This is a genomic window from Tsuneonella deserti (assembly GCF_014644315.1).
In the GTDB taxonomy this organism is placed as follows: domain Bacteria; phylum Pseudomonadota; class Alphaproteobacteria; order Sphingomonadales; family Sphingomonadaceae; genus Tsuneonella; species Tsuneonella deserti.
Map to the genome: position 1 here is coordinate 559,744 of NZ_BMKL01000001.1, position 56,458 is coordinate 616,201.

Here is a 56,458-nt window from a genome sequence, read left to right on the forward strand (position 1 = left end):
ACAGCTCGGTGATCGCCGGCGCGCGGAACGACTTGGTGTAGTTGCCGCGGAAGGTGATGTCCGGGATCGGCGAGAACAGGCCGCCAGCGGCCCACGAGAAGAAGCCGCCGTTGACGGTGTTGTCGACGTAGCGGCCACGCCCAAACGCCTCGAGGCGGTTGATGAAGCCAATCCCGTTGCTGGGGGTAATCAGCGGCACGTTCACTTCGCCGAATACTTCGTCGACGTTGTACGAGCCGGACACCGGACCGATGGCCACCGAACGGCCAAGACCCTGCTGCTGGAACTCGCTCGGCGTGAAGCTGGCCGCCTCGCGGCGGTGCTCATAGCCGGCGCTCAGACCGACGCTGTTGCCGAAGATGTCGAACGGGCTGCCCGAAACCGTCGCCAGGAAGTCATCCTGCTCGAGCTTGGAAACCGTCCGGCTCTCCTGGATGACGTAGGCCCGTGCGGCGGGATCGGACAGGCCTTCACCCAGCAGGTTGAGCGGAACGCAGTTGGCATCCGCCACGGGAGTGCCGCCGGGCGCGGCATAGCCACCGCCGGTGGTCTTCGCCGTGGTGCAGACGATCTGTCCGCCCACCGACGCCACGTTCACAGCGTTGATGAAGTTCTGGCGGTTGATGTCCTGGCCGACGTCGGTGATGCGGTTGCGACCGAAGTTCGCGCTGACCTCGTAGTTGAACTCGCGTCCGTTGAAGAGGTTGAAGTCGCCGCGAACACCGGCGACCCCGCGATAAAGCCGGGTCTTGGAGTAGCCGGTCAGGTCGGCGAGATCGGCCGAGGCCCGGCTGACCTGGAACAGCGAAACGCCGCGCGAAACCAACAGGTCGCGCGCCTGGGTGGTCAGGAACGGCGAATTCACCGAGAAGGTGAGCGGGCCGTTCGCTCCGCCGAACAGGTTCGAGTTGAAGGAGGGCTGCTGCACCAGCTCGTCGCCGCGCGAGGTGTAGTAGGTTCCTTCCAGAAAGAAGGTCAGCGCCGGGGCGAGTTCCCAGGTCACGAAGCCGTTCGCGATGTCGCGCTTCAGGTCCGACGTGATCTGGCCGTAATCCGAAAAACGGAACGCGTTCGGGTCGCCGCCGCTGCCGTAGATGCCCGGGAACGCGATGCCGCGGTCGAAGGGGACCAGGTTGCCATTGCTGTCGAACTGGAAGTTGTATGCGGTGCCCGCGCCCCCGGCAGTGGCCGTGATGAGGCCGCCGCCCGTGAGGTATGGAATGGTGATGTCGCGGGCCAGGATGGTGCCCGGGATATCGTCGGTCGCGGTGCCATCGAACGGAATGGTCGTGTTGATGCGGCCGTCGTTGATCGAGGTGATGCCCGTGCGTCCGATCAGCGCGGCAGCCTGGGCCTCCGTCGGATTGGTCACGTTGCCCAGGTTGTCGCGGTAGAAGTCGCGCGCGTTCTGGAGGATGCCCTCGCTGCGGTCGCGCGAGTACGAAAGGGTGACGTTCAGTGCATCGTCGAGGAAGTTCTTACCCACGACGGCAGTGCCGTTGTAGCGGAAGCCATCGCCGCGCTCGGTCACGCCGGCGGTTGCCTGGAGGTCCACGCCGTCGAACTTGGTGTTGAGCACCACGTTGACCACGCCGGAGATCGCGTCGGAACCATAGACGGGCGCGCCGCCGACCGAAACGATGTCGACCCGCTCGGTAAGGGCGGTCGGGATGACGTTGAGGTCGACTTGGGTACCGGCAGAGGCCTGGTTGAACAGGGTCGCCACGTTCGATGACACGAAACGCCGGCCGTTGACGAGGGTGAGCGTGCGGTTGGAGCCGAGGCCGTAGTTGTTGACGAAGTTAACACCCTGGCCGAACGAACCCTGCGCGCCGTTCGGGGTGACCGAACCGCGGATCGCGGGGCCTTCGTTCAGTGCGTCGGCGACGTTGGTGATCGCGCGCTCGTTGATGTACTGGCTGCTGATGACCTGGGTCGGTTCGGCGCTATCGTAATCCGGGCGACGGATACGGCTGCCGGTGACGACGATCAGACCATCCGCGGAATCGCGCCCGTCAGCTTCGGTCTGTACGCCGTCGGGATTGTTCTCCAGCGGGCGGTCGGCCTCTTCGGTAGGCGCGGGGGCGTCCTGAGCGATGGCGGGCACCGCGATGATGCCAGCAGCCACGATCGTGGCGACCAGCGAAGTTGATCCGCGCAGGGCGGCCTTTGCAAAAACTTTCACTGTGATTGTTCCTTGACCCTGGGGCTGTGGAATCAGCCGCTATCTTTTTCGGTTGAAGTTCATAGCGATGGATGCGGTCCGGCCGGTGGGTGGACCGACATTCGTCCATGAACGGAACGGCTCGGTTTTCAACCGCAACCCCTACCGTGCGTTCTATTTGCCGGATACCGTGTTCAGATTGTCACACGCATTTATCAATATCGTGGGCCAAAAGGGCGATGCGCGCACCTAGTCCCGCGCCAAAGGACCCAGAACGTCGCGCAACGGACCAAGCCATTCGGCATAGGGCCGCCATACGTCCACGCCGTCGCGGTTCAGCGGACGGCGGACCTGCTCGCTGCTCGGCGTTCGCACGATCCGGTCCAGCCGGTGAAATTCCAGAATGGAATCGTCCCAAGGCAGGCCCAGTTGCTCGAGGACGGGCGCAATCTGCGCTTTGGGATCGCCGATCAGCGCAGCGTAGTCGACGTGGGCGACCATCCCCGGCGCAACGGCATCGAAGTGGTTCATCAATCGCACGTTGTCACGGTAGTTGCGGCCTACGTCCTCCAGGGTGAAGGAGGCCGCGTGCGCGTTGGTGAACGACTGCGTAAAGTTGGAAAAGCAGCAGTCCATCGCGTCGCGCCGGATGTCGATGAACCGCGCCTGGGGAAGGATCCGGCGGATGAAGAGTATGTTGCTCCAGTTCTGAGGCAACTTGTCGATGAAGAAGGGGCGCGTCGTTTTGCGGTGGAGCCTTGCGCGCTCAAGGTAATCGCGCCCCATCATCTGCGCTTGCTGGTCCGGGATGGATGCGATCGCTTCCGTTACCGCGACCTTGCCGCGGCGGGTGGCCATCTCGATGAATGTGCGCAGGATGGCCGGGATATAGGGCAGCTCTCCCACTGGCTCGATCTGGGGATGGCTGCCCAGCATCTGCTCCAGCAGCGTCGAACCCGACCTCGGCAGCGACACGATGAATATGGGCCTTTCATCGCCCACAGCATCGGTCGGCATCGCTTCGATGAACTGAGGCGTGACGATCCGTTCGACGTCGCCGATCTCGTCGCTCAACTGGCTCGCGTCGTACTGAAGGCTTTCAGCGCGCAGACGGTTGCCCTGCTCATAATGCGCGAATGCTTCGCGGTACTCGCCGCGGTCGTGATGCGCACGGGCGAGGGCGAACTCGAGCGGGGCGGAGTTGCGCACGTCGATCGCGATCGCGCGCTGTTGGCGCATGGTCTCGATGTCCTGTGCGTCGAGGACCGGCCGCTTGATGCTCGCAAGACCCCACCACGCCTCTCCGAATTCGGGATCAACCTCGGTCGATCGGCGATAGGCGGCGATGGCTTCCTCCACCCGGCCCGCCGCGCGCAGGTAATGGCCGTACGAGATCCACGCCGGCGGGAAATCGGGCTTGTCCCTCGTAAGGGCAGCCTGGAGCTCCAGCGCTTTGTCATTGTGGCCCAGCTTTTCATGCAGATTTGCCTGGATGCCGCGCAGGATCGGATCGCCTTCCTCCTGCAGCATGGACTCCACCAGCTTCAGGGCCTGCGCTGGCCTCTCCTGCTGGGTCCACACCGATAGCAGGTCACGCCTGACATCCCGGTCGGTTGTATCAGCTGCAAGCGCGCGGCGCAGGAAATGCTCGGCCTGGCCGAGGGCCCCCATCCGCAGGGCGACGTGGCCAAGCAAGGCTGTTCCACGCACTTCGCCGGGATAGCGGCGCAAATGCTCGATGAGCACCTGGGCCGCGGCGTCGTATTTGCCTTCCCGGGCAAGCAGTTGCGCCTGGGTGAGCAGGGGATAGCTGGTTATCGTGCCGGGAAACGTGGCCATGGCGGAAAAGCTCAGCTGTAGCCCAGGAGGGCGCGCAAACCGGGCGCCTGGTAGTCCACGAGCTCCCGGTGAACCTTCCCGAGCGTTTCGGGCAGCTCCAGCGCCACGCCGGTGAGGTTTTCGCGGGCCGTGGCGCTTTCCTTCCGGTCGGCGCCCACGCGAACGCGGTCGCGCCAGTCGCCGGGCAGGTCGATTCCGCAGGCGGCGAGCAGCTCGCCGAAAAAGGTTTCGGCGGCGCTGTTGTCCAGATCGCCGACGTGTTGCACCAGGTCTTCGAAGAGGACGACATGGCATCGCGCGCCGAGCCAGGCGGCCGCGTTGAGTTCATAGATCGCGTTCAGCGATGGCAGCTTCCCCGGCAATCCGAAGATCATCATCGTCAGCAGCTCGTCCGCCGACAGCGCTCCGGAGCGCAGGTGTTCGACGTTTCCGAAAAACTGTTCGGACAGCATGAACCGCGCCCGGGCGATCACCCAGTCGTAAGGGTCGCGATAGAGCACCACCCGGCGCGCGGGTGCGGTTTCGATTGCGGATGCGTCTGCGAAGAGGAGGTGACCCCAGCTTAGCCGCGGCTTGGCCGGATCGAATGCGGCGCGGTGCGACTTCAGGTTGGGCCATTGAATGAAGTCGGCGGTGTAGTGCTGTTCGACCGGGACGAACATGCGCAGGATGTTGCGGAGCAGGTGACTGCCGCTCTTGGGCACCGAGTTGAGGAATACCGGCTCCCGCAGAGGCGCCTGGCGGAACCGGGCGTTTGCTTCGTCCAGATTGTCACGCAAGACCATCACCTGCGGCATCGTCGGTCGTCCTCCCTTGCGGGCCGTAACAGAAGGGGCGGCATGTCGCCATGCCGCCCCCTGGCTCGGACCGCTCGTGCGATCCGAAAGTGCGTTTGTGTCAGAACTTCGCGGATACGTTGATAAACGCCCGGCGCCCGACGAACGGATACTGCGAGGCGGCCACGACCGGCCCGAGCATGTTGATCTGTTCGCCGTTGAGCACCGACACCCGCGGCGGACGCGTGTTGAAGATGTTGTTGACGCCAGCGGTGATCTCGAACCGGCCATCCGCGATCTCCTGGGTCACCGACGCGTTGTGGTAGAACGTCGTCGGGGTCTTCAGGTCGGGGCAGTAGGTGCCGTAGATCGGCAGCGGCGGGGTTTCGGCGGTGTTGAACGAGTCCAGGCACGGGCCACCGTAGCGATCTTCGAAGTCCTCCTGGTCGGAGGTGCCACCGATCACGTTGAGGCCGTAGAAGATGCTGAAGCCGGAATCGAACGCCCAGGTCGCGCGGAAATCGCCAACCCACCGCGGAGAGCCCGCTTCGCCGTTGCTCGATGTGGGAACCGAGGTGGGGAGAAGCTGGAAGCTGTCCTTGGTCTGCCAGGTCATGTCGGCCGACAGGCTCAACCGGCCCAGCGAGCCGAAGTTGTGGCGCAGGTTGGCCGAGACATCGACGCCGGTATTCCGCTGGCTGGCGATGTTCACGTACTGGTCGAAGATCTCGTTGATCTGGTAGATCGCCGTTGCGTTCTGACCGCGGGTGAACAGGTCACACAGCGGTTCGTTCGCGAAGTCCTCCGAATCGTAGCAACCGAACAGGATCGTGCCCGGCCCGAGCTGCGAGATTTCGCCCTTCACCCGGATGTCGAAGTAATCGACCGCGAGGTTGAACTGCGTGTCGCCCAGGAAACCGAAGTCCGGCGTCAGCACCGCGCCGATGACCTTGGCCTTCGAGGTTTCCGACTTCAGCAAGCCGAGGCCGCCCTGCGAGTATGCCGTGGCGGTGATGCCGCCGCCGGCATAGTTGCCCGGGATGCCATCGGCGGCGCAGTTGTCGGCGATGCGCTGCGATGTCGTGCCCTGCTGCAGGCCCGCGGCCCAGTTGATGCAGGGATCGATGCGCTGGCTGGGGAAGCTGGTCTGGTTGGCGAGGAACTGTTCGAACAGCGCCGGGGCACGGAAAGAAGTGCCATAGCTGCCGCGGAAGCGGATCCAGTCGGTAAGCGCCCAGTTGAAGCCCAGCTTGTAAGTGAAGTTGCCGTTATCCGAATAGGATACCCCGTCCGAAGCGCGGGTGGACTTCACGTTGGTCAGGCGGCCGGCGGCGGAAAACGTCAGGTTCTCGAAGAACGGCCGGTCGGCCAATAGTGGGATGTTGAGCTCGCCGAAGACTTCGGTCGTCACGCTCTTGCCGGCAGTCACGCCGCCCGAGGACGAACCCCAGGCGTTGCCGGCGAGGGTGATCTCGCCGGGCGTGTCGTTGATCTTGTCCTCGCGCGCCGTGGCACCGACCGCCACGCCGAGCGGCCCGCCGGGCAGTTGGAACAGTTCGCCCGAGAGCGTGGCTTCGACCGTCTTCTGGGTGTAGACGGTTTTGCCTTCTTCCCAGTCGAACAGATAATCGACCTGCTGCGGGGTCAACTCGCCGCGCAGGAAGTAGGGATCGGCCCAGGGCAGGTCCATACACTGCTTGCCGGAAACGGGCAGGGTGGTCCCGACGCACGATGCCGTCTGGAAATATCCGGCGTCGTAGGCGTCCTGCAGGATCCGCTCGTCACGGTAACGGCCGATGCTCTTGCTGTACTGGCCGTACAGTTCGTAGTGCCACTTGCTCGTGCCGCCGAAGTCGCCGCGAAGGCCGCCAACCGCGCGGTAATAGTCCACCTTCTGGCTGGAATCGGCATGATTGGTGATCGCGGTCGGGCTGATGTAGTTCGTGCCCTGGAAGCCGCCGCCCCAATAGTTCCAGTAGTTCCCGGCGCCGGTCGAATACAGATCGCCGGTATATCCGAAGTTCCAGAACTGGCGCCAGCCGTTCTGATAGGTCTCACGGCGATTGTACAGGAACTCACCGAACAGTTCGACCGCGTCGGAAATCTCGTAAGACCCTTCCGCGTACGCGGTATAGAGGTCGGTCTCCGGGATGATCGTCTGCTCTTCAACGAACGGGTGATAGGCGTTCTGCACCGCCATCGACGCGGCATTATAGCCCGTCGGGAACCAGCCGGCCGGGGCGCCAAAGTCGCCGTAACCGTAAGTAAGCTGCTCGCCCGTCACCGGGTCAAACGTGGGTGCAACCCCGTAGGAGGGCGCTCCGTAGGCCGGAATGCCCAGGGCGCCGCCACCCGGGCCGTTGGGATACTGGTACTGGAGCAGGACCGTGCGGCCGTTGGGCGAGGTCTGGATGCCCGTGTCCGGTCCTCCCGGGCCGTCAAGCTGGAGGTTGTCGATCAGGTTGTAGGTCCAGATGTGACCCCAGCGCAGGTCTTCGCAGTGCGGCTGGCCGGTGCGCGGGTCGATCAGGTCGGAACGGTTGCCGCTCTCGTCGAAAATGTAAGCTTCCGGGCAAGCGAGATACGAGCGGTCGCCGCGGTTCAGCTCGTTCGTGTGCGAATAGTCCCCGGCGACCAGGAAGTGGCCGCGGCTGAAGGTTTTGCCCCATGAAGCGCTGACGCGGTACTGCTCGCCCCCGGAATCGAACGGCACGGACACGTTCATGTCCAGCGACAGGCCGTCGGCACGGTCCTTGGTCAGGATGTTGACGACGCCCGCGACCGCGTCCGAACCGTAGATCGACGAAGCGCCGGTCTTGAGGATCTGGATATCCTTGATGATCGACAGCGGCAGGACGTTGAGATCGAACGACGACACGCCGCCGCGAGTACCCGCCGGGCCGGCGCGGCGACCGTTGAGAAGCACCAGGGTGCGGTTTGCGCCAAGGCCGCGAAGGTCGATCGTCTGGGCGCCGGGGCCGCCATCGGTGACGAAGTTCGACGAGATGGCCGAGGTGATCTGGGTCGATCCGGCGGCTACCGGCGAACTCTGCAGCGCGGCGGCGAGATCGAGCTTGCCTTCCTTGCGCGCGATTTCGGGGCTCACGATCGAGATCGGATCGGGGCTGTTATAAGGGGTGACCGACTGGATGCGCGAGCCGGTGACGACAATCCCCTGATCGTCGGACACCGGAGCAGCAGCATCGTCGCAAACGCCATCGGCGTCCGCGTCGACGCAATCAGACGCCGCGACCGCTGCATCCTGCGCGTAGGCGGGAGCTGCGAAGGCCACCAGCGAAAGGGCTGCAATGCCCGCGCCGGCCAGCAGGCCACTCTTTCCGCGCAGCGTCGATAGTCTGGTCATGTTTGAACTGTCCCCAACAACAAGAACGAGGTGCGCCAGAAGGTGGCCGCCTCAGTGAACTCGGGAGCAACTTTGGATAGGCCCGCGTCGAGACGCAAAATCAAATTGTGCTCGAAGGTCCATCCATTTTTCGGCTGTTGCTATATGACAACAATTCAGCAGGGCGAGGGATGGCCCGAGACCCAGTGGTCCTGTTCAGCGGCCGAGCGCATAGCGATGGGTCAAAAAAAGAGGCGGGTCTCGCGACCCGCCTCTCTCTTTGGTTCAATTCACATCCAGCGATTAGAACGTGATGTCGACACCCAGGCGCACGTAGCGCGGAGCCTGGTAGCCGGTCGGCAGACCGAAGTCCGGATCGGCGATGTAACCATCGGGCAGGCCGCTGGTGTTGTTTGCGTTGTAGATGGCATCCAGATCGCCGAACTCGTAGCGCGAGGTAATCGCCTTCGAGTTCAGCAGATTGAACACGTCCGCACGCAGGGTCATCACGTGATCGCCAAAGCGCAGGTTGTAACGGCCGCTCAGATTGAGCGTCGACAGCCACTGCGTCTTCTGGGCGGTGCCACGCGGGCTCGGCTCGCCGCCGCAGAAGTGCGATGCCGCACCGTATCCGCCGGCAAACACGTCGGTCGGATGCCAGCCGAAGCAGCTCAGCGGACGCGGCGACTGGACCTGCAGGAACGTACCGACGGTGAAGTCCTCGTTCAGGTGCACGCTTCCGTACAGCTTGAACTGGTGACGACGATCGTTCGGGAGCGGCCCGTAGGCATAGTCCACGAAGCCCGGCTGGTCGAAGTCCTGGGTGATGCCCGAGTCGTCCTGACCGAAGTCGGACTGCACGTAGCCTTCCGAGTTACCGCGGCTCTTCGACCAGGTGTAGCTGCCGCCGAACGAGTACACGCCGTTGTCAGCCCGATCGAAGCTGAACGTCACAGCGTCGTACTTGCGGGTCGCCTTGCCGTAACCGAGCTGGTCCGCAGTCAGCGTCACTTCCCGGCCGTCGATGTCGTAACCGGCGGCAAGCAGGTTGACGGTGACGTCCGAACCCGGGTTGTTGATCACGTACTGGTGATAACCGGTCCAGATCTGCTCGCACGAACGCGTGGCACCATCGCTGAGCCTGGTGGCGACGATGTTGTTCGCCGCGCAGTAGGCGTTGACCGCGGCGTCGATCGCCGAGTCCTCGGCCGTACGGTCGAGGTTGCGGTGGATGTAGGTCAGACCGAAGGTCCACAGGTCCATCTTGTGCTCGTACCCGAGGATGATCTCGCTCTCGCGGGTCGCCTTCAGGTTCGACGCGATGGCCTGCGAAGTATCGATGTCCGCACCGTCGCCGGTCACGTTGCAGTTGGTGAGCGAACCACCCGGAAGCAGCGCGAACGGACAAGCGGTCTGGTAGGTCCCGTTGTTGGTGACCTGGTCGCCCAGAACCGGAAGGCCGTTCACGACGCCGTCAAGGTAATAACGCTGACGGAAGTAGTACGACGGGGCGCCCTGGCGGAACGCCGTGTTGCTGGCGATCGGCAGGTAGTACCAGCCGTACGAACCGAAGAACTTGCCAGCGTCGCCGACTTCATAGGTGAAGCCCAGACGCGGAGCATAGTTCTCCTTGAGGTTGGCGATCGGCAGGCCACTCGGCTTGTTGACGCGGAAGTCGTCGCGGCGGACGCCCAGGTTAAGCGTCAGACGATCGGTGACGTCCCACTGGTCCTGGATGTAGTACGCCTGGTTCTTCGCCTTGAACGCACCGCCCGTGTTGAAATAGTTCAACTCGATGATCGGCTGGCCGGTAGCATCCGGCGCGCGGACGATCATCCGGTAACCCGCACCGCCAAGGATCGCATCGTAGGCTTGCTGGCTGAGCAGGCCTGCTCCCAGTAGCACGTCGCCACCGGTGGTGACGGACACGTGGTTGAGGGTGTTCTTTTCCTGATCGTAACCGAAGCGGACGTGGTGGTCGCCCAGCAGCGAGAAGCGAAGGTCGGCATCGGCGCGGAAGAACTTGCGCTCGGTGTCGTAAGGCGAGTCGATCAGCTGGATGCGCTGACCATTGAAGAACCCGCTATCCGGAACTCCGAAGACGGTGTCGGTCGACACGTTTACGAAGTATGGCGAGCTGCCTTCGCCCGCGGTCGTGGCGAAGTCGAAACGATCGCGAACCCGGCCGTAAGCGGCCGACAGCGTCAGCCAGTCGGTGAACTGACCGGTGTACTTGCCGACGAAGTTCAGGCCGCCGCTGTAGAAATCGGTAACGGCAGGGGCCGCACCGATGACCGGAGCACCATCAGCGCCGGTGGAGTACGTGCGGTCGAAACGCGTAGTCGTGTTGCGCGTATCGAAGATCGTGAACTCAAGGTGCTGGCTGTCGATCGGATAGGCATCGACCTTCACGCCCCAGAACGGATCGTCGTTCTTGCGCTCATAAGCGGTGCCCGCAGCCGGCGCGTTGGTCAGGCTGGTGGTGCGCTGGAACTGGCCCATGCCATAGACGAACAGACGATCCTTGATGATCGGCAGGCCGGCTTCGAGCGTGACAAGCAGAGAATCGGCTTCGTCGTAGTGCCGGTTGGTGATCGGGATCGGAACGCCGTTGGGCTGGGTGAACAGGTTCTTCCCGTGCGAACGCAGGAAGTCCGGAGCCCAGTCGATGTGCGCGGCAGCGAAAAAGTCGTTGGTGCCCGACTTGCTGACCGCGTTGACGATGCCGCCGGTGGCACGGCCGTATTCGGCCTGGTAGCCGCCGTTCTTAACGTCGACGTTCTTGTAGAAGTAGAACGGGACGGTGGCGCCGCCGAGGTAGTTGTCGAAGTTGGTCAGGTTCATGCCGTTGAGGTAGTAGGCATTTTCCGCAACCGACGAACCGCCGATCGAGGGCAGGTAGCCGAAGCTCGCGTCGCCGATCGTGGTGTTCGGCGCCAGCAGGACGACGTCGGTCAGGGTGCGGCCGAGCGGCTTGTCCTTGATGAAGTCCTCGACGTCGACCGAAAGGCCAACGGTGGTGCCGGTGAAGGCCTGCTGAATCCGCGCGCCGGTAACGACGATGACGTCGCCGGCGGTCAGCGGGATGGTGAGCTGGGTCGTGGTCGACGGCTGGATGACCACGCCTTCCGCGCGATAGCTCGCGCCAGCGGCATTGCTCGCCTCGACGTTATAGGTGCCGGGGGCCAAGTCATTGACCGAGAAGTTGCCGTTGGGGCCGGTCGTGGCGGTACGCGACACGCCGCTTTCCTGCGAGGTGAGGACGACGGTGGCGCCAGCAGCCGGAGCGCCGGCTTCGTCGGTCACGCGGCCGGTGAGAGCACCGGAGGTGTAGTCCTGTGCGTGAAGCGCGGCGGTCGGAAGGGCCGTCGCAGCGACGCCCGTGCCGACGACTGCCAGCACGCGCAGAGCTGAGCTCGACGCGAGCAGCTGTTTGCGGAGTTTGCTCATCATGTTTTCTGTTCCATCCCCTATCCAGAGCAGGCTCGATGTCGCCTGTCCGATTCTGAGTTCCGCGCCCTCTGGCTGGGTCAATCCAACAGGTTCGGCGGAATGCGGGCTCTGGTGACAACGGGGCAGCAGTTTTGCAAACGGGAAGCTGTGAACCGGGGCACAACGGCAAGCCGGTGTTGCAATTCAGTGACAGCGCAGGTTTTGCGGGTCACCGTGCTCGTCATCGCGCGCAAGACCAAAGCTGGACAGATCCGCGATTGAGTTAGTTGCCATTCGCAACCTAGGGTGCTTTAGGCGAGGGAAATTAACCGGGCCCGTTGGAGGGCTCCGCAGTGAGAGGGACTATCAATGGGCGCCGCTTATATCGTCGATGCCGTCCGCACCGCAGGCGGCCGCCGCGGAGGACGCCTGGCCGGGGTGCACCCGGTCGATCTTGCCGCGGCATCGCTCGATGCGCTGGTGAGCCGCACGGGCATCGATCCCGCCCGGGTGGATGACGTGGTGATGGGCTGCGTGACGCAGGCCGGCGAACAGTCGATGCAGGTCGGGCGCATGGCGGTGCTCGCTTCGAAGACGCTGCCGCAATCGACCCCCGCGGTTACGATCGACCGCCAGTGCGGCTCGTCCCAGCAGGCGATCCAGTTCGCCGCCCAGGCCGTGATGAGCGGGACGCAAGACGCGGTCATCGCCGCCGGCATCGAAAGCATGACCCGCGTGCCGATGGGCACCAGCGCGACGTTCCACATGAAGGAGGGCATGGGCCACTACAAGTCGCCCGGCCTCGAGGCGAAGTACCCAGGCATCATGTGGTCGCAGTTCGCCGGCGCGGAGATGATCGCCGACAAGTACGGCTTCTCCAAAGAAGACCTCGACCGCTTCGCCTACGAAAGCCATCGCAAGGCGATCGCCGCGACCGAGAGCGGAGCGTTCGAGCGCGAGATCGTGCCGATCACCATCCAGACGCCGGAAGGCGAGGCGCAGCACACGGTGGACGAGGGCATCCGTTTCGATGCCACGCTGGAAAGCATCGCAGCCGTGAAGCTGCTCAAGGAAGGGGGCAAGCTGACCGCAGCCACCTCCAGCCAGATATGCGACGGGTCGAGCGCGGCGCTGGTGGTGTCTGAAACCGCGCTCAAGGAACTGGGCCTCACGCCCCGCGCGCGCATCCATACGCTGACGGTGACGGCGGGCGACCCGGTCATCATGCTCGAGGAACCGCTGTTCGCGACCGACAAGGCGCTCAAGCGCGCCGGGCTCAGCATCGGCGACATCGACCTTTACGAAGTGAACGAGGCATTCGCCTCCGTGCCGCTGGCATGGCTCAAGCATGTCGGCGCGGACCCGGAAAAGCTCAACGTCAACGGCGGGGCGATCGCGCTCGGCCACCCGCTCGGCGCCAGCGGCACCAAGCTGATGGCGACCCTGCTGAACGCCCTCCATGCGCGTGGGAAGAAATACGGCCTGCAAACGATGTGCGAAGGCGGCGGCGTCGCCAACGTCACGATTATCGAGGCGGTCTAGGACCCCTCGGCACGATTCAAACGGTTTATCCAGACGGGAGAGTATTCATGAAAGTCGATAGCAACACCGCCGCCGTCGTCACCGGCGGCGCCTCGGGCCTCGGCGCGGCAACCGCCCGCGCGCTCGCGGCGAAGGGCGCCAAGGTCGCCATCTTCGACCTGCAGGCTGAAAAGGGCGAGGCCGTCGCCAAGGAAATCGGCGGCGTGTTCTGCGAAGTCAACGTGACCGACGACGCCTCGGTCGATGCCGGGTTCGAAAAGGCGCGCGCGGCTCACGGCCAGGAGCGCATCCTCGTCAACTGTGCGGGCACCGGCAACGCGATCAAGACCGCCAGCAGGTCCAAGACCGACGGCAGCATCAAGCACTTCCCGCTCGACGCGTTCAACTGGATCATCCAGATCAACCTCGTCGGCACCTTCCGCTGCATCGCCAAGTCGGCCGCGGGCATGCTCACGCTGGAGCCGATGGAAGACGGCGAGCGCGGCGCGATCGTCAACACCGCTTCGGTCGCGGCCGAGGACGGCCAGATCGGCCAGGCGGCCTACTCCGCTTCGAAGGGCGGGGTGGTCGGCATGACTCTGCCCATCGCGCGCGACCTGATGAGCGAAGGCATCCGGGTGAACACGATCCTCCCGGGCATCTTCAACACCCCGCTGATGAACGCCGCGCCGCAGCAGGTGAAGGACGCGCTGGCCGCTTCCGTCCCGTTCCCCAAGCGTCTCGGCAATGCCGAGGAGTACGCCATGCTCGCCATGACCATGATCGAGTGCGGCTATTTCAACGGCGAGGACGTCCGCCTCGACGGCGCGATCCGGATGGCGCCGCGCTGATCGCGGGGCCATGTCCTTTCCTACATCGGCCGGCTCGCGTTAGCGTGGCGGCATGATGCATTTCCGGCGCCTCGACCGTTCCGCTTTTCGCGGTCCGGTGGAGGCGCCTTTTTATTGCCCAGGACAGTGGTCCATGTGGTCCATGGGTCCAACAAACCGAGGGAGCGGCGCATGAGCGGGTACAGCCAGATCAGGTACGAGGTGCAAGGACCGGCGGCGGTCGTCACGCTGAACCGGCCCGAGAAGATGAACGCTTTCACCCGCACGATGATGGACGAGATCATCGCCGCGATGGACGAAGCCGATGCCGACGACAGGGTGCGCGCGGTCGTGTTCACCGGTAGCGGAGAGCGTGCATTCTGCGCTGGCGCCGACCTTACGCCGGAGGGCGGGGGCCACGTGTTCTCCGACCCGAACCCGGTCGAGGACTTGTCCGACGAGCGCGTGCGCGACGGGGGCGGGCGGCTGACCTTGCGCCTGTTCGACAGCAAGAAGCCTTTGATCTCGGCCTGCAATGGCGTCGCGGTGGGCGTGGGCGCGACGATGCAGCTTCCCATGGACATCCGCCTGGCTTCCGACAACGCGCGCTATGGTTTCGTCTTCGCAAGGCGCGGCATCGTGCCGGAAGCCGCCTCGAGCTGGTTCCTGCCTCGTCTTGTCGGGATGCAGACCGCGCTCGAATGGTGCATGACCGGCCGCCTGTTCGATGCCGCCGAGGCGCGGGACCGTGGGCTGGTGCGCTCGGTCCATCCCCAGGGAGAGTTGATGGACGCGGCGCTCGCGATCGTCGACGAGATCGCCGGCAATACGTCCGCCGTCTCGATCGCGATGACCCGCGCGATGCTGTGGCGCCTGTCGGCCACCGAGCACCCGATGATGGCTCACCGGATCGACAGCCGCGCGATCTACCGTCTCAGCCGCAGCGCCGACGCTCGTGAGGGGATCCAGAGCTTCCTCGAAAAGCGCAGCCCCCGATATCCCGACACCGTGAGTGGCGACATGCCCGATTTCTATCCCTGGTGGGATGAGCCCGGGTACCGGTGATCCGCTTGCGTTGGTGAATAGTTACCGTAGAAACCGCTTGCTATGGCCCACGACCCAACACCAGCGCGGCTGGCGGATTTCCTTCCCTATCTGCTCTCGGTCACGTCGAACGCGGTCAGCGGCCGGGTGGCCGAAGTGTACCGGTCGCGGTTCGGCCTGCGCATACCAGAGTGGCGCGTCATGGCGGTACTCGGCGATTCCGGCGCGTTGACGCAGCGCCAGCTGACGGGGGCGACCTTGATGGACAAGGTGGCCGTCAACCGCGCCTGCAAGGGTCTCGAGGAGCGCGGCCTGGCTGTTCGCACCGCCAACGCCCTGGACGGGCGCTCGCACCACCTGGAGCTGACCGCGGCGGGCAAGGCGATGCACGGCCAGATCATGCCGCTCGCGCTCGGCATGGAGAAGCAGCTGTTCGAAGATTTCTCCGAAACCGAACGGGAGGATTTCGCGCGCTTTCTCGGCCGCCTGCGCGAAGCTTCGGCAGGCCTGGGAGGTGAGCCCGAAGGCGGACCCGACTGACTTGGCAGCCGGGCCCTGCGGGTCTTACTTCGCGCCGGGGCCGCCGCCCGAGAACGCGTCGCTGATCGAGCAGGCCGCCGGGCCGAGGATGACGACGAACAGGGTCGGCAGGATGAACAGGATCAGCGGCACCGTCATGATCGCGGGAAGCCGGGCGGCCTTCTCCTCGGCGCGCATCATCCGCTCGTTGCGGAACTCCGCCGACAGCACGCGCAGCGCGCTTGCCAGGGGGGTACCGTAACGCTCGGTCTGGATCATCGTGGTCACCACGCCGCGGACCGAGTCCAGGTCGACGCGGTAGGCGAGGTTGTCGAACGCCATCTTGCGCTCGTTGAGGAACGACAGCTCGATCGCGGTGAGCGCGAATTCGTCACCCAGTTCGGGATAGGCGCGGCCGAGCTCCTTGGCGACGCGGTTGAACGCAGCGTCGACGGTCAGTCCCGCCTCGGCGCAGATGACCAGCAGATCGAGCGCGTCGGGAAGCCCCTTGCGAACGAGGTCGGTCCGCTTCTTGGCCTTGTTCTTGAGGTAGATTTCGGGTGCCTTGTAGCCAATGCCAACTGCCGCCGAGAGGGCGAACAGGCGCTTCATGCTGCCCCAATCGGGATAGAGGTTCATCAGGTAGATGACCACGAAGGCGATCAGGCCGAACAGAATCGGCAGGATCGCGCGGGCACCGATCACGTAGACCGCCAGTTCCTTGTTCCGGTAGCCGGCCCACGCGAGCTTCTGCTGGATGACTTCCAGCTGGCTCTGCTGGAGCACTTTCATGCTCGCGAGCGCCCCCTTGACCTTGTCGGTCGAGTCGGTGCGCCGCATCAGGCTGGTGCGCTTGCGCGCGTTGGTCTTGATGATGCCCGCCTTGAGCTCGTCGCGCCGCGCGGAAAGCGCCTTGACGCGCTTGGCCATCGGGTCCTTGACCGTCACCGCGGCATAGATCGCCAGGATGACCGCGAAAGCGGCGACCGCGGCGAGCATCGTCCCGATGAGGATGACGTCGAAGCCGAGGAGAGTGGGTCCTGATGAGTTGCTGATCATGGCGTCCGTCTCAGATCTCGAAGTTGACCATCTTGGCCATGATGAACACGCCGATCCCCATCCAGACCATGCCGCCCATTCCGGCGACGATCAGGCGATCCTCGTAGAAGAATCCCGACAGGTACGTCGGATTCATGAACCAGATGAGGATGAAGACGATGAAGGGCAGCGATCCGACGATATAGGCCGATGCCTTGGATTCCGAGCTCATGGCCCGGATCTTCAGCTTCATCTGGCTGCGCTTGCGAAGCACATCGGCGAGGTTCGACAGCGTTTCGGCAAGGTTGCCGCCCGTTTCACGCTGGATCGCCAGGGTGATGCAGAAGAAGTTGAATTCCGGGATAGCCAGCCGGTCGGCGGTGACGTTGAGCGATTCTTCCATCGTGCGGCCGACCTTGATGCGGTCAGTGATCGCCTTGAATTCCTCGCCCACCGGCCCCGGCACCTCGTGGGCGACTACGGCCAGGGTTTCGGTAACCGGAAGACCCGAGCGCAGGCCACGGACCAGCAATTCGATCGCATCGGGAAACTTGGCGTTGAACTGGTTGGTCCGTTTCTTGATGAAATGGTTCACCACCATGTGCGGAAGGCCGGCGCCGATGAACAGGCCCACCGCGAGCGACAGGATCGGCGCGCCCGTGCGGAGGAAAATCAGCACGCTGATGACAAGCGCGATGCCGCCGCTGGTGTAGAAGTACTGCGCGAGCGTCCAGGACTTGCCGCTGCGGTTGAGCCGGTTGGCCAGCGCTTCCATGCGGGAGCCCGATCCGGCGACCTTGAAGGACTGGGGCTTGCGGGCCGCGATCGCCTTCTTGAGCTGGGATTCGACCTTCGTATCCGTGCTTTCCGAGTGGCGGTAGCGCACCGCCTGGAGGCGGCGGGTGCTTTCCTTCGCGATCGAGGGTCCCGACAGCGCGGTGTATGCCAGCGCCAGCATGGCCGTGAGGGCGCCAGCGAACATTAGCAACTGGAGAACGCTCATCAGATGGTCCGCCTTCCTCAAATACCGGGGTCAGCGCCGCCGCACCTTGGCGGCGGCGCTGCGGTTCAAGCGTCCGCTCGCGCAGGCGCCTTTTCTTTCTTGGCCAGCAGCGATTTCAGGTCGAAGCTGCCGAGAAGCGACTTCTTGCCCGCCTGTTCGACCGTCGCATCCTCGTCGCTCGCGCCGATTACGCGCTCGGCCACCTGGCGGATCGTCTGGCTCGCCTTGCTCGCGCGGTTCGCGTCGACGAACGTCTGTCCCAGCTTGGCGGCATTGGACGCCGCCTTGAGGTCGTAAGGCACCATGAAATCGATCTTGCGCTCGATCGATGCCTCGAAGTCGGCCTTGCTGATTTCCGCCACGCCTGGCTGCACCTTGTTGGCGACGACGATCGGCTGCGCATGAGCCGCATTGGCCTTGAGCCAGCTGAGGATGCGGATGGTATCGCGAGCGCTCGCCAGCGTCATTTCCGTAGCCAGCAGCACGACGTTCACATCGGCGAGCAGGTGCGGGAAGTTGATCAGCATGTTGCGCGGAAGATCGATGACCGTCATCTCGAACGCGTGGCGGAACTCCTCCTCCAGCTGAACGAAGGCACTGCCGTCGGTCATCAAGGGCGCGTTGATCGGCGCCTCCGCCGACAGGATCGCCAGGTTGTCGTTCGCCCGGATCATCGCCCGCTCGATGAACAGCCCGTCGATCCGGCTCGGGTTGTCGATCGCGTCGGTCAGGCCGCGGCCAGGTTCCAGATCGAGCGACAGGGCGCCCGTGCCGAAGTGCACGTCAAGATCAAGCAGGGCGGTGGGCAGCTTGTGGTCGGACGAAAACAGCCAGGCAAGCGAAGTCGCCAGGGTGGAAGCGCCCACGCCGCCGCGGGTGCCGACGACCGCCGTGGAGATATGGCGTTTAGACGCATCAGGGTCGTTCGCCTTGGGCGAGGCGAACACCGTTTGCGCGTGGTTGAGCGCATCGCGCAGCTGGCTCGCCGATAGCGGCTTCAGCAGGTAGTCGTGGATCCCGCTCGCGAGCAGGTCGCGATAGAGGTGCACGTCGTTGACCTGGCCGATGGCGACCACCACCGTGCCGGGTTCGCAGACTTCGGCCAGGGCGTTGATGTCGTTGAGCGGATCGCCGCTTTCCGACAGGTCGACCATCAGGATGTTCGGGCTCGCGGCGACCGAGAGCGACTGGACCGCGTTGCGCAGCCCGCCCTTGGCGCACTTTTCGGGCTGCCAGCCCATTTCGATGACGACCGGGCGCAGGGTGTCGAGCGCGGTTTCGTCGCAGATGAAAGCGGCAAACGGATCGCGTCCGCCGGCACCGGGTTTCCAGGGCGCATTCATGATCTCAGTTCCCTCCGCTTCCGCTTCCGCCTGTCGAGGCGCCGGTTGATTTCAGCTCGCCGGCTCCGGTGTTCGGCTTCTCGCGATATGTCTCGATCGCCTTGTTCGAGCTCATGATGACCGTTTCGCCGCTGCCGGCCTGGCCGTTGAGCAGGTCTTCGGGATTGGCGACCATGGCGGCCAGATTGCCGTTGACCGCGCAGCCGTAGCCGGGCGAGGTGGCGTTGGCGTAGTTCATGTCGCTCCGCTTGCCCCAGTCGGGGCAGCCCGGGACGCTGGCTGTCGTGCGGGTAATCACCACGCGCGCGCTGCCCGGCTGCAGGAAGCCTTCGGTCACCGGGGCGCCATCCGCCAGGAGGAGCCCATGACGCGCCGCGATGCGCGAAACCGCCTCGCGGGTCGCTCCATTCGACATCGGATCATCGATCGAGACGCGGTCTCCGTAACGAAGCTTCATCGTGTCGAACCAGGCGGACAGGCGCTGCTGCTCTGCGATCGGCAGGCCTTCGTAGCCGGTGGCCACGTCGAGCGTGTAGCTGGTGCGTTCGACCACCGGCTGCTTGACCGAATAGAGACTGCGGTTGTCCATCGCGCCGGGCGCGTTGCCGCAAGCCGAAACCGTCACACCGAGGGCGAGGGCAAGAGCGCCTGCCAGATTGCGTTTGGTGGTGGTCATCACTCTCACCTTCTCAGTTGAAGCTGAAGCCGGGGGCGGCGACGTCGTTTCCGGCGGTGCGCTGCTTGCGGCGTTTCTTGCCGGACGACCCGGACTGGCTGGGCATCACCGCACTCGGCTGGGCCTGCGAGATCGCTGGTCCCGCCGGCACCTGGCCCTGCACCGCGGTGGGTGCCGGAGCCGTGGAGAGACCCGAGGCCGACTCCTGCATGCCGAACAGCCGCGCCGCTTCGTTCGGGGCGTTGAACCCGTCGGTCGGCAGCTTGATGTCGTTCCCGTTGACCGGGTTGACCAGGTACGGGGTGACGATGATCACCAGCTCGGTCTCGCCCTTGCGGTAGCTGGTCGAGCGAAACAGGTTGCCGAGGATCGGCACGTCGCCGAGGCCCGGAGCTTTCTCGATCGTGTTCTGCGAGTTGTTGCTCATCAGGCCGGCGATCATGAAGCTCTGGCCCGAACCCAGCTCGATGGTGGTTTCCGCCCGGCGCGTCGTCAGCGCGGGGATCTGGAAGCCATTGAGCGTGACCGAACCCTGGCTCGAGATTTCCGACACTTCCGGTCGTACCCGCAGCGAGATCCGGCCGTTGGCCAGAACTGTCGGCGTATAGGCAAGGCTGACGCCGTATTTCTTGTACTCGATGGAGGTGGAGCCCAGGCCCTGGCTGATGGGAATGGGGAATTCGCCGCCCGCGAGGAAATCGGCCGTCTCGCCCGAAAGCGCCGTCAGGTTCGGCTGGGACAGGGTCGTCACCAGGCCGACACGCTCGGCCAGGTCGAGCGCGCCCAGGATGTCGACCCCGAACAGGCGGCCGAAGCCGGCCAGGGTGCTTCCGCCGGTTACCGGAAGAACCGAAGTGCCGTCGATGTACCTCTTCGGGTCGAGCGGATCGGGGATCTTCACTACCGTGCCGGTGCCCAGAGCCTGCCCCGGTCCTACGTAGGTGCTCGGATTGTAGCCCCCGCGCCCTTGGGCGACGCCGAACTGGAAGCCGCTGGAGCTGTCGATCGAGGTCAGGTTGACCCCGATCTCGCGCACCAGCGAACGGCTGACTTCGGCGAACTTGACCTGCAGGTTGACCTGCAGCGGAGTCGCCGTCTTCAGCCGGCTGATGACGTTGGCGTCGTCGCCGACGAAGGCCTGGACGAGCCTCTCGGCCTCGGCGGCGTCTTCGGGCGCGGCGACCGTGCCGGTCAGCAGGAAGGTGTTGGTGCCCATCGTGGACACGTTCACTTTCGCCTCCGGCATGGCGAGGGCCAGCATCTGGTCGACGCTGTCGATGTTCGATCCAACCCGGACGTTTGCGGACCAGATCACCGCGCCGGCCTTGTTGCTGGCGTAGATCGTGGTCACGCCGCCGGCCTTGCCGAACAGGAACAACTGGTGCTCCGACTTGACCTGAACATCCGCGACGGAGTCATTGGCGACGAAGACATCGGCCATCGTCCCGGGCACGTTGATCAGCTCGCCGCGGCCGATGGACAGGTTGATGTCACGGCTGGGAGAAACGGTTTCCTGGGCGTTCGCGGGCAGGGCGGGCAGCCCAGCGAGCGGCGCGAAGGAGATGCCGGCCATCAGCAGCGCGGCAGTAAGGCGGCGGTTCATTGTCTTGCCCCTCGAATGGATCCGGCGATCGCCGAAAATGCGGTACGCGGTCATTGCAGCCCCCTTCACGGCATCATGCCGAGCGTGCCGGCCACGACCTGGCCACCGTTCTGGATCGCGCCGCCCTGGGTCTCGAGGACCTGGCCGTTGCGCGAGATGAGCACGGTGCTGGCAGCCTTGCCGCGGGTAACGGTGACGGTCGAACGCGGCGCGATGGTGGGACGCGGCGCGGCGGCCATGCCACCTGCGTACGCAGGGGCGGCGACGGGTGCCGGCGGAGGCAGGGTGCGGCGCTGGAAGCGCGACACGTCGCCGCCGGTCTGGTAGGTGGTGATGCCGTCGCTGGGGCGGTTCATCGCCGCGGCGAGCAGCTTCTCCTCCTGCTGCGGCGTCGCGCCTTCGGGGATCTTGACGTCGCCCTGGGCGATCGCCCGTTCGAGCTCCGACTGGCTGTCGGCAATCGAGCGGAGCGACAGGCTGAGCGTGCCGATCGTCTGAGCGACCGAAACCTTCTCTGCGATCTTCGGCGTCACTTCGAGCGTGACGGTCTGGAACTGCTTGACCACGGTGTCGCCGTTCTCCGCCTTTTCCTGGGTGGTCGACTGGTCGGTCGCCAGGACGCGGATGTTGCGCAGGATGGTCTCGGACGCCTTGAGATCGCCGGAACTGCCGTCAGGACCCTTGACGGTCTGGGTCAGCATCAGATCGACCCGGTCGCCCGGGAATACGAAGCCGCCGACGCCGGTCTTGGCCGACACCGGAACGGTGATGGCGCGCATGCCGGGCCCGAGCGCTGCGGCCAGGAAACCGCGATCGCCGGGCTTGACCAGCGAGCCCTGCGTAACCGGCTCACCGGCGGTAATCGGGAAGCGGACCACGGTGCCGAGCAGCTTGGACACGTCGGACGCGCCATCGATGTAATAGGCGTCCTTGACCAGCTCCTTGGGCCAGGGCTGGAAGCCGATGGCATCGGCGGTGATGATGGTGCCGGTCGGCAGCACGCGCTGTGCGACGAGAACCTTCGGTCCCATCGGCACGGCCGGCGCGGCCTCCGCCTTGGGAGCGGATGCTCCGGCGAACATGCTCCGGGCCATCATGGCGGTCACGATCGCGATCGCCAACGCACCCACCAGCAGCAGCAGCTTCTTCCTGTCCATGGCTAACAAAGCCCCCTTAGAGTGCCCGCTCGATCCCACGGGCGGGAATGGTTGCCGTGGTTAAGCGGCGAACGGTTAAAATCAGGTTCACCCCACCAGCGTCTGCTGCGCGGCGGGGAAGTAATGTGTGCCCAAAACCCACAGTCCGGCAGCCGCGATGGCGACGCCGTAGGGTATGGCGAGCTTGTCCTTCTGGCGCCGCATGACGTGCCAGGCGCCGAGTACGAGCGTCAGCACGCCTCCGAGCAGAGCCATCATCACCAGCAGCTTCAGGAACCACTCGGGCTCGATCCACAGCGCCAGCGCGGTCAGCAGCTTGACGTCGCCGCCGCCCATCCACTTGAGCGCGAAAAACGCCGCGAACACCGCGAATGCCGCGACGCCGATGCCAAGCTGGATCGCGACTCCCGGCCACAGCGACAGGCCGCTGGCCCACCAGAAGAACGGCGCACCGATAACGATGCCCAAGTTGAGCCAGTTGTCGATCTGCCGGCGACGCCAGTCGGTCGTCGCGGCGACCAGCAGTGCGATTGCCAAGGCAATCAGCAACCCGTAGTGCAGATATCCGCCCAGCATTGTGATTGGCCCCCCAGGAAAGGGACGCGAAAGTCCCTCTTGGATCCCGGTGGTAACGCGCACTGCTTACCAAAAAGTAACCAAGCCCGGAGGCGCGACATTAGCCAAACTGGAGCCGCCTCGGGAGGGAGGGACACCCGCCGCGCGATCCCGGCCGGCGCGGTGGAGGGATGCTGGCTGGCGCCGGACGGGCACCCGATCCGCCGGATCGACCTGGAGAGCCGGCAGGCGGCCGCCCGCGGCTCGATACTGTTCCTGCCGGGGCGGGGCGATTTCTACGAGAAGTATCTCGAGACGCTCGACCACTGGGTCTCGCAAGGCTGGCGGGTGACGGCGTCCGACTGGCGGGGGCAGGCAGGTTCGGGGCGGCTCGGCGCAGATGCCGTTACCGGGCACATCGCCGACTACAGCCAGTGGATCGACGATCTCGCCGCCCTGTGGAAGGAGTGGACCGCGTCCACTCCCGCCCCGCATGTGCTCGCCGGACACTCCATGGGCGGTCATCTCATCCTGCGGGCGGTGGCAGAGGGACGCGTGCAGCCGGATGCCGTTGTCCTGTCGGCGCCCATGCTGGGCTTTGCCGGAGCCTTGCCAGGCGCATTGATGCACCCGCTGGCGCGGCTCATGAAGGCGCTCGGCGATCCGCGGCGGCCGGCTTGGAAGTGGAGCGAAAAGCCGGGCGAGCCCCCTGCTGCGCGCGGATTGCTGCTGACACACGACGCGGACCGCTATGCCGACGAGCTATGGTGGCGGGCCGAGCGTCCCGAACTCGTCATGGGGCCGGGAAGCTGGAGCTGGGTGGAGCGCGGGTATGCCTCGATGCGTGCCCTGTTCGCTCCCGGGGTGCTGGAGCGCGTGAGGACGCCGACGCTGATTCTGGCCACCACGCACGACAAGCTCGTGTCCTACCGAGCGATCGCCGCCGCCGCCGCGCGGATGCCCGGCGCCGAGTTGGTCACGTTCGGCGGGGAGGCCGCTCACGAGATCCTGCGCGAAGCCGACCCGGTGCGCGATCGGGCGCTCGGCGCGATCGACCGGTTCCTCGGCCACATCGCTGCGGGCCGATGAGCGCGCGTCACGACATCGCCGTGGTCGGGGCCGGCATCGCCGGGGCCAGTCTCGCCGCGGAACTCACGGCACACGGCGGCCAAAGAGTGCTGCTGTTCGAGGCGGAGGACCACCCCGGTTATCACACCACGGGCCGCTCGGCGGCGTTCTGGGAGGAATGCTATGGCGGGCCGGAGGTGGTGCCGCTCACCCTGCCGTCAGGCGCATGGCTGCGCGAGAAGGGCTTCCTTAGCCCACGTGGCGCGCTCTACGTGGGCCGGGAAAGCGACCGGCCTGCGCTCGATGCGTTCATGAAGCGGTTTGCCCATAGCGGCGTGCACATCGAGCGGCTCGACCGGGAATCCTTGCTCCAGCGCCTTCCGGGTCTGCGCTCCGAATGGACCGGCGCGGTGTGGGAGCCGGCTTGCGCCGACATCGATGTCGCGCGCCTGCACCAGCACTACCTCGCGGCAGCCAGGCGCGGCGGGGCGGAACTGGTGACCCGGGCGCGCATCGTTTCGGCGGAGCGCGAGGACGGAACCTGGCGGCTCACCAGCGAGCAGGGGGAGGTGTTCGAAACTTCGGTGGTGGCGAACGCCGCCGGCGCATGGGCCGATGCGTTCGCTGAGCTTGCCGGCGCGCGCCCGCTGGGAATCCAGCCGTTGCGGCGCACTGTCGCGCAGCTCATCACCGACCCTGCGCCGCCGGCGGACCTGCCGTTGGTGCTCGACATCGCCGGGCGATTCTACTTCAAGCCCGAGAGCGGCAGGCTGTGGCTCAGTCCCCACGACGAGGAGCCTAGCCCACCGTGCGATGCCGCGCCCGAGGAACTGGCGGTCGCCCAGGCCATCGACCGGTTCGGGCAGGTGGTGGACTGGCGGGTAATCGCTGTGGAACGCAAATGGGCCGGGCTACGCTCGTTCGCGCCCGACCGGCTGCCGGTCTACGGCTTCGATCCGGCAGTCGAAGGGTTGTTCTGGTTCGCCGGGCAGGGCGGTTTCGGCATCCAGACCGCGCCTGCGGCCGCGCGGCTGGCGGCTCAGCTGCTACTGGGCCTCGACCGCGACGCGATGACCGAACACATCGACGCGTCCCTCTACGATCCGGCGCGCTTCTAGCGGTCCGCCGCGGCCACCGCTTCGGCCGCCGCGCAGGCGAGCGCATCGACCCGCTCGTTCTCGGCGTGGCCGTTGTGGCCCTTGACCCATACCCATTCCACCTGGTGCTGCTTCGACGCGGCGATCAGTTCGTGCCACAAGTCCGCATTACGGACCGGCTGCTTGCTGGCGTTCTTCCAGCCGTTGCGCTGCCAGCCGTGAACCCACTTGGTGATCCCGTCGAGCACGTACTTGCTGTCCGAATGGAGCACGACCGCGCACGGCTCGATCAGCGCCTCGAGCGCCTTGATGGCGGCGGTCAGTTCCATCCGGTTGTTGGTCGTGTTGGGCTCGCCGCCCGACATTTCCTTTTCGTGGCGGCCCATGCGCAGCAGCGCGCCCCAGCCGCCGGGGCCGGGATTGCCCTTGCAGGCGCCATCGGTGAATATCTCGACTGTCTTCATTGCTGGAACGGCCCATCGCCCGCCCCGGCGTAGAAATGCAAGCGGCGCATGAAGTCCATCGGGTCCTTGCGAGTGACCAGCGCGCCGGCCGGAGTGTCGAGCCAGTCCTCCGCGCGGCTGGCGACGAAGCGCAGGCAGGCTCCCTGGACCAGCAGCGGCATCGCGGAGCGCTCGGCGGGCTCGAGCGGGCGGACGGATTCGTAGCCGGCGACCAGCGCCTCGCCAACGTCCGGCCGGAAGCGGGCACCCGCCTTGTCGAAGCTCCAGGCGGCGTGAGTGACTGCAAGATCGTAGGCCATCGCCTCGTCGCAGGCGAAGTAGAAGTCGATCATCCCGCCGACCCGGTCGCCCAGCATCAGCACGTTGTCCGGAAACAGATCGGTGTGACAGACCGATCGGGGCAGGTCGCCGGGCCAGTCGCCGCGAACCCGTGCCGCAAGATCGATCGCGGCGGGCAAAGCCGGATCGATCGCTGCGAGCTGTTCGGCTCCGCACTGCGCGAGCGAGGCCGCGCTGGCTGCCGGATCGAGCGCGTTCGCACGGTGCAGCGGGAATTCGCGCGCGGCGACATGCGCTTCGGCCAGCGCGGCCCCGACCGCGTGGGCCTGCCCGGGCGTGGGGCGGCCGACCGAAACGCCGGGCAGGAATTCGATCAGCGCGACCGCCTTGCCTTCCACCTCGCGCCACCCCGCGCCCTCGCGATCATGGATCGTGCGCGGCACCGCGCAGCCGCGCGCCGAAAGATGATCCAGCAGCCCGAGGAAAAACGGCAGGTCGCTGGTCTCGATGCGCCGCTCGTACATGGTGAGGATGAAGCGTGCCCCCGAACCATCGCGTCCGGTGGTTTCCACCAGCCAGTTGGAATTCGAAATTCCTTCCGCGATCCCCTTGGCGGAAACCAGCGCGCCGACGTCGTAGTGGTCGATGAGGACCGCGAGGTCCTCCGCGGCAAGGTGGGTATAAACGGCCAAGGCGGGCGCTCAGCCCATGAGCTGGCGCGGCAGCTTGAAGACCATCTTCTCCTCGGCGCTGACGACCGTGTGCTCTTCCACGTCGCGCCATTCGGCCAGCCGTTCCACCACTTCGCGCACGAGCTTCTCGGGAGCTGACGCGCCGGCGGTCAGACCGATCGTGCCGACGCCGTCCAGCCAGGCCGGGTCGATGTCGCTTGCCCGCTCGATCAGTCGCGCATCGGTCCCCATGCGCTGGGCGACTTCGACGAGCCGCAGCGAGTTGGACGAGTTCGGCGCGCCGATCACCAGCACCAGGTCGCTGCCCGGCGCGATCTGCTTGACTGCGGCCTGCCGGTTGGAGGTGGCGTAGCAGATGTCTTCGGCCTTCGGGCCGACGATGTGCGGGAACCGAGCTTCGAGCGCGGCGACGATCTCGCGCGTATCGTCCACCGACAGCGTCGTCTGGGTGAGGAACGCCAGCGGCGTGTCGCCAGTGAACGAAAGCGCCTCCACGTCGGCGAGCGTTTCGACGAGGGTGATTGCACCCTCGGGAACCTGGCCCATCGTGCCGATCACCTCGGGATGGCCGCGGTGGCCGACGAAGACGATGTGCCGCCCGGCCTCGATCTGGCGCTCGGCCTGGCGGTGGACCTTGCTCACCAGCGGGCAGGTCGCATCGACCCATACCATCTGCCGCCGCTCGGCCTCGGCGGGGACTGTTTTGGGCACACCGTGCGCGCTGAAGACCACCGGCGCGCCTTCGGGCACTTCGTCGAGTTCCTCCACGAAGATGGCGCCCTGTTCCTTCAGCGCATCGACTACGTAGCGGTTATGGACGATCTCATGCCGGACATAGACCGGCGGCCCGTAAAGCCTGAGCGCGCGCTCGACGATCTCGATCGCGCGGTCGACGCCGGCGCAGAAGCCGCGCGGTGCGGCGATCAGCAGCGCGAGCGGCAGGCGACCGGACGCCGGAATCGAAGTGGTCGGCCGGTGGGGCAAGGGGGCGTTCATTCGCCGCCCTCTAGCGCTTCGCCGCCGGCCCCGCTAGGGCGACCGCTGACTCTGATATTCGGGACCGACCCTGCCATGACCATGCCTGTGCGCCTCACCGTTATGCTGATGATGGGGGCCGCTATCGCCGGCTGCAAGCAATCGGGCGAGTTGGTATTGCAGGAAGGCGTGGGCGTGTCGGCCGTCCGCTCGGTCTGCCCGGCGGTCGGCGTGCCGGATTATACCGGAGACATCACCACCTTCCGCGTGCCGGGCGATACCTCGGCCGCCAACATCGACGTCACCGCCGCGATCACCAACGTGCGTGCGACCTGCGACGACACCGGCGCGCGGGTCTATACGAACGCGACATTCGACGTGCTCGCCCGCCGCGCCGATGCCCGAGGCGCGCGCCAGGTGACCTTGCCTTATTACTCGGTCGTGCTGCGCGGCGGGTCCTCTGTGGTGACCAAGCGGATCGGGCAGGTCACCCTGAGCTTTGCCGATGGGCAGGAACGGGCGCAGGCTCGCGCCCAGGCCGGCGCCTACGTCGACCGCGCCGAGGCGACCCTGCCGCAGGACATCCGCGACCAGATCACCCGCAAGCGCAAGGCGGGCGAGGAGGACGCGGCGATCGACCCGCTGAGCGATCCGGCGGTCAAGGCTGCGGTGGCGCGTGCGACCTTCGAGCTGCTGGTCGGCTTCCAGTTGACCGAGCAGCAGCTGGCCTACAACGCCACCCGCTAGCCGTCGTGTCCGGCCGCTGGGCCGCGCTTGCGCTTTCGCGCTGATCGGCTAACCCGCGCGCCCATGTCCGATACCCAGACTCTCCACGCCGCTTTCGCAGCGCGCATCGAAGCCGTGCTGCGCGCCCTCGAGTTGGAAGGCGCGTTGCCTCCGGGCGCGTCCGAAGCGGCCGTCACGGTTGAGCCGCCGCGCGATCCGTCACACGGCGACCTGGCTACCAACGCCGCGATGGTGCTGGCGAAGGCGGCGGCGACCAACCCGCGCGCCCTGGCCGAGAAGGTCGTCGCGCATCTTCAACGCGAGCCTGCGATCACCGAAGCCTCGATCGCGGGGCCGGGCTTCATCAACCTGCGGCTGGCGGATTCGGTCTGGCTCGACGAGCTGCGCGCGATCGCCGGACTTGGCGCGAATTATGGCCGCTCGAACGCGGGCGCGGGGCGTCGGGTCAACGTCGAGTATGTCTCGGCCAATCCGACGGGTCCGATGCACATGGGGCACTGCCGCGGCGCGGTGGTGGGCGATGCCCTGGCGACGCTGCTTGAATTCAGCGGACACCCGGTCACGCGCGAATACTACGTCAACGATGCCGGCGCGCAGGTCGACGTGCTCGCCCGCTCCGCACATCTGCGTTACCGCGAGGCGCTCGGCGAGGAGATTGGCGAGATTCCTGAAGGCCTGTACCCGGGCGATTACCTCGTGCCGGTGGGCAAAGTGCTCGCCGCGCAGTTCGGCCCGCGCTTCGTCGAGGCGCCGGAAGCCGAGTGGCTGCCAGACTTCAAGACCCGCACCGTCCACGCGATGATGGACATGATCCGCGCCGACCTCGCGCTGCTGGGCATCGAGCACGACGTGTTCGCTTCCGAGGCCGAGCTGCAGCAGGCGGGCAAGCCGGCCGAGGCCGAAGCCTGGCTGCGCGCGCAGGACCTCGTCTACGATGGCGTGCTCGAAGCGCCCAAGGGCAAGACGCCCGAGGACTGGGAGCCGGTCGAGCTGCCGCTGTTCCGCTCGACCAAGTTCGGCGACGACCAGGACCGGCCGATCAAGAAGTCGAACGGCGACTGGACCTACTTCGGTGCCGATCTTGCCTACCACATGCAGAAGGCCGCCCATGCCGACGAGCTGATCGACATCTGGGGCGCGGACCATTCGGGCACCGTCAAGCGGATCAAGGCAGCGGTGGCCGCGCTGGCGCAGGGCGAGGGGCGTGAGATCCCGTTCGACGTCAAGCTGGTGCAGATGGTCCAGCTCCTGCGCGGCGGAGAGCCGGTGAAGATGTCGAAGCGTTCGGGCACGTTCGTCACCTTGGCCGACGTGGTCGAGGAAGTCGGCAAGGACGTGGTCCGCTTCACCATGCTCACCCGCAAGCCCGAAGCGCAGATGGAATTCGACTTCGCCAAGGTGGTCGAGGCATCAAAGGACAACCCGGTCTTCTATGTCCAGTACGCCAGCGCGCGCATCCATTCGACGCTGCGCAAGGCGGCGGCCGAGGGCATTGTCCCCGACCCCGCTGCCCTGGATCGCCTCGGCCAGGACGAGCTCGTGCTGATCCGCCACGCCGCGCAGTTCCCGCGCCTTGTCGAGGCCGCCGCCGCCGCGCGCGAGCCGCACCGGGTGGCGTTTTTCCTGTACGATCTGGCGGCTGCCTTCCACGCCTTCTGGAACGCCGGCAACGATGCGCCCGAAAAGCGCATCATCGTGACACAGGACCCGGCGCTTACCGGGGCGAGGCTTTTCCTGGCCACGCAGATCGGGCAGGTTATCCGTAACGGCCTGGCGCTGCTGGGCGTCGAGGCGGTCGAGGAGATGTGAGCATGGCAACGGGGGCGGGGCGCAGCGGCGACGAAGGCGGCGATTACCTGGGCGGGGACCAGCTGACGCTGGCCGGCGAGGATGAACGGCTGCCTTGGCTTGAATCCGGTGAGGAGGACGAAGACGAGGGCGGGGTCGACACGGGCCGCATTGTCGGCTTCGTGATGTTTGCCGCGCTCGCGCTGGTGGCGCTGATCGCGGGAATCTGGTGGTTCGGACAGCGCGCACCCGACGCCGAGTTCGTCGCCGATGGCAGCACCATCGAGGCGCCGGATGCACCGTACAAGGTCCGCCCGTCCACGCCGGGGGGGAAGACCTTCGAAGGGACGGGCAACCTCGCGCCCGCGGTAGGCGAGGGCAAGTCGATCCAGGGCCGCATCGCCGACAACACCCCGCAACCGAGCATCGACGTGCCGAAGCCCGGAGAAAAGCCGGCCGCCGCCGCTGCGACTCCCGCGCCGAGCGGAATTCCGGTCCAGGTCGGCGCCTATACGAGCCGCGAGGACGCGGAAGCTGGCTGGCGCAGCCTGCAGGCCCGCACCGAGAAGCTCAACGGCGTAAGCCACCGGGTTGTCCAGGGCGTGGCCGACATGGGCACGGTCTATCGCCTGCAGGCGATGGCGGGCAACGCCGCCGCTGCCAGCGAGCTGTGCCGCGGCCTTAACGGCGACGGGGTGGACTGCCAGGTCAAGCGTTAACGCGTTATCGAAGGCGAACAGGGGATTGCCTGACGCGCCACGCTTGCGGCGCGTTCGTCTTTCGTGCGAATCTGCCTGCATGACGCCCGCGATCTTCGGCCTTTCCGGTCTTGAGCTGACAGCCGACGAACGCGCGTTCTTTCGCGAGAGCGATCCGGCGGGCTACATCCTCTTCGGCCGCAACATCGAAACGCCCGAACAGGTCCGCGCGCTGACCGACGACTTGCGGGCCATCCACGGGCGGGACAAGCTGCTCGTCTCGATTGACCAGGAAGGTGGCCGCGTCGCACGCATGCGCCCGCCGCACTTCACCGCCTTTCCTCCGGGCGCAGCCTTCGATGCGCTGTACGAGATCGCCCCGTCCTCCGCTCTCGTTGCCGCGCGCAGCAATGCGCACGCGATGGGCATCGAGCTGGCCGAAGCAGGCATCACGGTGGACTACTATCCCTCGCTCGACGTGCGCCAGCCCGGCGCTCACGACGTGATAGGAGATCGCGCATTGGGCGCCGAGCCGCTGCGGGTCGCCGCGCTGGGGCGCGCCATCCTCGAAGGTCTGGCCGAAGCGGGCGTTGCGGGCTGCATCAAGCATATGCCAGGACACGGCCGCTCGCTGTGCGACACGCACAAGGAACTCCCCACCGTTACCGCCAGCGAGGAAGAGCTCGAGATCGACCTTGCCCCCTTCCGCGCCCTCCGCGACGCGCCGGTGGGGATGACCGGCCATCTCGTGTTCACCGCATGGGACGCGGAGCATCCGGCGACCCAATCGCGCACGGTCATCCGCGACGTGATCCGCGGGAAAATCGGTTTCGACGGCCTCCTGCTAACCGACGACCTCGACATGGAGGCGCTGTCGGGCTCCGTCCCCGAGCGGGCCGAGCGCGCGATCGCCGCGGGCTGCGACCTGGCTCTCAACTGCTGGGCGAAGATGGACGACATGGTCGGCATCGCCGGGCGGTTGCCTGCCATGTCCGGCGAAACCGCCGCGCGTCTCGCCCGTGCGCTCGAAGGCACCGGAATCGCCCCTCGGGGAGACAAGGCGGAGCTGCTCGCCGACCGCGACCGGCTGCTGGCCATCGCCGGCGTAACGGTATGAGCGAAGGGGCGCTTCTCCTCGACCTCGGCGAGCCGGACGGCGGCGATTGGAGCGGTCCCGCGTCCGCCCCGGCCGACGATGCCGCGCTCTATCTCGAACTCGACGGGTGGGAAGGTCCGCTCGACCTCCTGCTCGATCTCGCCCGGCGGCAGAAGGTCGATCTCAAGGCAATCTCGATCCTTGCACTGGTCGACCAGTACATCGCCTATATCGAACGGGCCGAGGAGCTGCGGCTGGAGCTTGCCGCCGACTACCTCGTCATGGCGGCGTGGCTCGCCTATCTCAAATCGGCGTTGCTCCTCCCGCGTGACGAGCAGGAAGATCCCAGCCCCGAAGATCTCGCGCTGCGCCTGCAATTGCGGCTCGCCCGGCTGGGCGCGATGCGGGAAGCCGCCGCCCGACTGATGGCCCGCGACCGGCTGGGGCGTGACGTGTTCCTGCGCGGCGCGCCCGAGGGGCTGCGAACCGACCGCAAGACGCTGTGGCAATGCGACTGGTTCACGCTGATACAGGCCTACAGCCAGGTGAGCGCGCGCACCGCGCCGGTGGTGCACATGGTGCGCGACCGTCCGGTGATGACGCTCGAATCAGCGCTCGACCGCGTCTCCGCCATGCTTGGCGTCACGCTGGACTGGATGGAGCTGCGCGACTTTCTGCCGCCGCATGCCGAGCCCCGTCTGCGCAAGTCGGCGCTCGCATCCAGTTTCGTGGCTGCGCTCGAACTTGCGCGGCTGGGTCGCGCGGAACTGGCGCAGGAGGACGCATTCGGGCCCTTGCGGCTGAGGCGGGTGGGGGCGTGAGCGAGGAGATGGATCGCGCCGTCGAGGCGACGCTGTTCGCTGCCGAGGAGCCGCTGTCGGCCGAGGCCCTGTCGGGCCATCTCGGCGACGCCTCTCCCGCCGACGTGCGCGAAAGCCTCAAGCGGCTGGCCAGCCACTACGCGCCCCGCGGTATCCACCTGGTCGAGCGCGCTGGCCGCTGGCATTTCCAGACCGCGCCGGACCTTGCGCACCTCCTTCGCCGCGAGCGCGAGCAGGTGCGCCGCCTCAGCCGCGCGGCGACCGAGGTGCTGGCGATCGTCGCCTATCATGAGCCGGTCAGCCGCGCGGAGATCGAGGCGATCCGCGGAGTGCAGACCTCCTCCGGCACTCTCGACGTGCTGATGGAAGCGGGCTGGGTGCGTGTCGCCGGGCGCCGGGAAGTGCCGGGGCGCCCGGTCATCTACGCCACCACGCCCGCATTCCTGGAGCACTTCGGCCTCGCCTCCCGCAAAGACCTGCCCGGCATCGACGAGCTCAAGGCTGCCGGCTTGCTCGATCCGGTGGACGAGGCGTTCGACGCGATGACGGCAATGCCCGAAGGGGCGGAGGAATCGGAAGGCTGACCCGCGCAAGGCTGGCAAAGCCGCTCCACCTCCCCTAAGTTGGCGCCAAGGAGATTACCCATGGGCTCGTTTTCCATCTGGCATTGGCTGATCGTGCTTCTGATCGTGCTCGTCCTGTTCGGGCGTGGGCGGGTGGCCGACATCATGGGCGACTTCGGCAAGGGCATCAAAAGCTTCAAGCAGGGCATGAACGAGGACGAGGTAACGGCCGCGAAGCCGGATTCCGCGCCGAAGGTCCACAGCCTCGAAGGGCCCCACCACGATGCGAAGCCCGCCGGCGAGGCCGCTCGCGACCCGCATCCGGGCGCCGATCACCGTCATTGATCGCTGACTGAAGCCCCGCGAGGGCCGCTGCACACCCTATGTTCGATATCGGCGCATCCGAGCTGTTGATGATCGTCATCGTCGCGGTCGTCGTGATCGGGCCCAAGGACCTGCCGCGCGCGCTGCGCACCGCGGGCAGGTGGATCGGGAAGGTCCGCCGCACCTCCAACCACTTCCGCTCGGGCATCGAGGCGATGATCCGCGAGGCCGAGATGGAGGAAATGGAGAAGAAGTGGGCCGAGCAGAATGCCCGCATCATGGCCGAACACCCGCCGGTCGACCTGTCCGACCACGAGTTGCGCCCGCTGCCTTCGCCCTCTGCCGAAACCCGCTCCGCCGAGACGCCGCCGGAGCCTGCGCCGGCGCCGGACGACGAGCCGCAGTTGCCGTTACGGTAGGGCAGGCAGATGGTATTCTCGATCCGCGACCTCGACGAAACGCAGGCGCCGCTGCTCGATCACCTGATCGAATTGCGCGCGCGCCTGCTGCGCGCGTTCGTGGCGCTGGCGCTGGCATTCTTCGCCTGCCTCTACTTCGCCAAGGATATCCTGGCCTTCCTTGTCCAGCCGCTGCTCGACGCGGGGCAGGACACGCTCATCTATACCAAGCTTTACGGGCAGTTCTTCGTGGAGTTGAAGGTGGCGCTGTGGGCGGCATTCTTCCTCGCCTTTCCGGTGATCGCCAACCAGCTGTGGGCCTTCGTCGCGCCAGGGCTCTATGCCAAGGAGAAGAAGGCCTTCCTGCCGTTCCTGCTGGCCACCCCGGTGCTGTTCGTCGCGGGCGGGGCGCTGGCGTACTACGTCGTCATGCCGACGGCGTTCCACTGGTTCCTCGGCTTCCAGGGCGCGCCGGGCGGGGTGAAGATCGAGGCCTTGCCCAACAGCGAGGATTACCTCGGCCTGGTGATGCAGTTCATCCTGGCGTTCGGGCTGTCGTTCCTGCTGCCGGTATTACTCCTGCTGCTCAACACCGCGGGGATTGTCAGCCGTGCGCAGCTTGTCGGCGCGCGGCGCTATGCGATCGTCGCGGTCTTCATCGTCGCGGCAGTCGCCACGCCGCCCGACGTCATCAGCCAGCTCATGCTGGCGATTCCGCTGCTCATGCTGTTCGAAGGCGCGCTGGCGATCATGTGGTTCACCGAGCGCAAGGCGGCGCAGGATAAGGCTGCGGAAGAGGCGACCCCTACTTCAGCGTCCGAATGATCCCGCTGAAATCTTGCGTGCCGTTGCCCGCGCCGACGAAGTCTTCGTAAAGCGCCCGAGCCCGCGCGCCCATCGGCACCGCCGCATCGGCGCTTTCCGCCGCCTCCATGGCCAGCCGCAGGTCCTTGAGCATCAGCCCGGCCGCGAAGCCGCCCTGGTAGTCGTTGTCGGCGGGCGAGGTGGGGCCGACGCCGGGGACCGGGCAATAGCTCGTCATCGACCAGCACTGGCCGCTCGAGACACTGGATATGTCATAGAAGGTCTGCGGATCGAGCCCGAGCTTCTGCGCCATGGCGAAAGCCTCGCACGTGCCGAGCATGCTGATGCCGAGCAGCATGTTGTTGCAGATCTTCGCCGCCTGCCCGTTGCCCGCGTCGCCGGCGTGGATAACCGCCTTGCCCATCGCCTGGAGGATCGGCTCGGCGCGCTTGAAGGCGCTCTCGCTGCCGCCGACCATGAAAGTGAGCGTGCCGCCGCTGGCCGCGGCGATGCCGCCGGATACGGGCGCGTCAACCATCTCGTAGCCATGTTTCGCCGCCTGCTCGGCCACCTCGCGCGCGGTGGCGACGTCGATGGTCGAACAATCCAGCAAGATCGCCCCCTTGGGCGCATTGCCGAACACCTCGCCGGTGTAGGCGCTGAGGACGATCTGGCCGTTGGGCAGCATCGAGACGACAGCGTCGACACCCTCGACCGCTTCCTGGACGCTGCCGAACACCGAACACCCGTGTTCGGCAGCCTTTTCGAGCGCTTCATTCGCAAGGTCGAACGCGCGTACTTCGTGCCCCGCCTTGACGAGGTTCGCGGCCATTCCGCCGCCCATGTTGCCGAGTCCGATGAAGGCGATTTTCATGCCGCGCGATCCTTGTGGTTGACGCCGGTGAGGATGGCGGCGGTATCGCCCCCATGCTTCCAGGCGAGATAGGTGAGGTATGGCAGCAGGAAGCCCGCTCCTCCGAAAAATGCGAGGATGGCCAGTGCGATGCCACTGACCGAGAACCCGTTCCGCCAAGCCGTCCAGCTCGCGGAAAGGAACAGCATCATGCTGAAATCAAGGTTGAATTGTCCCGGCCATGACCACCGGGCCATGTCCCCGAAGAACCAGGGGAAGAGGTTCAGCCCATCATTCCCGATGACGGCCCCGGTGTAGAACGCCAGCGCGCCCCACAGGACCATCAGCAGGAGATAGAAGGGCTTCAACTCAGCGGCCCTTCCACTGCCCTTCGCGCTTTTCGATAAAGGCCGCCATGCCTTCCGCCTTGTCTTCGGACGCGGCGAGAATCTGGAAAATGCGGCGCTCGACGATCAGGCCCTGGTCGAGCGTGGTCTCGAACGCGGCGTTGACCATTTCCTTGTTCGCGATCGCGGCCATCGGCGGCATCGCGGCGATTGTGGCGGCGGTCTTAAGTGCTTCATCCAGAAGAGTTTCGTGCGGCACGACCCGCGCGACCAGGCCGCTCCGCTCGGCTTCCGCCCCGTCCATCATCCGGCCGGTGAGGCACATCTCCATCGCCTTGGCCTTGCCGACCGCGCGGGTCAGGCGCTGGCTGCCGCCCATGCCGGGCGCGACGCCGAGCTTGATCTCGGGCTGGCCGAACTTCGCCTTGTCCGACGCGATGATGAAGTCCGCCATCATCGCCAGCTCGCATCCCCCACCGAGCGCGAAGCCGTTAACCGCAGCAATCCACGGCTTGCGCACCGCCTTGACGAGATGGCTGGTCCAACGGGCGAAGAAATCGTCGAGGTAAAAATCGGCCGAGGGCTTGTCGGCCATTTCCTTGATGTCCGCCCCGGCGGCGAAGGCCTTGTCGCCCGCGCCGGTCAGCACCGCGCAGCGCTGGCCCGGATCGGCCTCGAAGGCGGAAAATGCGGTGATCAGGTCCTCGAGAACCTGTGAGTTCAACGCGTTTAGCGCCTGAGGCCGGTTGAGTGTGATCAGCGTAACGGCATCACGCTGTTCGACGGTAATGGTCTCGAAAGTCAAAGCGGTTTCCATTCCTCGTTATCGGGCAGCGGAGCGAAGATGCTGTCGATCAGTTCGTCGGTCACGCCCTCAGGAGTGGCTGGATCCCACCGCGCGTCGCCGGTCTTGTCGACGATCACCGCGCGCACGCCCTCGGCGAAGTCGGGGCGGGTGAGGACGCGGCTGGCGATGCGGTATTCCATGCGCATCTCGTCGGCGAAGTCTTCGAGCTTCGCCGCTTCCGCCAGCTGGCGCAGCGCGACCTTGCAGGTCTGCGGGCTCTTGCTGTGGAGCGTCGCCACCTCCTTCATGGCCCATTCGCTGTCGTCGGCCTCGAGGCTGGCAAGGATGTCCTCCAGCCGGTCTGACCGAAAGTGATGCGCGATCCGGTCGGCGTTTTCCTCGATCCGGGCAGGGGGAGGAGTGGCCGACAATTCCGAGAGGATGCCGGTGATCCGATCCGGATGCTCGGCGATGCGCGCCTTGGCTTCGGCGAGTTTCCCGGAAGGCAGGTAGTGGGTCGCAAGACCTGCCCAGAGGCATTCCGCCCCGTCGAGCCGGGCGCCGGTCAGCGCGAGGAATTGACCGAGCCGTCCCGCGAGGCGGGAGAGGTAGCGGCCTCCGCCCACATCGGGAAACAGCCCGATGCCCGTTTCCGGCATGGCGAAACGGGTATGCTCGGTCGCCACGCGGAACCTGGCGGGCTGGGAGATGCCAACCCCGCCGCCCATCGTCACGCCGTCCATGAAGGCCACGATCGGCTTGGCGTATTCGAACATCAGATGGTTGAGCTGGTATTCGTCGTGGAAGAACTTGCGCCCAGACACGCCATCGTCATTGAGCGCCGAATTGCGAAGGAACGCGATGTCGCCACCGGCGCAGAAGCCGCGGCCTTCGGCGTGATCTAGGATCACCGCCTCGACCGTGTCGTCAACTGCCCAATCGGACAGGGCCGCGCTCATCGCGTGGCACATGTCGAGCGTCAGCGCGTGCAGCGCCTTGGGCCGGTTCAGCGAAATGTGCCCGACGCGGCCGTGCGTATGAATGTGTACTTCGTCGCTCATTGGCGCAGCATATCCCGCCCGACGATCATCCGCATCACCTGGTTGGTCCCTTCGAGAATCGAGTGCACACGCAGGTCGCGCCAGAAGCGCTCGATCGGATAGTCCTTGAGATAGCCATATCCGCCGAACAACTGCAGCGCGTCGTTGACGATCTTCGATCCGCTGTCGGTCGCCAGCCGCTTGGCCATCGCCGAAAAGCGCGTCTTGTCAGGCGCGTTCTCGGTCACCTTGGCCGCCGCGAGATAAAGCAGCGCTCGCGCCGCCTCAAGGTCGGTGGCCATGTCGGCGAGCATGAACTGGGTGTTCTGGAAATCCGCGATCGGCTGGCCGAACTGCTGGCGTTCCCTGGTGTATTTCACCGCCTCGTCGAGGCACCGCTGTGCCCCGCCGAGCGAGCAGGCGCCGATGTTGAGGCGGCCGCCGTCGAGCCCGGCCATCGCGAAGCGGAAGCCTTCGCCTTCGCCGCCGACCCGGTTGGCCACCGGCACGCGGCAGTCCTCGAAAATGAGCTGCGCGGTCGGCGAGGCGTTCCAGCCGAGCTTGTTCTCGGGCGCGCCATGGCTGAGGCCGGGGGTGCCCTTCTCGACCACGAGGCAGGTGATGCCCTTGCTGCGGTCCTCGCTGGTGCGGACCATGACGACGTAGATGTCGTTGAAGCCGCTTCCCGAAATGAACTGCTTGGTCCCGTTCAGGACGTAGTGGTCGCCATCGAGAACAGCGGCCGTCTTAAGCGCCGCGGCATCGCTACCCGAGCCCGGTTCGGTCAATGCGTAGCTGGCGATGTGCTCCATGCTGACCAGCTTCGGCAGGAAGCGCGCCTTTAATTCCGACGAGCCGAAGCGGTCGATCATCCAGCTCGCCATGTTATGGATCGAAATGTAGGCGCTGGTGGCGGGGCAGCCGTAGGCCATCGCCTCCATGATCAGCGCCGCTTCGAGCCGGCCGAGCGCGATGCCGCCGCTCTCTTCCGAGACGTAGATCGAGCCGAACCCTAGCTCGCCTGCCGCCTGCACGACGTCGCGCGGGAAGTGGTGATCTTCGTCCCATTGGGCCGCGAACGGAGTAATGCGGTCGGCGGTGAACTTCCTCGCCATGTCCTGTATGGCGAGCTGGTCGTCGGTAAGCTGGAACTGTCCGGTCATGCGCGCTCCGTTAGCCGATGATGCGAGCGGTTCAAGCGGCGCACCGGGTATAAGTGAACGGCCCGCCAGGCTGGTCGCCGCCACGTTCGGTACGGATGAGCTTGTCGCCCGCGGCGCTGAGCTCGACATCGCGGGTCCAGTTCATGCCTTCACCGGTGAAGGCGAACTGGGCGCGGATCGCGTTGTCGCTGCGGCTCTCGAGAGAGCCAAGTTTGCCGACCGACTCGTAGAACTTCAGCGTGGTGTCGGTAATCGTCAGCAGCCCTTTCGCGTCGCCGCGCGTGGAGGTGCAATCGGCGGGCACCATGCCCCACCGTCCCTGGAGGGCGGGGGGGATGGTCTTGGCACTCGCTTCGCCGGCCGCGGTCGAAGTTTCCGAGGGAGGGTCAGCGGGCGTTGTGCCGATGCCCCCGTCGGGTTCGGCCGGAAGCGTTTCGACAGCGGCGGGAACCTCGTCGCTGCTTTCGGGCGATTGCTGGCATGCAGAGAGGGCGAGCGGGAGCGCGGCGAGAAGGAAGACTGAGCGCATGGCCATCACCCGAAGGTCGGGATGTTGAACGCGTTTGAGCCGTCGCTGCCGCCGTCGGGCCAGCGCTGGGTGACGGTCTTGACCTTGGTCCAGAACTTCATGCCCTCGGTGCCGTACTGGTTGGTGTCGCCGAACGCGCTGCGCTTCCATCCGCCGAACGAGTGATACGCGACCGGCACCGGGATCGGCACGTTGATGCCGACCATGCCGACATTGACGCGGCTGGCGAACTCGCGCGCGGCGTGGCCGTTGCGGGTGAAGATCGCGACGCCGTTGCCGTACTGGTGCTTGCTAGGAAGCGCGACGGCTTCCTCGAAGTCCTTGGCGCGGACGATCTGGAGGACCGGTCCGAAGATCTCTTCCTTGTAGCTCTCCATGTCGGGGGTGACGTGGTCGATCAGCGTCGGCCCGACGAAGTAGCCGTTCTCGTGGCCCTGCAGCGAATAACCGCGCCCGTCGACGACGATCTCGCCGCCTTCCTTTTCCGCCGTATCGATCCACTGCTCGATGCGCGCCTTATGCTCGGCGGTGACCACCGGGCCGTAGTGCGCCTCCTTGTCGGTCGAAACGCCGATCTTGAGCGCGTGGATCGCCGGAATCAGCTTTTCCTTGAGCCGCTCGGCAGTGTCCTCGCCCACCGGCACGACCACGGGCAGCGCCATGCACCGCTCGCCGGCCGAACCGAAGGCCGCTCCGGCAAGGTCGTTGACCACCTGGTCGAGATCGGCGTCGGGCATGACGATGCCGTGGTTCTTCGCGCCGCCCATCGCCTGCACGCGCTTACCGGCGGCGACGCCGCGGTTGTAGACGTAGTGCGCGATGTCGGAGGAGCCGACGAAGCTGACCGCGGCGATGTCGGGATGGTCGAGGATCGCATCGACCATTTCCTTGTCGCCATGGACCACTTGCAGCAGGCCCTCGGGCGCGCCGGCTTCGAGGAACAACTCAGCAAGCCGCACCGGCACGCTCGGGTCGCGCTCGCTGGGCTTGAGGATGAAGGCGTTGCCGCAGGCGATCGCCATGCCGAACATCCACATCGGGATCATCGCCGGGAAGTTGAACGGGGTGATGCCTGCTCCGATGCCGAGCGGCTGGCGCATCGAATAGACGTCGATGCCCGGGCCCGCGCCGATGGTGTATTCGCCTTTCTGCACCTGTGGGATGCCGCAGGCGTACTCGATCACCTCCAGACCGCGCTGAACGTCGCCCAGCGCATCGTCGATCACCTTGCCGTGCTCCGAGCTGAGCAGGTGCGCGAGCTCTTCACGGTTGGCTTCCACGAGTTGCTTGTAGGCGAACATCACCCGCGCACGGCGCTGCGGGTTGGTCGCCGCCCAGCCGGGCTGAACCGCCTTGGCGGCTTCAACGGCGCGGTCGAGCAGGGCCGCGTCGCCCAGCGGCACGCGCGCCTGCACTTCGCCGGTCGAGGGGTTGAACACGTCCTTGAAACGGGCCGCTGTTCCGGCAGCCGGGCCGCCGACCATGAAGTGATCGATGTCGCGCATGGGGAGTCTCCTTTGCGGTGCGCCTTGCGACCCTGCGAGGCGGAAATCAACCGGTTGCCGCTGAAACGATTGACCGTCGCGCTGGCGTCAAGCTAATGGCCCGCCTGCAGGCGCGGGTATGATGTAATGGTAGCCTGTCAGCTTCCCATGCTGAACGCGCGGGTTCGATTCCCGCTACCCGCTCCAGATTTCCCGACCCCGCTTGCCAAGCGCCCATGCGGCGGCAATGGTGGCGTTTTGCAACGCTTTCGGGGGGCAAGGCTTGAACCAGGTCGCATCGGTGGATCCGAACTACGACGGCACCTTGCTGGGCCGTTTCGATGGTGAACAGCCGCCGGCGGCGGACTGGTTCATGGAGGCGCTCGCGAACGCGCCCGAACGGTCGACCTTTGAAGTTGACGGCGCTGCGATTGAGCTGCTGACCTGGGGCGAGGTCGGCAAACCGGGCTTGCTGTTCCTTCATGGCAATGCCGCCCACGCCGACTGGTGGAGCTTCATCGCCCCGCTTTTCGCAGGCGATTACCGCTGCGCCGCGATCTCCTGGTCCGGGATGGGCGGCTCCGACTGGCGCGAACGCTACGCGATCCCGACATTCGCCGAGGAGGCGCTCGGCGCAATCGATGCAGCGCAGCTCGGCGCGAGCGGGCAACCCCCGGTGATCATCGCCCACTCTTTCGGCGGCTTTCCGACACTCTACCTGTCGAGTTTCCACCCCGAGGCGATCTCAGGCGCGATCCTGGTCGATTCGGCACCGCCGAGGGACGAGGGCGGCCCACCCCCTCGGCTGGCGCAGGGGCGCACGCTCAACCCGCGCTATCCCTCGCTCGCCTCCGCGTTGCGCCGGTTCCGTTTCCTGCCCGAACAGGACGACGGCCTGCCCGAGATCATCGACTGGATCGCCCGCAAGGCCTTGCACGAGGTGGCCGAAACCGACGAGGCACCCGGCGGGTGGACGTGGCGTTTCGACCCGCAATTCTGGGCGCACTTCGAGCGCGGCAACCTTGCCGCCAGGCCCAGGGTGCCGACGGGCATCATTATCGGGGAGAAGTCCGCGTTGTTCCCCCCGGGACGGCTTGAAGACCTTCAATCGCTGATGACCGACCTGCGGTTCACCACGGTTGTAGAGGACGCCTATCACCACGTCCTCGTCGATCACCCGCTTGAACTGGTCGCGGCGATCCGTGAAGGGCTGCCGCTGCTTCGCTAACGCGCCGTCAAAGCGTGGCCATGTCGATGACGAAGCGATACTTCACGTCGCTCGCTTCCATCCGGTCGTAGGCGGTGTTGACCTCCTCCATGCGGATCGTCTCGATCTCGGGCGCGATGCCATGCTCGGCGCAGAAATCGAGCATCTCCTGCGTTTCTGCGAGCCCGCCGATCCCGCTTCCGGTGAGAATCTTGCGCCCCAGCAGGATGCCCGTGTGCAGCTCCGGCATTTTCTCGATCATTCCAACGATCACCTGCACCCCGTCGACCTTCAGCAGCAGGAGATAGGGCGCGACGTCGTGGCGCACGGGGATGGTGTTGAGCACCATGTCGAAACGTCCCGCGGCGGCGCGCATGGCGTCCTTGTCGGTGGTGATAAGGAAATCCTGCGCGCCCAGAGCCAGCGCATCTGCGCGTTTATCCTCGCTGCGGCTGAGCACAGTCACGTGCGCCCCCATCGCGACCGCCAGCTTAACTCCCATGTGGCCAAGCCCGCCGAGACCGGCGACCGCGACCTTGCTGCCCGGGCCGATCTTCCACTGGCGCAGCGGCGAGTAAGTGGTGATCCCCGCGCAGAGCAGCGGCGCTGCCAGGTCCGACGGGAGCGTCTCGGGCACCTTGAGCACGAACTCCTCGCGGCAGACGATCTTGTCCGAATAGCCACCGTAGGTGATCGATCCGTCCTGGCGATCCTTGCCGTTGTAGGTGCCAGTCATGCCGTTTCGGCAATACTGTTCGAGATCGGCCTTGCAGTGATCGCACTCCATGCAGGCATCGACCATGCAGCCGATCGCCACCCGGTCGCCGACCGCGTGACGGGTGACGCCCTCGCCGACGGCCGCCACCGTGCCCACGATCTCGTGCCCCGGCACTACGGGGTAGGTCGTGCGGCCCCAGTCGTTGCGCGCCGTGTGAAGATCCGAATGGCAGATGCCGCAGTGGCTGATGTCGATCAGGACATCGTCGGGGCGAAGTCCGCGGCGGGTGAAGGAAAACGGCGCCATGCCGCTGTCGGGCGAAGTGGCGGCGTACCCCTTGGCGGGATATTCATTGGTCTGGCTGGCCATGGTCGCGTGATCCTTACTTGGGAGGCATGCGGATGCCGCCATCAAGGCGGAACTGGTGCGCGTTGAGATAGCCGTTGCGGGCGATCTCAAGCACGAGCGAAGCGAACTCGTCCGGCTCGCCGAGCCGCTTTGGGAACGGCACGCTCGCGTTGAGCTGGTCCCACATCGCGGGATTGCGATCCTTCATCCCGAGCATCAGCGGGGTGGCGAAGATGCCCGGCATGATCGAATTGACCCGGATGCCGAGGTCCATCAGGTCGCGCGCCATCGGGAGGACGAGGCCGTTCACCCCCGCTTTGCAGGAGCCGTAGATCACCTGTCCTATCTGCCCGTCCTGTGCCGCGACGCTGGCAGTGAGGATGATCACGCCGCGTTCCCCGTCCTCGTTGAGAGGTTCGGCGTTGGCCATGCCGAGCGCGGAGATCGACGCTACCCGGTAACTCGAAACCAGCACGCCTTCTGCACCGAAGGCGTAATCCTCGGTAGAGAGGCGCTTGTAGCCGCCACTTGCCTTGTCCCAGCCCACGGTCTTGCCCCGCCGGCTGGTCATGGCGCAGTGGACGGTGACGCGCTCCTGGCCGTGTGCGGCCCGGGCTTTCTCGAAGCCTGCAAGCACCGAATCCTCGTCGGTGATATCGACGTGGCAGAACAGGCCGCCGATCGCCTTTGCGTGTGCCTCGCCCGCTTCGTCGTTGACGTCGAAAATCGCGACCTTGAAGCCCGCGTCGCTCAAAGCCTGCGCGCTCGCCCTGCCGAGGCCCGAGGCCCCACCCGTCACCACTGCAGCCAGTCCCGCTTCCAGCTTCATCGCATCGTTCTCCACCCAAGAATCGGCTGTCATCGCCGTTTCATCCCGCTATCGCAGGCCAGATACGCAAACGCCAAGAAGGTTCGCTTTTCATGACCATGCCTATGCATCGCCGCTCATTTCTCGGCGCGACCGCCAGTGCGTTCGCCGCGCTTGCTGCGAGCGGGTGCTCCACGATGCAGCACCGCGCCTCGACCGGCTACGGGCCGTTGGTCACCGACCCGGCCGGGCTGGTCGATCTGCCTGCGGGGTTCACTTACCGTGTGATATCCCAACTCGGCGATACGATGAGCGACGGCTTCACCGTGCCCGACGCCGCGGATGGAATGGGCTGTTTCGACCTCGGCGGCGGAAAGATCGCCTTGGTGCGCAACCACGAACTCATGCCCGGCAAGGACGGCGGCGGGGTGATGGGCCCTGCGTTCGACACGATGGCCCGAAGCCTCGTCCCGCTTCCGGGCGGGACGACCACCATTGTCCTCGACGCCAGGACGCTTGCGGTGGAGAAGCAATACCGTTCTCTCGCCGGTACGATCCGCAATTGCGCCGGCGGCACCACCCCGTGGGGCAGCTGGCTCACCTGCGAGGAAGCGCCGATGCGCGCGGGCGGGGCGATCAACAGGGATCACGGCTGGGTCTTCGAAGTGCCCGCCCGCGCGCCGGGGTTGGTCGATCCGGTGCCGCTCAAGGCGATGGGCCGGTTCAACCACGAAGCGGCCTGCGTCGATCCGCGCACCGGGTATGTTTACCAGACCGAGGATCGCGACGACGGCCTGCTATACCGTTTCATCCCCAAGGTGCCGGGAAAGCTCGCTGAAGGCGGCAAGCTCCAGGCGCTCGCGTTCACCGATGGAGTCGGAGACACGCGCAACTGGGGCGGGGTCAGCGTCGCGCCGCAAAGCTGGCGCGCGGTCCGGTGGATCGACCTCACCGACGTCGAGGCGCCGGAGGATGACTTGCGCAAGCGCGGTGCGGCGTCGGGAGCAGCGCTTTTCGCCCGTGGCGAAGGCATCCACATGGGAGAGGGTGAGCTCTACTTCTGCTGCACCAGCGGGGGCACCGCAAAGCTGGGTCAGGTCTTCCGCCTCGATACCGCGGGGGAGGACCGCGGAGGCGGCAAGCTGCAACTGTTCTTCGAATCGACCAGCCCCGATCAATTCAACTTCGGCGACAACCTGACGATCGCTCCGTGGGGCGACCTTGTCGTTTGTGAGGACCAGTACACCGACGTCGTGACCAACCATCTTCGCGGCATCACGCCTGAAGGCGTGGCCTATCCGCTGGCCCTGCTGCACCAGCAGACCGAGTGGGCGGGGGCATGTTTCGCGCCCGACGGCCGGACGCTGTTCGTCAACGCATACCACCCGGCCAAGACGCTGGCGATCACGGGGCCATGGATCTGACGCCAGGATCGCGGAACTGATCGCTTGAGCGCTTTCCTGTTCGCACTTGTCGCGGTAATCGCCGTTTCGCTCGGCGGGCGCGATCAGATGCTGGTGGCGCGGCTGGCAGAGCGACTGGGGCGGGGCGGTCCGCTGCTCGCGGTGGGGGTGCTCTCCTCGATAGCCTCGGCCTTCGCCATGGCGGCCGCGGGCCTCACGCTGACGTTGATCCTCCCTGGACCGGCGGCGGATATGCTCGTCGCCCTCGCGCTGCTTATCGCCGCGGTAGAACTCGCCTGGCCCAGGGCCGCGACGCTGCCCGAGGAGCCGACGCAGTCGCTCGCCGCCATCTTCATCGTGCTGGCCGCACGGCAGGTCGGTGACGCGGCGCGGTTCCTCGTTCTCGCGCTCGCCGCAGGTGGGCCGGCATGGTTGGCAGGGGCGGGCGGAGCAACAGGCGGGATCGTGGCGCTATGCCTTGGCATTGCGATGGGCGACGAAATCAGGGACTGGCCGCTGCGCCTGATCCGGCGCGTCATGGCAGCCGTACTTGCAATCGTCGCCCTGGTTATCGGCCTCGCGAGCCGGGGAATTATCGGCTGAACCGATTACTCTTTCGGACTTTTGTCGAGAATCCGACCATCCGCCGGCCCGTTGACAGGGAGAACGGAGGAAAGAATGGCCCAGACAGGCGACAACTCGAAAAAGGCGATGATCGACGAGCTTAACGGAGTGCTCGCGGATCACTTCGCTCTCTACATCAAGACCAAGAACTTTCACTGGCATCTCAAAGGTCCGCGCTTCCGCGACCTGCACCTGCTGTTCGACGAGCAAGCAGCCGCGATCCTCGGGGTGACCGATGCGATGGCGGAGCGGGTCCGCAAGCAGGATGGAGAGACCCTTACTTCGATCGGTGCGATCGCCAGGACCAGCCGGATCAAGGACGAAGACAACACAGCGCTGGAAGCCGACGCAATGGTCGAAGCACTTCGCGCTGACAACGAGACGCTCGTCAGCGGTCTTAAAACACTGAAGAATGCTGCCGAGGAAGCCGGTGACAACGCCACCAGCGCCCTGGTCGATGAATGGCAGGATGCCGCCGAGGAACGCGTCTGGTTTCTCTCGCAGACGCTCAAGTAACGAGCTGTCTCAGCAAGAAAGGCCGCTCCCCGCCACTGGTCGGGGACGGCATTTTTGGTATGAGCGGCGGGTGAGTAATATCTCCATCATCGAGGGCGCCAGCGATGAGGCGATTGCCGGCTGGCTCGCGCGTGCCATCGGCGAAGCGATCGCCGAAGGTGGCCCCACCGCCATCGCGGTACCGGGAGGGTCCACTCCCTTTCCGATCCTGGAACGGCTCGCCTCCATGCCGCTTGAGTGGTCCCGGATCACTGTATGGCCGACCGACGACCGGATAGTTCCGGAAGACCACCCCGCTTCGAACACCGGGCGTATTCGGGCCCTGCTGGGCCCCGTCGGGGCCGAGGTTGTTACGCTCACAGAGATGGAGCAGGTGCCGCGCTTTGCGCTGGTCTGGCTTGGCATGGGCGAGGACGGCCATGTCGCTTCGCTGTTTCCGAACACGGATCCCCGGCCCGACGACCGGGACTCAATCCGCCGGCTAACGCCCGATCCGCTTCCGCCCGAAGCCCCGTTCGACCGCGTGACCCTGACCATCCCCGCGCTGCTCGCGAGTGACCGGCTCCTGCTGGTCATCCGTGGGGAGGCCAAGCGGCGGGTGTTCGAAGACGCCCTGGGCGGACGCGGCGACCTTCCGGTCGCCCGCCTGCTCGCCGCGGCCACGCAGCCGGTCGTATGCTTCACTTGATCCCCCGGCCGCTGCATCGGGCGCTTCTGAGGCTGGCCCATCGCTGGCGCCACCACTGGCGCAAGTTCCGCCGGGCGCCTCTCGCGGGCGTTTCGGTCTTCGTCACCGACATGGAAGGGCGCTTGCTGCTGGTCCGGCACAGCTATGGCTCGGGCGCCTGGGCGCTTCCCGGTGGCGGAATGGGTCCGCGGGAGGAAGCCGAAGACGCCGCCCGGCGCGAAATTGCCGAGGAAGTCGGCTGCAGGCTCGAAGGGGTGCGGGTGCTGGAGAAGCTCCACGAGACGATCTCGGGCTCGCCCCATACCGCGTGGCTTGTGGCCGCCCGAACGCTCGATCGCCCCCGCGCCGACAAGCGCGAGATTGTCGAGGTGCGCTTCTTCCCCACCCACTCGTTGCCCGAGCCGCTGACCCCGCTCACCCGCGCGCGGATCGCCGCCTGGCGCGGCAAGTTGCGCTAGAGCAACAGCGAGAGTTGGGCGGTGTCGCGTGGCAGCTCGGCCGCGCTCGCGCCTTCGAGGTTCGACAGCGTCAGCCCCATCAGCCGGATCGGCAGCGGCAAGGGGAGCGCCTCGTCGAGCAACCTGCGCGCCGACTGCGCGAACTCCGCCTTGTTCGCCACCGGGCGCTGGAGCGACTTCGCGCGGGTGGTGATCTGGAAATCGGTGTACTTCATCTTCAGGGTCACGGTGCGGCCCTTCGCCTGCGTGCGCTCGATCGAGTCCCAGACGATGTCGATGATGTTCTCCAGCGTCTCGCGCAGCGCCGGTCCGCTCGAGATATCCTCGGAGAAAGTCCGCTCTCCACCGACCGATTTGCGAATCCGGTTGGCGCGCACCGGCCTCAGGTCGATCCCGCGCGCCGCACGGTAAAGATAGTCGGCGAAGCTGCCGAAGTGGGCCCGCAACCAGGCGATATCCTTGGCCGCAAGATCGGCGCCGGTCTCGATCCCCAGCCGCGCCATCTTCTCCGCACCCTTGGGCCCGACGCCGTGAAAGCGCCGGATGGGCAGCGACTGCACGAAGGCGGCTCCTTGTCCGGGACGGATGACGCACAGGCCGTCCGGCTTGTTCTGGTCGCTCGCGAGCTTGGCGAGAAACTTGTTGTAGCTGACACCCGCGCTCGCGGTAAGGCCGGTCTCGGCGCGGATCCGGCGGCGGATCTCCTCGGCGATGAGCGTCGCGCTGCCGATGCCCTTCAGGTCGTCGGTCACGTCGAGATAGGCTTCGTCGAGGCTCAGTGGCTCGACGTGCGGCGTGTAGTCGCGGAATATCGCCCGGATCTGGCCCGAGACTTCCTTGTATACGTCGAAGCGTGTCCTGCAGAAGATGAGGTCGGGGCACAGCCGCTTCGCGGTAAGCGAGGGCATTGCGCTGCGAACGCCAAACCGGCGCGCCTCGTAACTGGCCGCGGCGACCACGCCCCGGCCCGACGAGCCGCCGACCGCGACCGGCTTGCCGCGCAGCGAGGGGTGGTCCCGCTGCTCCACGCTGGCGAAGAACGCGTCCATGTCGACGTGGATGATCTTGCGCAGGCCAACGTCGTGCTGGCCCCCTTCCTCGTCATCTGCCGGCTCGGTCGGTTCTGCGCTGCTCATTGGGCATACCCGATACGCCGCCCCGCGCGTTGGCGGAAGCATATGCACAAATCGTCACTGGCCAAGCCGCCGCAAGGGGTTCATGGCCCCGCCCCCATGCACGGAGCCGCTACCCCCGCCGAACAGACTGCCTTCGCCGCGATGAGCGAGCGGCGGCTGGTGTTCATGATGGCCGCGCTGATGAGCCTGCAGGCGCTCGGCATCGATTCGATGCTCCCCGCAATCGGCATGATCGGCGACGACCTGGGCGCGTCGGGCAATCAGCGGCAGTTCGTGATCGGCGCCTACTTGTTGGGATCGGGGCTGGGCGCGCTGGTACCGGGCGTGCTGGCGGACCGCTTCGGGCGGCGGCCGCTCCTGCTCGGGGCGATCGTGATCTACGCAGCGCTTTCGCTGCTGTGTTCGCTCGTGACGTCATTTCCGGTGCTGATCGCGCTGCGGATGACGCAGGCTTTCCTCACCGCGGGCCTTTCCGTGCTGCCCGCCGCGATCATTCGTGACCGGGTGGGCGGGGACCGGATGGCCCGCATGATGTCGACCATCATGGTCGTGTTCATGGTCGTGCCGGTGCTCGCGCCGTTCCTCGGGCAGACGGTGCTGTTGTTCGCCGGCTGGCGCTACATCTTCGTGCTGATGGCGGTTCTTGCCGCGCTGGTCGGCCTGTGGACGTTGCGCGACCTGCCGGAGAGCTTGCACGCGGAGGACCGTCAGTCGATCTCGCTCGGCCCGGTGCTGCGCAACATGCGCGAGGCTTTCCTGCGGCGCGATGCCATCGGCTACGTCGTCGGCTCGAGCCTGGTGTTCGGCGCGCTGTTCGGCTTCCTGAACTCGGCGCAGCAGCTCGTCAGCGATACCTTTCACATGGGGCCGTACTTCCCCTTCATCTTCGGTGGAGCCGCGGCGGGGATGGCGCTGGCGAATTTCTTCAACTCGCGCATCGTCGAGCGGTTCGGCGCGCGGCGGGTTTCGCATACCGCGCTTCTGGCCTTCATCGCGACGTCGGTGCTGCAAGTGCTGGCGGCGAGCTCGGGCGAGGAAAAACTGTGGCAGTTTCTTCCCCTGATGGCGACGAACATGGCGCTGCTCGGTTTCGTCGGCGCCAACTTCGGCTCGATCGCGATGCAGCCGTTCCAGCACATCGCGGGTTCCGCTTCCTCCGCCCAGTCGTTCCTGCGGATGGTCACCTCGGCTGTGCTCGGAGCGATCATCGGCCAGGCTTATGACGGCACCGCGCAGCCGCTCGCCTGGGCACTGCTGATCTCGGGCGTCATCAGCCTCGCGATGGTGCTTTTCAGCGAAAAGGGGCGGCTGTTCCGCCGGCTTCATCCGCGGATGGCGAACTAGGCCCCGAGCGCGCGCCAGGCGAGCTCGGCGAATTCGCACAGCAGCGGCCGGGTGTCGCGCGGGTCGATGATGTCTTCCACATTGAACCGCTCCGCGCTGCGGAAAGGCGAGGTGACTTTCGCCAGCCGCTCCCGGATCGCGTCGAGGGTGGCGGCGGGATCGTCCGACGCCTCGATCTCGGACTTGTAGGCGACTTCCAGCCCGCCCGCGATGGGGAGGGAGCCCCAGTCGCCCGAGGGCCAGCAATAGCGGTATTGGTAGCGATCTGCGTTCGACATGGCGCTTCCGGCGATGCCGTAGGCACGGCGCATGACCACGCTGGCGAGCGGGACGGTCGCCCTGTAAACCGCGTTCATCGCCTGGACGCCATAGCGGATGGTGCCCGCCATTTCGGCTTCGCGCCCGATCATGAATCCAGGGTTGTCAACGAGATGCACGATCGGCAGCCGGAACTGGTCGGCCAGCTTGACCCAGCGTTCTACTTTCTCGGAAGTCTTGGCGTCCCACGATCCGCCGAGGAAGCTGGGATCGCTCGCCAGCACCATCACCGGCCAGCCGTCGAGGCGGGCGAGGGCGGTGATCGCGGCGCGACCCCAGTTGCGGCCGATTTCGAACACGGTCCCCTTGTCCATGATCAGGTCGAGCGCGCGGCGCATCGAATAAACCTGCTTCTCGCCGCGCGGGACGAGTGAAAGAAGCGCTTCTTCGCGGCGCCGAACAGGGTCCGAACACGCCGAACGCCGCGCAAGCTGTCCGACATGCTCGGGCATGAACGAGAGAAAGTGTCGCGCGCGGGCGAACGCCTCGGCCTCGCTGGCCACTTCGTCGTCCACCACGCCGTTGCGGGTATGGATGCCGCTGCCGCCGAGCGCTTCCTTGGCTTCCTCGTGACTTTGCGAGCCGTCCTTCCACGCCTCGCCCAGCGCATCCACCACCGCCGGTCCCGCGGCGAAGATCTGGGAGAGTCCCTTGACCATGATCGAGTAGTGGCTGGCGACGATCCGCGCCGCGCCGAGCCCTGCCGTGGGCCCGAGCGCGAGCGCCACCACCGGCACGGTGTCCAGGTTCTCGACCACGTCGCCCCATGGCGTCACCGCGGGAATGTAGGTGGCGCCGATCATCTCGAGCGTCTTGACCGAGCCGCCGCCACCGGTGCCGTCGATCATGCGGATGATCGGGAGCTTGAGCTCGTGCGCCATCTTCTCGGCCTGGACCATCTTGCGGCCGATGCCCGCGTCCGCCGCGCCGCCGCGAATGGTGAAATCGTCGACCGTGGCGACAACCGGGCGCCCGTTGATGGTCGCCTTGCCGAAGAGGAACGGGGCGGGGAGGACGCCGGTCAGCTCGCCGTTATCGTCGTAGGAGCCCTTGCCGGCGATCTTGCCGATCTCGCGGAAGCTGCCCGGATCGACCAGCGCGGCGAGGCGCGCGCGCGCGTCCATCTTGCCGCGGGCATGCTGGCGGGCCACCTTGTCGGCTCCGCCCATCTGCTCGGCGAGTGCCTCGCGCCGGCGCAGTTCGTCGAGTTCAGCGTCCCAGCTCATTCCCGTCCTCGTCCTTGCCCTGTTACGCTCGCAACGACGCGACGGGAGAGCAAGCGTTAAGTATCGGCAGCAGGCTCCACCACGGCCAGCACCGCCTCCACCTGCACCTGGCTGCCTTCGCTGACCGACAGTTCGATGACGGTCCCGGCGAACGGAGCGGTGAGCGCGTGCTCCATCTTCATCGCTTCGAGCACCAGCAGCCGCTGCCCGGCATCGACCGCCTGGCCGTGCTCCACGTCAACCGCGATGACCTTGCCCGGCATCGGCGCGAGGATGGCCCCATCCGCAGCCGAATGCCCGCCGCCCGAGAAGTTGGGCAGGGTGAACAGGTACGGCTGGGCGTCGCGCCAGACCAGCACGCCGCTCTCGACCGGCGCGGAAAAGCCGCTGGCGCCGGTGCAGTCCTCCAGCATCAGGGTCCGCCGTTCGCCGAGGTGCTGGACGGTGATGCGCGGCGCGTCGGGCCGGTTGAGGCGGAAGCCGAAGTTCGCCCCCCAGGGTCCGGCACCCGGCTCCTCGCCCGCGGCGAACCACGGCGCGAACAGCGACAGCGCCGCGACTTGCCATTCGGCGTCACCGACAGGGGCCACCTGGGTCAGCGCATCGCCGCGCTCCGCGATCAGGCCCGTGGTGACTTCGCCGGCCTGGAACACGGGATCGCTGAGGCAGGCGAGCAGGAACGCCGCATTCGTCTTCACCGGCCACACCCGGGTTGCGTAAAGCCCTGCGGCGAGATCGATAATTGCCTCCTCGCGCGTGTCGCCGCGAGCCACCAGCTTGGCGATCATCGGATCGTAGAACGGGCTGACCTCGTCCCCTTCTTCCACCCCGGTCTCCACTCGCAGGATGCCGTCGGGCAGTTCGAGCAGCTCGAGCGGGCCGGTCGAGGGGAGGAACCCGCTGACCGGGTCTTCGGCATAGAGCCGGGCTTCCATCGCCCAGCCGTCGATCGACAGTTCGTCCTGGGCGAGCGGGATTGGCTCCCCGCTGGCGACGCGCAGTTGCCATTCGACGAGGTCGACGCCGGTAATCTCCTCGGTCACCGGATGCTCGACCTGCAGGCGGGTGTTCATCTCCATGAAGAAGATGCGGTCGGCGCGCAGGCCTTCGCTGGCGTCGGCAATGAATTCGATGGTGCCCGCGCCTTCGTAATCGACCGCCTTGGCAGCGCGCACCGCGGCGGCGCAGATCGCCTCACGCGTCTGTTCGTCCATGCCGGGCGCGGGGGCTTCCTCGATCACCTTCTGGTGGCGGCGCTGGAGCGAGCAATCGCGCTCGAACAGGTGGACGACATTGCCGTGGCTGTCGCCAAAGACCTGCACCTCGATATGGCGGGGCGAGGTGATCCACTTTTCGAGCAGGACCTCGTCATTGCCGAAGCTCGCGGCCGCCTCGCGCCGGCACGAGGCGAGAGCGGCCTCGAAATCCTCTGCCGCATCGACCTTGCGCATACCCTTGCCGCCGCCGCCGGCGACCGCCTTGATCAGCACGGGATAGCCGATGGCGTCGGCTTCCGACTTCAGGCGCCCGGGCGACTGGTCATCGCCCTCGTAGCCCGGCGTCACCGGCACGCCGGCCGCGCGCATGAGCTTCTTGGCCGCATCTTTCAGGCCCATGGCCTCGATGCTTTCGGGCTTCGGACCGACCCAGACCAGGCCGGCTTCGGTCACCGCCCGCGCGAAGGCCGCATTCTCGGACAGGAAGCCGTAGCCGGGATGGATCGCGTCGGCCCCGGCTGCCCGGGCGGCCGCAATGATCCTGTCGCCCAACAGATAGCTCTCGGCCGCGGGGGAGGGGCCGATGTGCACGGCCTCGTCCGCCTCGCGTACGTGGAGCGCCTCGGCATCGGCGTCGGAATAGACCGCGACTGTGGCGATCCCCATCTCTTGCGCGGTGCGCATCACGCGGCAGGCGATCTCGCCGCGGTTGGCGATGAGGAGTTTGCTGATCATGCGCGCCGGTTAGTCCCGCGGCGAACGGGCGGCAAGACGCTCACTCCGGGAGCGGCGCCATCGGCGGCGGGGCGATGGGGCCGGACATGCGCACGTCTATCAGGATGTCGCCGCGGTTCCAGCCGGGCTCTTCGCCAGGCTCTTCCGGCTTGTTCCTGACCGCTTCCCAGAACGCTGCGGTCACATGGCGCAGCTTGGCGCTGCTGCCGATGACGACGCGGTGGTCCCAGGCGTGCGTCCCGCGGTCCCGCACTTCCCGGCCAATCGCGCCATAGATGCGGGCGGCGGCCAGCACGGCCCAGCGGCTGCGAAAGGGGAGCCGCGCCGCTCCCATCCGCGCCCATGCCTCGTGCCGTTCCATCCGGCGGATGAGGCGCGCGGTCATGTCGGCCAGTTCCTGCCGGTGATGCGGCTTCATGTGCTGGCCGGGCTCGATATCCTCTTCGGCAAGCCATTCCTGCGGCAGGTAGCAGCGGTCGGCCTTGTCGTCCTCGTCGAGGTCGCGGGCGATGTTGGCGAGCTGGAACGCGAAGCCGAGGTCGCAGGCGCGGTCGAGCATCCACGAATCGTCGCGCGGGACACCCATGACGACCGCCATCATCACGCCCACCGCGCCCGCGACATGGTAGCAATAGCGCGCCAGGTCCGCTTCGCTGCGCGGACGCCAGCCCAGCGCGTCGAGCTCGAAGCCCATGATGACGTCCTCGGCCATCTCGCGGGTGAGGCCGCATTCGCGCGCGACGAGACCGAAGGCGTCGAACGCCGGGTCGGCGGTCGGCAGGCCTTCGAATGCGCGTTCGGTCAAGAGGCGGATGGCGGTGACGCGGCGCTCGGCACCTTCCTGCTCGCCCAGCGCGCCGCCCAATTCCTGCGCATCGGCAAGGTCGTCACAGCGCCGGCACCAGGCATAGAGCAGCCATACTTTCTCGCGCGTGGCGCTGTCGAACAGCCGGCTGGCGAGCGCGAAGCTCTTCGATCCGCGCGCGATCGAATCCTCCGCCCAATCGACGAGGTCTTCCCGTTCGCGCCCGCCGCCCGCCTGCGCCGGGGTCGTGCGCAGGATGCGCGAAGGCGCCAGCATCCGGGGGACGACGCGGCGAGGGCGACCCTTCGGCTGCGTCACAGCTCGCTTGCCTGCATCTCGAAGATCGGGGTGTGCGGACGGTACGCTGCCATCCGGTCGAGCAGATCGGGCAGCGTTTCGGCGGCGACGATGATGCCCTGGTGGACCGGGCGCACAAAGCCGACTTCCGCCATGTGGCGGTTGAAGGCGAGCAGGTGGTCGTAGAACCCGAACGCGTTGAGCAGGCCGACCGGCTTGGCGTGATAACCGAGCTGTGCCCAGCTTACCGCTTCCCACAGCTCATCCATCGTGCCGACCCCTCCGGGGATGGTCACGAATCCGTCGGACAGGTCGGTGAAGCGCTGCTTGCGTTCGTGCATCCCTGTCACCGTGCACAGTTCGGTGCAATCGTGATTGGCGACTTCGGAGCCCGCGAGAGCATGGGGGATGACCCCGATCACCTCGCCGCCCGCATCGAGAGCGCCACTCGCCACCGCGCCCATCAGGCCCAGCCGGCCTCCGCCATAGACGACGCCGATCCCGCGCTCGGCAAGTTCGCGGCCGACATCGCGCGCCAGTTCGATGTAGCGCGGGTCCGCAGGGGTGGCCGAGCCGCAATAGACGGCCAATCTACGCATGGTAGGCGCGCTTCATTCGCTCAGGTCTCCGATCATCAGTCCGGCGGTGGTCTTGGCGCTCGCCACGACGCCGGGGATTCCGGCGCCGGGGTGCGTTCCTGCCCCCACCAGGTAAAAATTCTTCACCACGTCGTCGCGGTTGTGGCCGCGGAAGTAAGCACTTTGGGTGAGCACTGGTTCCAGGCTGAACGCGCTGCCGAGGTGCGCGTTGAGGTCCATCGCGAAATCGCGCGGGGCGTAGTGGAACTTGGTCACGATCCGGTCGTGGATATCGGGAATCAGGCGCCGGCCCAGTTCATCGAGGATGCGCTTTTCCAGCATCGGGCCGACCTGCTCCCAGTCCACCGCCAGCTTGCCCATGTGGGCGACCGGCACCAGCGCGTAGAACGTGCTCTTGCCCGGCGGGGCCATGCTGGGATCGGTCACCGTGGGGTGGTGCAGATAGATCGAGAAATCGGCCGGCAGGACACCGTGGTCGTAAATGTCGTCGAGCAGCCCTTTGTAGCGCGGGCCGAACAGGATCATGTGATGCGGGATGCCGGGCCATGTGCCTTCCAGCCCGAAATGGACCACGAACAGCGAGGGCGAGAACCGCTTGCGGGCAAGGCTGCGCGCCTTGTCGGTTCCGCGCCTGGTGCCGCCCAGCAAGTCACGATAGGTGTGCATCAGGTCGGCATTGCTGGCGACCGCGTGGAAGCGTTCCTTCCAGCCGCTCTGCGTCTCCACCTCGGTCGCGCGGTTGCCGATGGTGTGCACCCGCACGACCGGATCGTGCATCCGCACCTCGCCGCCGAGCCGTTCGAAATGGCGCACCATCGCCGCGGCGAGCCGGTTGGTGCCGCCGCGCGCCCACCATACTCCGCCGTCCTTTTCCAGCTTGTGGATCAGGGCGTAGATCGCGCTGGTGGTCATCGGGTTGCCGCCGACGAGCAGCGTGTGGAAGGACAGCGCCTCGCGCAGCTTATCGTTCTTCACGAAGCTGGAGACCATCGAATAGACCGATCGCCACGCCTGGTATTTCGCCAACGAAGGCGCGGCCTTGATCATGCTCTGGAAATCGAGGAACGGCTTGGCGCCCAGCTTGACGTAGCCTTCCTCGAACACGCCGGCTGAATAGCGCAGGAATTCCTCGTACCCCGCGTAGTCGCCCG

Annotated in this window: 52 protein-coding genes and 1 tRNA gene (2 of these 53 running past the window's edge); 23 read left to right on the plus strand and 30 right to left on the minus strand. The window is 66.2% G+C overall.

Going from position 1 to position 56,458, the window contains the following annotated elements:
• From IEW58_RS02455 to IEW58_RS02475, 5 genes are all read right to left on the minus strand, one after another.
• Positions 1–2,185: the 5' portion of a TonB-dependent receptor domain-containing protein gene (locus IEW58_RS02455; RefSeq protein WP_229658401.1), read on the minus strand. It extends 950 nt beyond the left edge of the window; the window shows 2,185 of its 3,135 coding nt (coding positions 1–2,185); its start codon is at positions 2,183–2,185; the stop codon falls past the left edge of the window.
• Between the two features lie 228 nt (positions 2,186–2,413).
• Positions 2,414–4,003 carry a tetratricopeptide repeat-containing sulfotransferase family protein gene (locus tag IEW58_RS02460; RefSeq protein ID WP_188643670.1) on the minus strand — a complete coding sequence of 530 codons (1,590 nt, stop codon included), beginning with the start codon at positions 4,001–4,003 and terminating at the stop codon, positions 2,414–2,416.
• Positions 4,004–4,014: 11 nt separating this feature from the next.
• Entirely contained in the window at positions 4,015–4,800 is a 786-nt protein-coding gene (locus tag IEW58_RS02465; RefSeq protein ID WP_188643671.1) for a hypothetical protein, read from the minus strand.
• 100 nt (positions 4,801–4,900) lie between these two features.
• Positions 4,901–8,143, minus strand: coding sequence for a TonB-dependent receptor domain-containing protein (locus IEW58_RS02470; RefSeq protein WP_188643672.1), 3,243 nt, complete (start codon positions 8,141–8,143; stop codon positions 4,901–4,903).
• Between the two features lie 282 nt (positions 8,144–8,425).
• Positions 8,426–11,575 (minus strand): TonB-dependent receptor, encoded by a 3,150-nt coding sequence (locus IEW58_RS02475; RefSeq protein WP_188643673.1) that lies wholly within the window; start codon positions 11,573–11,575, stop codon positions 8,426–8,428.
• A 348-nt stretch (positions 11,576–11,923) separates the two neighbouring features.
• Between IEW58_RS02475 and IEW58_RS02480 the strand changes: the two genes are divergently transcribed.
• The 4 genes from IEW58_RS02480 (at position 11,924) to IEW58_RS02495 (ending at position 15,489) form a co-directional block, all read left to right on the plus strand.
• Positions 11,924–13,096 carry an acetyl-CoA C-acetyltransferase gene (locus IEW58_RS02480; protein ID WP_188643674.1) on the plus strand — a complete coding sequence of 391 codons (1,173 nt, stop codon included), beginning with the start codon at positions 11,924–11,926 and terminating at the stop codon, positions 13,094–13,096.
• Between the two features lie 47 nt (positions 13,097–13,143).
• On the plus strand, positions 13,144–13,926 hold the full coding sequence (locus IEW58_RS02485; protein WP_188643675.1) for an SDR family NAD(P)-dependent oxidoreductase: 783 nt from the start codon (positions 13,144–13,146) through the stop codon (positions 13,924–13,926).
• 171 nt (positions 13,927–14,097) lie between these two features.
• Positions 14,098–14,970 (plus strand): crotonase/enoyl-CoA hydratase family protein, encoded by an 873-nt coding sequence (locus IEW58_RS02490; RefSeq protein ID WP_188643676.1) that lies wholly within the window; start codon positions 14,098–14,100, stop codon positions 14,968–14,970.
• Between the two features lie 42 nt (positions 14,971–15,012).
• Complete coding sequence (locus IEW58_RS02495) at positions 15,013–15,489, plus strand: MarR family winged helix-turn-helix transcriptional regulator (protein WP_188643677.1); 477 nt, start codon at positions 15,013–15,015, stop codon at positions 15,487–15,489.
• Positions 15,490–15,513: 24 nt separating this feature from the next.
• Here the strand turns inward: IEW58_RS02495 and IEW58_RS02500 are convergent, their stop codons facing one another.
• The 7 genes from IEW58_RS02500 to IEW58_RS02530 form a co-directional block, all read right to left on the minus strand.
• Positions 15,514–16,527, minus strand: coding sequence for a type II secretion system F family protein (locus tag IEW58_RS02500; protein ID WP_188643678.1), 1,014 nt, complete (start codon positions 16,525–16,527; stop codon positions 15,514–15,516).
• A 10-nt stretch (positions 16,528–16,537) separates the two neighbouring features.
• Positions 16,538–17,509 (minus strand): type II secretion system F family protein, encoded by a 972-nt coding sequence (locus IEW58_RS02505; RefSeq protein WP_188643679.1) that lies wholly within the window; start codon positions 17,507–17,509, stop codon positions 16,538–16,540.
• A gap of 65 nt (positions 17,510–17,574) precedes the next feature.
• Entirely contained in the window at positions 17,575–18,852 is a 1,278-nt protein-coding gene (locus IEW58_RS02510) for a pilus assembly protein CpaE (RefSeq protein WP_188643680.1), read from the minus strand.
• 4 nt (positions 18,853–18,856) lie between these two features.
• Positions 18,857–19,528, minus strand: a complete 672-nt coding sequence (locus IEW58_RS02515) for a CpaD family pilus assembly protein (RefSeq protein WP_188643681.1) — start codon at positions 19,526–19,528, stop codon at positions 18,857–18,859.
• Between the two features lie 13 nt (positions 19,529–19,541).
• Complete coding sequence (locus IEW58_RS02520; protein WP_188643682.1) at positions 19,542–21,131, minus strand: type II and III secretion system protein family protein; 1,590 nt, start codon at positions 21,129–21,131, stop codon at positions 19,542–19,544.
• Positions 21,132–21,196: 65 nt separating this feature from the next.
• Positions 21,197–22,288 (minus strand): Flp pilus assembly protein CpaB, encoded by a 1,092-nt coding sequence (gene cpaB, locus IEW58_RS02525; protein WP_188643683.1) that lies wholly within the window; start codon positions 22,286–22,288, stop codon positions 21,197–21,199.
• Between the two features lie 87 nt (positions 22,289–22,375).
• The gene (locus IEW58_RS02530) at positions 22,376–22,864 is read right to left on the minus strand and encodes an A24 family peptidase (RefSeq protein ID WP_188643684.1); all 489 of its coding nucleotides are present in this window, start codon (positions 22,862–22,864) and stop codon (positions 22,376–22,378) included.
• A 162-nt stretch (positions 22,865–23,026) separates the two neighbouring features.
• Between IEW58_RS02530 and IEW58_RS02535 the strand changes: the two genes are divergently transcribed.
• Positions 23,027–23,932, plus strand: a complete 906-nt coding sequence (locus IEW58_RS02535) for an alpha/beta fold hydrolase (RefSeq protein ID WP_229658402.1) — start codon at positions 23,027–23,029, stop codon at positions 23,930–23,932.
• Complete coding sequence (locus IEW58_RS02540) at positions 23,929–25,029, plus strand: NAD(P)/FAD-dependent oxidoreductase (protein WP_188643685.1); 1,101 nt, start codon at positions 23,929–23,931, stop codon at positions 25,027–25,029. Before IEW58_RS02535 ends, IEW58_RS02540 begins: the two co-directional genes overlap by 4 nt.
• Here IEW58_RS02540 and rnhA read toward each other — a convergent pair.
• From rnhA to ispH, 3 genes are read right to left on the minus strand one after another with little or no spacing between them, the layout of a single operon-like run.
• Positions 25,026–25,472 (minus strand): ribonuclease HI, encoded by a 447-nt coding sequence (rnhA, locus tag IEW58_RS02545; protein ID WP_188643686.1) that lies wholly within the window; start codon positions 25,470–25,472, stop codon positions 25,026–25,028. The two genes, IEW58_RS02540 and rnhA, sit on opposite strands and share 4 nt — an antisense overlap.
• On the minus strand, positions 25,469–26,443 hold the full coding sequence (thrB, locus tag IEW58_RS02550; protein ID WP_188643687.1) for a homoserine kinase: 975 nt from the start codon (positions 26,441–26,443) through the stop codon (positions 25,469–25,471). The genes rnhA and thrB overlap by 4 nt, the downstream gene beginning before the upstream one ends.
• A gap of 9 nt (positions 26,444–26,452) precedes the next feature.
• The gene (gene ispH / locus IEW58_RS02555) at positions 26,453–27,439 is read right to left on the minus strand and encodes a 4-hydroxy-3-methylbut-2-enyl diphosphate reductase (protein ID WP_188643688.1); all 987 of its coding nucleotides are present in this window, start codon (positions 27,437–27,439) and stop codon (positions 26,453–26,455) included.
• Positions 27,440–27,514: 75 nt separating this feature from the next.
• Between ispH and IEW58_RS02560 the strand changes: the two genes are divergently transcribed.
• From IEW58_RS02560 to tatC, 9 genes are all read left to right on the plus strand, one after another.
• Complete coding sequence (locus tag IEW58_RS02560; protein WP_188643689.1) at positions 27,515–28,165, plus strand: hypothetical protein; 651 nt, start codon at positions 27,515–27,517, stop codon at positions 28,163–28,165.
• 63 nt (positions 28,166–28,228) lie between these two features.
• Entirely contained in the window at positions 28,229–29,974 is a 1,746-nt protein-coding gene (argS, locus tag IEW58_RS02565; protein ID WP_188643690.1) for an arginine--tRNA ligase, read from the plus strand.
• 2 nt (positions 29,975–29,976) lie between these two features.
• Complete coding sequence (locus IEW58_RS02570) at positions 29,977–30,672, plus strand: SPOR domain-containing protein (protein ID WP_188643691.1); 696 nt, start codon at positions 29,977–29,979, stop codon at positions 30,670–30,672.
• 79 nt (positions 30,673–30,751) lie between these two features.
• Positions 30,752–31,768: a beta-N-acetylhexosaminidase gene (nagZ, locus tag IEW58_RS02575; protein WP_188643692.1), complete on the plus strand. Its 1,017-nt coding sequence runs from the start codon at positions 30,752–30,754 to the stop codon at positions 31,766–31,768.
• Positions 31,765–32,568 carry a segregation and condensation protein A gene (locus IEW58_RS02580; protein ID WP_188643693.1) on the plus strand — a complete coding sequence of 268 codons (804 nt, stop codon included), beginning with the start codon at positions 31,765–31,767 and terminating at the stop codon, positions 32,566–32,568. Before nagZ ends, IEW58_RS02580 begins: the two co-directional genes overlap by 4 nt.
• A gap of 8 nt (positions 32,569–32,576) precedes the next feature.
• Positions 32,577–33,152 (plus strand): SMC-Scp complex subunit ScpB, encoded by a 576-nt coding sequence (scpB, locus tag IEW58_RS02585; RefSeq protein ID WP_188643694.1) that lies wholly within the window; start codon positions 32,577–32,579, stop codon positions 33,150–33,152.
• A gap of 60 nt (positions 33,153–33,212) precedes the next feature.
• Positions 33,213–33,476 (plus strand): twin-arginine translocase TatA/TatE family subunit, encoded by a 264-nt coding sequence (locus tag IEW58_RS02590; protein WP_188643695.1) that lies wholly within the window; start codon positions 33,213–33,215, stop codon positions 33,474–33,476.
• 38 nt (positions 33,477–33,514) lie between these two features.
• A complete protein-coding gene (gene tatB / locus IEW58_RS02595) occupies positions 33,515–33,874 on the plus strand; it encodes a Sec-independent protein translocase protein TatB (protein ID WP_188643696.1) in 360 nt (119 codons plus the stop codon).
• Between the two features lie 9 nt (positions 33,875–33,883).
• The gene (gene tatC, locus IEW58_RS02600; RefSeq protein WP_188643697.1) at positions 33,884–34,678 is read left to right on the plus strand and encodes a twin-arginine translocase subunit TatC; all 795 of its coding nucleotides are present in this window, start codon (positions 33,884–33,886) and stop codon (positions 34,676–34,678) included.
• On the opposite strand, the gene mmsB is transcribed toward tatC, so the two are convergent.
• The 7 genes from mmsB to IEW58_RS02635 are packed head-to-tail and all read right to left on the minus strand — an operon-like array spanning position 34,659 to position 40,881.
• Positions 34,659–35,531, minus strand: a complete 873-nt coding sequence (mmsB, locus tag IEW58_RS02605) for a 3-hydroxyisobutyrate dehydrogenase (protein WP_188643698.1) — start codon at positions 35,529–35,531, stop codon at positions 34,659–34,661. The genes tatC and mmsB overlap by 20 nt on opposite strands.
• Complete coding sequence (locus IEW58_RS02610) at positions 35,528–35,878, minus strand: hypothetical protein (RefSeq protein ID WP_229658403.1); 351 nt, start codon at positions 35,876–35,878, stop codon at positions 35,528–35,530. The genes mmsB and IEW58_RS02610 overlap by 4 nt, the downstream gene beginning before the upstream one ends.
• Position 35,879: 1 nt before the next feature.
• Positions 35,880–36,674 carry an enoyl-CoA hydratase-related protein gene (locus IEW58_RS02615; protein ID WP_373284700.1) on the minus strand — a complete coding sequence of 265 codons (795 nt, stop codon included), beginning with the start codon at positions 36,672–36,674 and terminating at the stop codon, positions 35,880–35,882.
• Positions 36,659–37,705 carry an enoyl-CoA hydratase/isomerase family protein gene (locus tag IEW58_RS02620; RefSeq protein ID WP_188643699.1) on the minus strand — a complete coding sequence of 349 codons (1,047 nt, stop codon included), beginning with the start codon at positions 37,703–37,705 and terminating at the stop codon, positions 36,659–36,661. Before IEW58_RS02620 ends, IEW58_RS02615 begins: the two co-directional genes overlap by 16 nt.
• On the minus strand, positions 37,702–38,847 hold the full coding sequence (locus IEW58_RS02625) for an acyl-CoA dehydrogenase family protein (protein WP_188643700.1): 1,146 nt from the start codon (positions 38,845–38,847) through the stop codon (positions 37,702–37,704). Before IEW58_RS02625 ends, IEW58_RS02620 begins: the two co-directional genes overlap by 4 nt.
• 31 nt (positions 38,848–38,878) lie before the next feature.
• Complete coding sequence (locus IEW58_RS02630; protein ID WP_188643701.1) at positions 38,879–39,376, minus strand: hypothetical protein; 498 nt, start codon at positions 39,374–39,376, stop codon at positions 38,879–38,881.
• Between the two features lie 5 nt (positions 39,377–39,381).
• Complete coding sequence (locus IEW58_RS02635; protein ID WP_188643702.1) at positions 39,382–40,881, minus strand: CoA-acylating methylmalonate-semialdehyde dehydrogenase; 1,500 nt, start codon at positions 40,879–40,881, stop codon at positions 39,382–39,384.
• A gap of 112 nt (positions 40,882–40,993) precedes the next feature.
• Between IEW58_RS02635 and IEW58_RS02640 the strand changes: the two genes are divergently transcribed.
• A tRNA-Gly gene (locus IEW58_RS02640) sits at positions 40,994–41,067 on the plus strand.
• A gap of 76 nt (positions 41,068–41,143) precedes the next feature.
• A complete protein-coding gene (locus IEW58_RS02645; protein ID WP_229658404.1) occupies positions 41,144–42,088 on the plus strand; it encodes an alpha/beta fold hydrolase in 945 nt (314 codons plus the stop codon).
• A 7-nt stretch (positions 42,089–42,095) separates the two neighbouring features.
• On the opposite strand, the gene IEW58_RS02650 is transcribed toward IEW58_RS02645, so the two are convergent.
• Together IEW58_RS02650 and IEW58_RS02655 are read right to left on the minus strand one after the other, a co-directional pair.
• Positions 42,096–43,154: an NAD(P)-dependent alcohol dehydrogenase gene (locus IEW58_RS02650; protein ID WP_188643704.1), complete on the minus strand. Its 1,059-nt coding sequence runs from the start codon at positions 43,152–43,154 to the stop codon at positions 42,096–42,098.
• A gap of 13 nt (positions 43,155–43,167) precedes the next feature.
• Positions 43,168–43,962 carry an SDR family oxidoreductase gene (locus IEW58_RS02655; RefSeq protein ID WP_188645636.1) on the minus strand — a complete coding sequence of 265 codons (795 nt, stop codon included), beginning with the start codon at positions 43,960–43,962 and terminating at the stop codon, positions 43,168–43,170.
• Positions 43,963–44,054: 92 nt separating this feature from the next.
• Between IEW58_RS02655 and IEW58_RS02660 the strand changes: the two genes are divergently transcribed.
• From IEW58_RS02660 to IEW58_RS02680, 5 genes are all read left to right on the plus strand, one after another.
• Entirely contained in the window at positions 44,055–45,365 is a 1,311-nt protein-coding gene (locus tag IEW58_RS02660; protein WP_229658405.1) for an alkaline phosphatase PhoX, read from the plus strand.
• A 24-nt stretch (positions 45,366–45,389) separates the two neighbouring features.
• On the plus strand, positions 45,390–45,947 hold the full coding sequence (locus IEW58_RS02665; protein ID WP_188643705.1) for a hypothetical protein: 558 nt from the start codon (positions 45,390–45,392) through the stop codon (positions 45,945–45,947).
• Between the two features lie 75 nt (positions 45,948–46,022).
• Positions 46,023–46,484: a Dps family protein gene (locus IEW58_RS02670; RefSeq protein ID WP_188643706.1), complete on the plus strand. Its 462-nt coding sequence runs from the start codon at positions 46,023–46,025 to the stop codon at positions 46,482–46,484.
• A gap of 70 nt (positions 46,485–46,554) precedes the next feature.
• Complete coding sequence (locus tag IEW58_RS02675) at positions 46,555–47,172, plus strand: 6-phosphogluconolactonase (protein ID WP_188643707.1); 618 nt, start codon at positions 46,555–46,557, stop codon at positions 47,170–47,172.
• A complete protein-coding gene (locus IEW58_RS02680; protein WP_188643708.1) occupies positions 47,160–47,630 on the plus strand; it encodes an NUDIX domain-containing protein in 471 nt (156 codons plus the stop codon). The genes IEW58_RS02675 and IEW58_RS02680 overlap by 13 nt, the downstream gene beginning before the upstream one ends.
• Here the strand turns inward: IEW58_RS02680 and dinB are convergent.
• On the minus strand, positions 47,627–48,766 hold the full coding sequence (dinB, locus tag IEW58_RS02685; RefSeq protein ID WP_188643709.1) for a DNA polymerase IV: 1,140 nt from the start codon (positions 48,764–48,766) through the stop codon (positions 47,627–47,629). The two genes, IEW58_RS02680 and dinB, sit on opposite strands and share 4 nt — an antisense overlap.
• Before the next feature lie 96 nt (positions 48,767–48,862).
• Here dinB and IEW58_RS02690 point away from each other — a divergent pair, with 96 nt between their 5' ends.
• A complete protein-coding gene (locus tag IEW58_RS02690) occupies positions 48,863–50,110 on the plus strand; it encodes a multidrug effflux MFS transporter (RefSeq protein WP_188643710.1) in 1,248 nt (415 codons plus the stop codon).
• Here IEW58_RS02690 and IEW58_RS02695 read toward each other — a convergent pair.
• The 5 genes in view from IEW58_RS02695 to IEW58_RS02715 are tightly spaced (at most 56 nt apart) and all read right to left on the minus strand, a layout consistent with a single transcriptional unit that may run on beyond the window.
• Positions 50,107–51,654: an acyl-CoA carboxylase subunit beta gene (locus tag IEW58_RS02695; protein WP_188643711.1), complete on the minus strand. Its 1,548-nt coding sequence runs from the start codon at positions 51,652–51,654 to the stop codon at positions 50,107–50,109. The genes IEW58_RS02690 and IEW58_RS02695 overlap by 4 nt on opposite strands.
• 56 nt (positions 51,655–51,710) lie before the next feature.
• Entirely contained in the window at positions 51,711–53,606 is a 1,896-nt protein-coding gene (locus tag IEW58_RS02700) for an acetyl/propionyl/methylcrotonyl-CoA carboxylase subunit alpha (RefSeq protein WP_188643712.1), read from the minus strand.
• A gap of 40 nt (positions 53,607–53,646) precedes the next feature.
• A complete protein-coding gene (locus tag IEW58_RS02705; RefSeq protein ID WP_188645638.1) occupies positions 53,647–54,687 on the minus strand; it encodes a phytoene/squalene synthase family protein in 1,041 nt (346 codons plus the stop codon).
• A gap of 38 nt (positions 54,688–54,725) precedes the next feature.
• Positions 54,726–55,307 carry an LOG family protein gene (locus IEW58_RS02710; protein ID WP_188643713.1) on the minus strand — a complete coding sequence of 194 codons (582 nt, stop codon included), beginning with the start codon at positions 55,305–55,307 and terminating at the stop codon, positions 54,726–54,728.
• A 12-nt stretch (positions 55,308–55,319) separates the two neighbouring features.
• Positions 55,320–56,458: the 3' portion of a phytoene desaturase gene (locus IEW58_RS02715; RefSeq protein ID WP_188643714.1), read on the minus strand. It continues 367 nt past the right edge of the window; the window shows 1,139 of its 1,506 coding nt (coding positions 368–1,506); its start codon lies beyond the right edge, outside the window; its stop codon occupies positions 55,320–55,322.

Excerpts from the sequence above, each read along its gene's own strand:
- IEW58_RS02460 (WP_188643670.1), bottom strand. The coding sequence starts at position 4,003 with ATGGCCACGTTTCCCGGCACGATAACCAGCTATCCCCTGCTCACCCAG.
- IEW58_RS02465 (WP_188643671.1), bottom strand. The coding sequence starts at position 4,800 with ATGCCGCAGGTGATGGTCTTGCGTGACAATCTGGACGAAGCAAACGCC.
- IEW58_RS02495 (WP_188643677.1), top strand. The coding sequence starts at position 15,013 with ATGGCCCACGACCCAACACCAGCGCGGCTGGCGGATTTCCTTCCCTAT.
- IEW58_RS02650 (WP_188643704.1), bottom strand. The coding sequence starts at position 43,154 with ATGGCCAGCCAGACCAATGAATATCCCGCCAAGGGGTACGCCGCCACT.
- IEW58_RS02630 (WP_188643701.1), bottom strand. The coding sequence starts at position 39,376 with ATGCGCTCAGTCTTCCTTCTCGCCGCGCTCCCGCTCGCCCTCTCTGCA.
- IEW58_RS02615 (WP_373284700.1), bottom strand. The coding sequence starts at position 36,674 with ATGGAAACCGCTTTGACTTTCGAGACCATTACCGTCGAACAGCGTGAT.
- IEW58_RS02520 (WP_188643682.1), bottom strand. The coding sequence starts at position 21,131 with ATGAACCGCCGCCTTACTGCCGCGCTGCTGATGGCCGGCATCTCCTTC.
- IEW58_RS02655 (WP_188645636.1), bottom strand. The coding sequence starts at position 43,962 with ATGAAGCTGGAAGCGGGACTGGCTGCAGTGGTGACGGGTGGGGCCTCG.
- IEW58_RS02695 (WP_188643711.1), bottom strand. The coding sequence starts at position 51,654 with ATGAGCTGGGACGCTGAACTCGACGAACTGCGCCGGCGCGAGGCACTC.
- dinB (WP_188643709.1), bottom strand. The coding sequence starts at position 48,766 with ATGAGCAGCGCAGAACCGACCGAGCCGGCAGATGACGAGGAAGGGGGC.
- IEW58_RS02625 (WP_188643700.1), bottom strand. The coding sequence starts at position 38,847 with ATGACCGGACAGTTCCAGCTTACCGACGACCAGCTCGCCATACAGGAC.
- IEW58_RS02570 (WP_188643691.1), top strand. The coding sequence starts at position 29,977 with ATGGCAACGGGGGCGGGGCGCAGCGGCGACGAAGGCGGCGATTACCTG.
- IEW58_RS02705 (WP_188645638.1), bottom strand. The coding sequence starts at position 54,687 with ATGCTGGCGCCTTCGCGCATCCTGCGCACGACCCCGGCGCAGGCGGGC.
- IEW58_RS02505 (WP_188643679.1), bottom strand. The coding sequence starts at position 17,509 with ATGAGCGTTCTCCAGTTGCTAATGTTCGCTGGCGCCCTCACGGCCATG.
- IEW58_RS02540 (WP_188643685.1), top strand. The coding sequence starts at position 23,929 with ATGAGCGCGCGTCACGACATCGCCGTGGTCGGGGCCGGCATCGCCGGG.
- IEW58_RS02510 (WP_188643680.1), bottom strand. The coding sequence starts at position 18,852 with ATGAATGCGCCCTGGAAACCCGGTGCCGGCGGACGCGATCCGTTTGCC.
- IEW58_RS02560 (WP_188643689.1), top strand. The coding sequence starts at position 27,515 with ATGACCATGCCTGTGCGCCTCACCGTTATGCTGATGATGGGGGCCGCT.
- ispH (WP_188643688.1), bottom strand. The coding sequence starts at position 27,439 with ATGAACGCCCCCTTGCCCCACCGGCCGACCACTTCGATTCCGGCGTCC.
- argS (WP_188643690.1), top strand. The coding sequence starts at position 28,229 with ATGTCCGATACCCAGACTCTCCACGCCGCTTTCGCAGCGCGCATCGAA.
- IEW58_RS02490 (WP_188643676.1), top strand. The coding sequence starts at position 14,098 with ATGAGCGGGTACAGCCAGATCAGGTACGAGGTGCAAGGACCGGCGGCG.
- IEW58_RS02485 (WP_188643675.1), top strand. The coding sequence starts at position 13,144 with ATGAAAGTCGATAGCAACACCGCCGCCGTCGTCACCGGCGGCGCCTCG.
- IEW58_RS02590 (WP_188643695.1), top strand. The coding sequence starts at position 33,213 with ATGGGCTCGTTTTCCATCTGGCATTGGCTGATCGTGCTTCTGATCGTG.
- IEW58_RS02515 (WP_188643681.1), bottom strand. The coding sequence starts at position 19,528 with ATGACCACCACCAAACGCAATCTGGCAGGCGCTCTTGCCCTCGCCCTC.
- IEW58_RS02700 (WP_188643712.1), bottom strand. The coding sequence starts at position 53,606 with ATGATCAGCAAACTCCTCATCGCCAACCGCGGCGAGATCGCCTGCCGC.
- cpaB (WP_188643683.1), bottom strand. The coding sequence starts at position 22,288 with ATGGACAGGAAGAAGCTGCTGCTGCTGGTGGGTGCGTTGGCGATCGCG.
- IEW58_RS02660 (WP_229658405.1), top strand. The coding sequence starts at position 44,055 with ATGACCATGCCTATGCATCGCCGCTCATTTCTCGGCGCGACCGCCAGT.
- IEW58_RS02470 (WP_188643672.1), bottom strand. The coding sequence starts at position 8,143 with ATGACCAGACTATCGACGCTGCGCGGAAAGAGTGGCCTGCTGGCCGGC.
- rnhA (WP_188643686.1), bottom strand. The coding sequence starts at position 25,472 with ATGAAGACAGTCGAGATATTCACCGATGGCGCCTGCAAGGGCAATCCC.
- nagZ (WP_188643692.1), top strand. The coding sequence starts at position 30,752 with ATGACGCCCGCGATCTTCGGCCTTTCCGGTCTTGAGCTGACAGCCGAC.
- IEW58_RS02480 (WP_188643674.1), top strand. The coding sequence starts at position 11,924 with ATGGGCGCCGCTTATATCGTCGATGCCGTCCGCACCGCAGGCGGCCGC.
- IEW58_RS02710 (WP_188643713.1), bottom strand. The coding sequence starts at position 55,307 with ATGCGTAGATTGGCCGTCTATTGCGGCTCGGCCACCCCTGCGGACCCG.
- IEW58_RS02580 (WP_188643693.1), top strand. The coding sequence starts at position 31,765 with ATGAGCGAAGGGGCGCTTCTCCTCGACCTCGGCGAGCCGGACGGCGGC.
- IEW58_RS02500 (WP_188643678.1), bottom strand. The coding sequence starts at position 16,527 with ATGATCAGCAACTCATCAGGACCCACTCTCCTCGGCTTCGACGTCATC.
- tatC (WP_188643697.1), top strand. The coding sequence starts at position 33,884 with ATGGTATTCTCGATCCGCGACCTCGACGAAACGCAGGCGCCGCTGCTC.
- IEW58_RS02475 (WP_188643673.1), bottom strand. The coding sequence starts at position 11,575 with ATGATGAGCAAACTCCGCAAACAGCTGCTCGCGTCGAGCTCAGCTCTG.
- IEW58_RS02690 (WP_188643710.1), top strand. The coding sequence starts at position 48,863 with ATGCACGGAGCCGCTACCCCCGCCGAACAGACTGCCTTCGCCGCGATG.
- scpB (WP_188643694.1), top strand. The coding sequence starts at position 32,577 with ATGGATCGCGCCGTCGAGGCGACGCTGTTCGCTGCCGAGGAGCCGCTG.
- IEW58_RS02620 (WP_188643699.1), bottom strand. The coding sequence starts at position 37,705 with ATGAGCGACGAAGTACACATTCATACGCACGGCCGCGTCGGGCACATT.
- mmsB (WP_188643698.1), bottom strand. The coding sequence starts at position 35,531 with ATGAAAATCGCCTTCATCGGACTCGGCAACATGGGCGGCGGAATGGCC.
- tatB (WP_188643696.1), top strand. The coding sequence starts at position 33,515 with ATGTTCGATATCGGCGCATCCGAGCTGTTGATGATCGTCATCGTCGCG.
- IEW58_RS02670 (WP_188643706.1), top strand. The coding sequence starts at position 46,023 with ATGGCCCAGACAGGCGACAACTCGAAAAAGGCGATGATCGACGAGCTT.
- IEW58_RS02635 (WP_188643702.1), bottom strand. The coding sequence starts at position 40,881 with ATGCGCGACATCGATCACTTCATGGTCGGCGGCCCGGCTGCCGGAACA.
- IEW58_RS02530 (WP_188643684.1), bottom strand. The coding sequence starts at position 22,864 with ATGCTGGGCGGATATCTGCACTACGGGTTGCTGATTGCCTTGGCAATC.
- IEW58_RS02680 (WP_188643708.1), top strand. The coding sequence starts at position 47,160 with ATGCTTCACTTGATCCCCCGGCCGCTGCATCGGGCGCTTCTGAGGCTG.